Raw genomic sequence first — 57671 nt, 5'->3', positions numbered from 1 at the left:
CGGCGAGGAGGCGGGTGCAATCCCGTTTCTGAAGCGCTTCACGGTTTTCAACATTGATCAGTGCGACGGTCTCCCCGAAGAGGTCGCTGCAGCGATTATTCCGCCGCCGCCCGGACAGATCGAACCGCAAGCAGAGGCGTTGATTGCCGCAACCGGCGCCGACTTCCGCATCGGGGGCAATCGCGCTTACTACAACACGGGGGGCGATTACGTGCAGGTGCCGCCGCCGGCAGCATATTTCGAGCCGGTCAATTGGCACCGCACCGCGTTTCACGAGCTCGGGCATTGGACCGGCCACGCCTCACGTCTCAACCGCGATCATTCCGGCACGCATGGCTCCAAATCCTACGCGCGCGAGGAACTCGTCGCCGAAATCGCTGGCGCCTTCGTCTGCGCCTCGCTCGGCATCGTGCCGACCGTGCGGCACGCCGATTATATCGGCTCCTGGCTGGAGGTGCTGCGTGAGGACAACCGCGCCGTGGTACGCGCGGCGAGTGCGGCGTCGAAGGCCGCGGATTTCCTGCTGGGCTTTGCACCGCAGGCGATCGAGGGCGGACCCGAGGAGCGTGAGCAAGCGGCGTGACGCCGTCGCCGGCGCCAGCGGCCTTCACTCGCTGCGACGCCTCGGAGAGTGAGAGGGAAGCCGGGATTTCCGTGACGGGTTTGCAGGTCGAGAGAAAGTCTCTCGGCCGCCCGTCGCGGAGAGACCAACATGGCGTCAGTTCAGAAGATCAAGCTCAGCCCGTCGCGTGACATTCCCTTCAACAGACTGGTCTTGAGCCAGTCCAACGTCCGCCGCGTCAAGGCCGGCGTCTCGATCGAGCAATTGGCCGAGAGCATTGCGCTGCGCACCCTGTTGCAGAGCCTGAGCGTTCGGGCGGTGCTTGACGAAGACGGCCGGGAGACCGGGATGTTCGAGGTGCCGGCCGGCGGGCGGCGTTATCGCGCCCTCGAACTGTTGGTGAAGCAGAAGCGGATGGCGAAGACGCAACCGGTGCCGTGCGTGGTTCGGGACGATGGCATCGCCGAGGACGATTCGCTTGCCGAGAACAACGAGCGGGTCGGGCTGCATCCGCTCGACCAGTTCCGCGCGTTCAAGGTGCTGCACGACGGCGGCATGAGCGAAGAGGATATCGCGGCTCGGCATTTTGTGACGCCGGCGATCGTCAAGCAACGCCTACGTCTCGCGTCTGTGTCACCGAAGCTGCACGAGGTCTATGCCGACGATGGCATGACGCTCGATCAGCTGATGGCGTTTTCGGTCACGGCCGACCAGGCCCGCCAGGAGCAGGTCTGGGACAATGTCAGCCGCTCCCGGTTTGATCAGCCCTATCAGATCCGGCGCATGCTGACCGAGAATAGCGTGCGTGCCTCCGACCGCCGCGCCCAGTTCATCGGGCTGGATGCCTATGAGCAAGCCGGCGGCGTTATCCTTCGCGATTTGTTCGAACATGACGACGGCGGCTGGCTGCAGGATGTGGCGCTGCTCGATCGACTGGTCATGGAGAAGCTGACGGCTGAGGCCGAGAGTATCGCGGCGGGAGGCTGGAAGTGGATTTCGGTGGCGGTCGACTTTCCCTATGGCCACACCAACAATCTGCGCGAATTGGGCGGCACACCCGTCGAATTGAGCGAGGAGGAGAGGAGCACGATCGACGCGCTGAACGCCGAACAGGCCAAGCTCGAGGCCGACTACGCCGAGGCCGACGAATTGCCGGACGAGGTCGATCAGCGGCTTGGCGAGATCGAGACGGCGCTGTCGGCTTTGGAGACCCGGCCGGTGATCTACGATCCGGCCGACATCGCCCGCGCCGGCGTCTTCGTCAGCATCGATTCCGAAGGCAAGCTGTCGGTCGATCGCGGCTATGTGCGGCCGGAAGACGAAGCGCCTGTGGACGCTGGTCCGGAGGTGGAATCCGCTGCTGAAGGCCGAACCGTCGATGGCGAGGAGGATCAGCCAGCGGTCCAGCGCGCCATCATCACCGTCGGCGGTACTCCCGCGGAGTCAGACGAAGACGAGGACGACGTCAGCAAGCCGTTGCCGGACCGCCTCGTCACCGAACTGACCGCGCATCGGACCCTGGCGCTGCGCAATGCGCTGGCGAGTGATCCGGCGGTTGCCTTCGCCGCGGTGTTGCACAATTTCGTGCTGACGACGTTCTATCGCTTTGCATCATCGAGCGGTTGCCTTGAGATCGCGATCCGCACGCCGACCTTGCCGGCACAGGCGCCCGGCCTCAACGACAGCGTGTCGGCCAAGGCGATCGAGGCACGCCATGATGGATGGAAGGCGCGGTTGCCGCGAGACGAGGGCGACCTTTGGAATACGCTGAACGGGTTCGACACCACCGAGCAGTCATCGCTGTTCGCGCATTGCGCGTCGTTCGGCGTCAACGCGCTCTACGAGCCGGCCAGTCGCTTCAACGAAGGGCGCGTCTCCGCGCATAGCGTTCGCCGCAGGCTCGACGCTGCCGACGTGCTGGCACACCATGTCGGTCTCGACATGGTGGCGGCAGGTTGGACCACGGGCGTCGACAATTATCTTGGCCGGGTCACCAAGCCCCGGATCCTCGAAGCGGTACGTGAGGCCAAGGGAGAATCGTCGGCGCAGCTGATCGAGCACCTCAAGAAGGCCGACATGGCGCGGGAGGCCGAGCGGCTGCTGGAAGGCACGGGCTGGCTGCCCGAGCCGCTGCGGCTGACCGACGCTGAAGCTTCTGCCGTGACCGGCGAAGCCGAGGCTCTGCCTGAATTCCTCGCCGAAGACGACGAGGAACAGGCCGAAGCCGACGACGATCAGCCTTGCGTCGATGTTGCGGAATGATCGGCGAGGGCGGGGCGGCGATAGCCGCTCCGCCCAGTCTGTTGCGATCACAACGCCATTCCCAGCAATCGTGAGAGGGAGAGTTCGGCCGGGACGGGTTTGAGCCGGCGGGGCTGAGAGAGCGCGCCACGGCTCGATCCGTTCCTGCTCTCCCGAGGCTCTTGTGATGATCCCATCTTCTTCCTCCACGGCCATGCGATTATCAGCGTCGCTGGCCAGCGGCGATGCCGCCGCGCGCATCGTGGCCGCAGCGGGATTGATCGTTGCGCAACTGGAGCGCGGCCGCCGCATTGATGCGGCTGGCCTCCGCGCCGCGATGGAAACAGCCTTTGCCGGTTCGGACGCTGATGGCGCCTGGGATTGGAAGAGCGCCTATGATGCCTGTGAGGCCGCGACCGTCCTGTTCCTGCGCAAATTCGGCCCGGCGATGCGCGCACGTGCCGCGTCGTCCGACGCCATGCTTCCGATGCTGGCGAAGATTGCGCGCCTTCTTCCAACCCATACGCGACGATCCGAAGAAAGCCAGGCGCTGCAGCAATTCAGCTCGCCGATCGGGCTCGGACTGGCAGCTTCCACCGCTGCGGCAATCACCCCCTCCGACGTCGTACTCGAGCCGTCGGCCGGGACCGGGCTGCTCGCCATTCTCGCCGAATTGTCCGGCGCGACACTCGCTCTGAACGAACTGGCCGAGACCCGTGCTGGCTTGCTCGAGCTGTTGTTCCGCGACGTCTCCGTCACCCGCTTCGACGCCGCGCAGATCGACGATCATCTCGGCATTGGCATCACGCCCAGCGTCGTGCTGATGAACCCGCCATTTTCCGCACTCGCCAATGTCGATCGCCGGATGGGCGACGCTGCGTTGCGCCATATCTCGTCGGCACTGGCGCGGCTGGCCGATGGCGGGCGCCTCGTCACCATCACCGGCGCCAGTTGTGCACCCGATAACCCGTCGTGGCGCGACGCCTTTGTCGACCTGCAGCAGCGCGGGCAGGTGGTGTTCTCCGCGGCGGTCGATGGTGCGGTCTACGCCCGACACGGCACCACGATGGAGACCCGCCTGACCGTGATCGACAAGCGGGGGGCGGACGACCCCAGGGTATTTCCGGCATCACTAGGCGTGGCGCCCGACGTTGTCACGCTACTCCGCTGGATAAAAGAATCTGTGCCACCTCGGTTGCCGGTCTCGCTCCCGCTGGCAGTCCATTCGATCGGCCGACCGATGCCAAGCGTCGGCCGCGCACAGCAGCCCGTCGTCAAAAGGCCTTCCTCCTTCCCGGCTAAGCTACCCCAGCCAGACGCGATTGAGCTCGCCTATCAGACGGTCGACTGGAAGCCGATCGAGGGCGGCGGCATCACCGATGCGCTCTATGAAGCCTGCAGCTTGCAGTCGATCCGGATTCCCGGCGCCAAGGCGCATCCCACCAAGCTGGTGCAGTCGGCGGCAATGGCCTCTGTGGCGCCACCGAAGCCGAGCTATCACCCGCATCTGCCTGCAGAGGTCGTCGAACGCGGTCTGTTGTCGGATGCTCAGCTGGAAACCGTAATCTATGCCGGGGAAGCCCATTCTCAGTTCCTGGCTGGGTCTTGGAGCGTTGACCCGACGCTCGACATCGTCGCCGCCGCGCGTGATCACGCCGAGACCTCGGTTCGATTTCGCTCAGGCTTCATGCTCGGCGACGGCACCGGTGCCGGCAAGGGCCGCCAGGTCGCCGGCATCCTGCTCGACAATTGGTTGAAGGGACGGCGCAAGGCGGTCTGGATTTCCAAGTCCGACAAGCTGATCGAGGATGCCCAGCGCGACTGGTCGGCGCTCGGACAGGAACGGTTGCTGGTGACACCGCTGTCGCATTTCCGGCAAGGCACCCCGATCCGTCTCGAGCAAGGCATCCTTTTCACCACCTATGCCACGCTGCGCTCCGACGCCCGCGACGACAAGATATCACGCGTCCGGCAGATCGTGGAATGGTTGGGCGACAATTCTGGCTCTGAGACCGAGGCGGGTTTCGACGGCGTAATCATCTTCGACGAGTCCCACGCGATGCAGAATGCTGCAGGCGGCAAAGGCGAACGCGGCGACCAGGCTGCCTCGCAGCAGGGTCGCGCCGGTCTTCGCCTGCAACACGCGCTTCCCAACGCGCGCATCGTCTATGTCTCGGCGACCGGCGCCACCACGGTTCATAACCTCGCCTATGCGCAGCGCCTCGGCCTTTGGGGCGGCGACGATTTTCCCTTCGCCACCCGCGCGGAATTTGTCGAGGCAATCGAGGGCGGCGGCGTGGCGGCGATGGAGGTGCTGGCCCGCGATCTCAAGGCGCTCGGGCTCTATACGGCGCGGTCGCTTTCTTACGAGGGGGTGGAGTACCAACTGGTCGAGCACCGGCTCACCGAGGAACAGATCCGGATCTATGACGGCTATGCTGGTGCGTTCTCGATCATCCACAACAACCTCGATGCCGCGCTGCGCGCCGCCAACGTCACCGGGACCACCGGCGCGCTGAACGCGCAGGCCAAGTCCGCGGCGAGATCCGCATTCGAATCTGCCAAGCAGCGGTTCTTCAACCACCTCATCACCGCGATGAAGGTGCCGTCGCTGATCGCCTCGGTCGAGCGCGATCTGAACGATGGCCATGCCGCCGTCATCCAGATTGTCTCCACCGGCGAGGCGCTGATGGAGCGCCGGCTTGCCGAGATCCCGACCGAGGAATGGGGTGACGTCCAGATCGACATCACGCCGCGGGAATATGTGCTGGATTATCTCAGCCATTCGTTCCCGACCCAGCTCTACGAGCCGTTCACCGACAGCGAAGGCAATTTGTCGTCGCGGCCAGTGTTCCGGGATGGCCAACCGGTGCAATGCCGGGACGCCGTCGTGCGGCGCGACCGGTTGATCGAGCATCTCGCCTCATTGCCGGCGGTACACGGCGCGCTCGATCAGATCGTGCAGCGCTTTGGCTCCGACATGGTCGCGGAAGTGACCGGACGCTCCCGGCGCATCATCCGCAAGACCGGCCCGAATGTCGTTGATTGCCTCAAAGTGGAGAACCGCGCCGGCTCCGCCAATCTCGGCGAGGCTCAGGCGTTCATGGACGACCTCAAGCGCATTCTGGTGTTCTCGGAAGCCGGCGGCACCGGGCGCTCCTATCACGCAGAGCTCTCAGCCAAGAACCGGCGGCTGCGCGTGCACTATCTGCTGGAAGCTGGATGGAAGGCCGATGCTGCGATCCAGGGGCTTGGCCGCACCAACCGCACCAATCAGGCGCAGCCTCCATTGTTTCGGCCGATCGCGACCGATGTGAAGGCCGAGAAGCGTTTTCTTTCGACCATCGCGCGCCGGCTCGACACGCTCGGTGCCATCACCAAAGGCCAGCGCCAGACCGGCGGGCAGGGCCTGTTCCGCGCCGAGGACAACCTTGAAAGCCACTATGCCCGCGACGCCCTGCGGCAACTCTATCTGCGGCTGGTCAACGGCAAGATCGTCGATTGTTCGCTGCAAGCGTTCGAGGACGCCACCGGGCTGAAGCTGACCGATAGCAAAGGCATCAAGGACGAGCTGCCGCCGATCACCACTTTCCTCAACCGGCTGCTGGCGCTGACGATCGATCTGCAGAACATTCTGTTTGCGGCCTTCGAGCAACTGCTGACCGCGCGCGTCGAGGGCGCGATCGCGTCCGGCACCTTTGATGCCGGCCTGGAAACCCTGACCGCCGAAAGCTTCACGGTCACTGACCGGCAGACGATCTACACCCATCCCGGCACCTTAGCCGAGACCCGTTTGCTCACGATCACCCAGCGCGACCGCAACCGACCGGTCACGCTCGACGAGGCGCTACAGCGTCTCGCCGATCCACGTGCGCAATGTCTGGTCAACGCCCAGTCCGGTCGCGCCGCCGTGCAGGTTCCGGCGCGTAGCATCATGCTGGATGACGGCGAGGTGGAACGAAGAGTTCGTCTGATCCGGCCGATGGAGCATCCGACGTTGCCTCTCGCGTTGATGCCGCAGACCCATTGGCAAGAGACCGACCGCGAGACCTTTGCGCACGCCTGGGAAGCTGAACTGGCTGAGGTGCCGGAGTTCACCTCAACCGAAATCCACATCGTGACCGGTTTACTGCTGCCGATCTGGAAGCGGTTGCCGAATGAATCGACGCGGGTCTACCGGCTGCAGACCGACGTCGGGGAGCGCATCGTCGGCCGCAAGGTGTCGGCGGCTTGGGCGGCTACCGCGACCGAGACGGGCATCTCGACCATCACCCCCGACGCTGCGTTCGCGGCGTTGCTCGATGGCAAGACGATCATTGATCTTGCGGAATCCCTGCAGCTGCGCCGGGCTCGCGTAATGGGCGTGAACCGGATCGAATTGGCCGGCTTCACCGAGGCGATGCGCGACCGTCTTCGCGCCTATGGACTGTTCAGCGAGATCGTCTCCTGGAAGCTGCGCTTCTTCGTGCCGCTGGATGCGACCGGCACGGCGGTGCTGGCCAAAGTGCTGGAGCACTATCCGGTGCTGCGGATCTCCGATCGGGCTGCGGCGTGAGGTCAAGCGCGGCGGATCTGGCGCAACGTCTCGCGCGCGAGGCCGAGGCGGTGTGCCGCCACTATCTCTCCAACGGATGTCGCGTCGGCAATTATTGGCAGGTCGGCGACGCCCGGAACACCGCGGGCCGCTCGATGTTCGTGCGCTTGACGGGCAGGGACGGTTCGCGCCCCGCGGGCAAATGGACCGATGCCGCCACCAGCGAACATGGCGACCTGCTCGACGTGATCCGCGAAAGTTGCGGCCTGGTCGAGTTCCGCGATGTTGCCGAGGAGGCACGGCGCTTTCTCAGTCTGCCACGGTCCGATCCGAAACCGGACCGCCATGCCTCATCCACCGCACCGACCGGCTCACCACAATCGGCACGACGGCTGTTCGCGATGGCAAAGCCGATTGCCGGGACGCTCGTCGAAACCTACCTGCGCCACCGCGGCATCGTCGATCTTGATGGCTTGGCCAGCCTGCGCTTCCATCCACGTTGCTACTATCGTCCAGGCACGCATGCGCCGACTGAGACCTGGCCCGCAATGATCGCCGCCGTCACAGATCTTGATGGCGAGATCACCGGTGTGCACCGCACCTGGCTCGATCCGTCCGGCTTGGGCAAGGCTCCGATCGACACACCGCGGCGGGCGATGGGCGACCTTCTCGGCAACGCGGTCCGCTTCGGTGTGGCGGATGACGTGATGGCAGCGGGCGAGGGCATCGAGACCATGCTGTCACTGCGCGGTGTCATGCCAACCATGCCGATGGCCGCCGCACTCTCAGCCGCGCATCTCGGCGCCATCCTGTTTCCGGTCACGCTGCGCCGGTTTTATATCGCCCGCGACAAGGATCCGGCGGGTGATGGCGCGCTGGATGTCTTGATCGGTCGAACCCAGGCGGCGGGGATCGAGGCGATGGCGCTGTCGCCACGGGGCGGCGACTTCAACGAGGATCTGCGGCAGTTCGGCATCGACGAGCTACGGCGAGCGGTGCGGACGCAGATTGCCCCGGACGACGTCACGCGGTTCATGCACCGCTGATCTCATGTTTTGGACAGAAACGGTGTGGGGCTTTCCCGGCACCGTCGCAATCGATCCGGTTGCTTCCTATTGGGTCGGAGAGCACCGCGCGCACGGCCTTCTTGAGAGGGCGATCGATGCGGCAAGCGTTCCGGAGCCGCAATGGCTTCGCCGACTATTTTCCGCCGGCGGGAAGACCCGCCTTTGCATCGCGAGGCAAAATAGCCGGCTCCCGCCATCCTCCGCTTCGCTTCGGCCGCTGTCGCTGCGCTCGGCGGTGCAGGTCCGGCCCGCCCGCCGCTGTTCGTCGCCATGAAGGCCGCGATGGGCGCGGTCGATCCGCCAAGGGCAAGCATCATGACCAACGATCACGACGACACCAGTTTCGAGCCGCCACATGCCGCATCGCCAACCGACCATATCCTGACCGAGCTGCAGCTGCACGGCTATCGTCCATTCCAGGACGAACCCGATCCGAGGCCGCTGCCCGAAGCACAGCTTATCGCGAACGCCGTGGCCGATATCTTCGATGCGCTTGTCGCCACCTTGAGCGACACCCGCCTCGAACCAGACCTCGTCGATCTGCTGTGGTCCACCGTCAACCTGTTCCACCGCGCCAACGAACGGATCGAGCGCGAGCTCGACGACAATGAGCAGGCGCAGAAGCGCAGCCAGCGCGACCAGGACGGCTCTGAAATCCGCTCGGTCGAACTGGAGCGCCTCACCGCCGAGGGGATGACCCTGATCGAGCGCTGCAACGCCATGGAGCTGTTCCGCGATCAGGCCGCCGACCATTTCGTCCGCCACACCGGATCGCATTGGCACCCGCGCAGCGGCTCGCTGGTCAACCACCGCGCGCTGACCTCGGCTGTGATCGACAGCCGCGACTTTATCGCCGCCCGGCGCCGGGCCGAGACCGAGGTGCTGTTGCCGGCTGGTCCGAAGATCGCCGTCACCGGCGGGCTCGACTTCAACGATCACCGGCTGATCTGGGACAAGCTCGATCAGGTCCATGCCAAGCACTCCGACATGGTGCTGCTGCACGGCGGCTCGCCGAAGGGCGCCGAATTGATCGCCGCCCGTTGGGCCGATCACCGCAAGGTACCGCAGATCGCCTTCAAGCCGGACTGGACCCGGCACGCCAAGGCCGCGCCGTTCAAGCGCAACGATCAGATGCTCGACGTGCTGCCGATCGGCGTCATGGTATTCCCGGGCACCGGGATCCAGGAGAACATGGCCGACAAAGCCCGCAAGCTCGGCATTCCGGTCTGGAAATTCGGCGAGCGCGGCGCGTAAGCGCCGCTAGCTCCATAGCGGGTAGCAAATCTCGCCGCTCGTCCAGCCGGGTCTGAGCGGCGACTGATGTATTGCCTGATACCAGAAAAATGCCACCACGAAATCTCGCTGGCACCACGACCGCCTTGCGCTATAGTTCTGACCGCGCCGTGGTGGTGGTGGAAGGCGCGACCCTTGCAACATTTGTCACGGGAGCCACCACCATGATCATCATCGGCATTCTTCTCAATATCGCGGGGCTCGGTCTGCTTTGCTGGGCCATGTTCCGGCTTGCCGTTTACGCATTGCCGTTTTTCGTCGGGATGACGGCCGGCCTCTATGCATTGCAAACCGGGGCAGGGCCGCTCGGCGCCATCATTGTCGGCATCGTCTTGGGCGCTTTCGCTCTGGTGGTCGGGCAGCATGCGTTTGCCGTCGCGCGCTCGACCATGCTCCGCCTCCTAATGGGTCTGCTGTTCATTTGTCCGGCCGTCGTCGCGGGCTATCATCTGACCCTCGGCCTTGCACAGTTCGGCATCGACTCGGCAGGCTGGCGCGAGGCGTTTGCTTTAGTCGGCGCGGTCGCAGTCGGCGGCACGGCCTGGACGCGGATCGCGATGCTGGCGGCCCCGCAATCGATCGGGGGCGTTCCCGCCGGTTCGCCTCAGCCGCCCCTGGAGTCGGCTACGGCCAGCGGGTGACGCCGCGGGCTGGTCGTCGGCCGGTTGCGTGGTCGAGCAGTCTATCTCCGCTGACCCTGACCTTGGTGTTGCGCGTCGCTGGTGAGCGCGGCGGCGGAGAACTCGGTCTCTTCGCCGACTTCAAACCCGTGGGGGATGGCCTGCGCCGCCCTTTGTCGCTTGGGATGTAAGAGCCACCCTTTTATACGCCGGGGTTTCTGTTACCTCGCTTGGTGCGCGCGGCCTCTTGTACGCACCGATCGATAGCTGGCACGTCTCCCTCCAAGATGCTGTTCAGGGCACACGAGCACCTTGCCTCTCTTTGGCTTGATCTGGCCGAAGGTCGGCTTCGCCTCGATCGCCTGGACCGCAATGGCTAGGTGTGACTTTCTTCCCCTGGGCTACCACCCCGCGAAATGCGCGGGGGCCCGGTTCGCCCATTCCTCGCGAGGCAAGAAAGTCCCCCCGCCGCCATCCTCCGCTGCGCTCCGGCCCAAACGGGTGCGGCGTCGATCGCCTTCGGCATTCAGATCGCCATCGAGGCCGCGGTGGTCGCGGGCTCGAAAACAGCAAGGAGAAGTGACATGGCTAACATCGGCTCATTCAAGAAGTCCGGCCAGGAATTCCAGGGCGAGATCGTCACCCTGAGCCTCCAGACCAAGGGCGTCCGCATCGTCCCCGAAACCGACCGCAACAGCGACAACGCGCCGAGCCACCGGGTCTATGTCGGCCGCGCCGAGATCGGCGCCGCCTGGTCGAAGACCTCCAGCGAAGGCCGCGACTACCTCTCGGTCAAGCTCGACGATCCGAGCTTCAACGCTCCGATCTACGCCAACCTGTTCGACGACGAAGACGCCGAGACTTTCACCCTGATCTGGTCCCGCAGCCGCAAGCCCAATGGTGACTGAACCACCCAACGCAACGCCCCGCTCGAAGGAGCGGGGCGTCCCGCAATCGCATTGATGCCGCGCCGCCGGTGCGAGACCCGACCAGTGACGCCGTGCCGGGCAGGCAGACGGCTCAGCCGGCTCACATTCACGAGCCGCGGGCACAACGACACGCCGCATCCCCACAGTCGCACTCTGTGTGGCTCGCGTAATCACGCAAATATTGTTAAAATTTGACGGGCAAGAGTGATCGTGAACCACGATTAAAGTATTCGACAATTCCGTCTTCAAACGATCAGTCCCACAACCAAAAATCTCTCTGCCAAAGCAGTGCTACGCACGGTCGTAACATGAGAGGGGGACGGAATGCTCAAAATCGATTGGCGCCAGGCGGCACCTTATCAACATGCGAAGGACGTGCCGGCCTCAGGCCTCGCCTGGGAGTATCTTCGACGCGACGACGACTATTGCCGGGCTTACGAACGCATAAAGCGCTGCAAAACAAAGTCCGCAACAATCCTTGAAGCCTTTTCCGAGCGCTGGGGGTTAAGGTTTCCCGCGAGACCCGCGCCAGCCGGCTGATCGAGAGTCGGTCTTCTGGATTCCGAGCCTGCAGCCTGAGGCCTTACTGTTGTCGGCGTCGTCGTCCGCGCCGGCACCCGCATCGACGGCTGCGCCGGTCGATCTGACACATCTGCCCGGTCTTGATTTGCGGTGTGCCGCAGACGGCTGGCATGGCGTGTGGCAATCAGGCGGGATCGTTCACCAATTCTGGCTGACCGAGGGCCCCCCGGCCGCTGCCGCGAACTACGCCGTGACGGTGCCGTTAGATGCGTTTCTCGAGTTGCGCACGCACGCGGTGAAGCGGCTTTGGCGGGTGTTGAACGGCCGATCACCTGGGCGCCCGTTCCGGGCGATGCCGCCTCAACTCCGAGATCTGCACATACTGACATTGCGCGCGCTCGACGCGCGGCTCCGCGGCGAGAGTTACCGGACCATCGCCGAAGTTCTGCTCGGCTTTCACGGCGACAAGACCGACTGGGAAAGCGATCCGCGCAAGAACAAGGCGCGCCGTCTGGTTGCCTCGGGCGAGCGCATGATGCGGGGCGGCTATCTGACCCTGTTGCACTATCCAATCAAACTGCGGCACCGCTAATCCCTGTCTGTCGGACAGGATGCTTCGCTCAGTCCCAATTTGGGTGCGCGGTGGGGGGCCGCGAGCCGGTATGCACAAATACGGCACGCTGCAAGTCGCCGTTTCTCAGCCACGGTTCGCCATGACGCGCTGTCGCCACCGACAACACGCGCTCTGCAAACCGGAGTTGATCCTGATGCCTGATCCGATGGCAGGTCTGCCGCCCCGACTGCTGCGCACGCCCGAGGCCGCGCGCTTTCTCGGAATCTCCAACCGGACCCTGGAGAAGCATCGCACCTATGGCACCGGCCCGGTCTACCGGAAGATCGGCGGCCGTGTGGTCTATGCCGTCGAGGACCTGCAGTCATGGTCCGCGATCGGCGCGCGCAAATCGACCTCCGAGCAGACCGCGAAACGGGTTTTCCCGGCCCGCCGGTTGACGGCGGCCGAACGCGGGGCGCGCTGAATCGTGCGCGACCTCGATGAGCCACGCCGGCCTGCGCCGTGCGAAAGCGAGCGGACCCGGCTCGATCCGTTCGTGGTGATCGGCGGCGACGCCAGCCCGCGCGATCAGCGCGATCTGATGGAGCGACCGTTCTTCTCGCTGTCGAAATCGCCACGCACCAAGCCGATCCTCTACCGCGCCAATGACGTCGAGGTGCAGGTGTTCGGCATGCCCAAGCATGGCATGGCGACGATTTGGGACGCCGACGTGCTGATCTGGGCTGCGAGCCAGATTGTTCGGGCCGAGAACCTGGGCCTTACCACGTCGCGCTTCTTTCGCTTCACGCCGTATCAGCTGCTGCGCGGTGTTGGTCGCCCGACCGGCAACCAGCAGTACCTGCTTCTGAAAGCGGCGCTGGCGCGGCTGCAGTCCACCGTCATCGCCACCACCATCCGCAACGGGGAGCATTGGCGGCGCCGGCAATTCTCCTGGATCAACGAATGGGAGGAGATGTCGACGCACAGCGGCCGCGTCGAGGGCATCGAATTCGTGCTGCCCGATTGGTTCTACAATGGCGTGATCGATCGATCGCTGGTGCTGACCATCGATCCTGCCTACTTCCGGCTGACGGGCGGCATCGAGCGCTGGCTCTACCGGGTTGCGCGCAAGCACGCCGGCCACCAGCGACAGGGCTGGGTGTTCGAGGTGGCACATCTCCACGCCAAATCGGGCAGCCTCGCGCGCGCCTCCGATTTCGCGCTCGACATCAGGCGCATCGCGGCGCGTCAGCCGCTGCCCGGTTACCGGGTGCTGATCGAGCGCGAGGGGCGCTCCGAGCTGCTGCGCATCCTGCCGGTCGATTTGTCCACAGTGCCTGTGCAGAAACTTGTGAACAGGCTCGGCAGATCAGGCGCACGGGTATCGGCAGATCAGGCGCAAACCCTATCGGCAGATCAGGCGCACCAACCGCAACTAAACCTTTGGCCGGAACAGCAAAATCAGGCTGCTAACTTAGAGTCTAACATAGATTCTAACTCTTCTGTTTTGTACGGCGTACAAGTGCGCCGTAGTGCCGGTGCCGGCTTTCGTGGACCGGTGCACACTACCATCGCCCCGCATCCAACCACTTCAACCGCAGCCGAAGAGGAACCGTCGCAAGCCAGCGGTGGAGTCGATCGCGTTCCGAACTCCGAAAGGAGCAAGCGATGATCAGCGCAGCTCCATCGCAAACACGGTGTCCGCACCACGACGCTCGCTCGGCAGGCAGTCGCGCGACGCGCACCGCCGATCACGCGTGCGGAACCTCCAATCTTGTATGCCTCCAGTGTGACTTCGAGGTCGTCGCCATGCTGCGGGAGATGCCGGAGCAAGCCCTTCGTAATGAAGGAGCGGCATCATGATCGCCGTCACCGACGACACACTCACGGACGTCGATCTGATCTGGATCGAGAAGCGGCTGCAGCGCTGGATACGCTTCGGTCATGTCGCCTCCGAAAGGGTAATCAATCGCCATCGCAGCACCGTCGCCTTCGCACCGGGCAGCGTTTTCGCCTTCGTCCGTTGGGCATCGAACGGGTTCGGCACCGTGGTCTCGCGGATCGACATTCTGCGCGCAGTTGCTGCGGGCGAGGCCTGTTCGACGGTCGGCTTTGTCCGGCCCGGCGGTGAGAGCCTGTTGCGGGTCTACGGCTGGCCCAAGGTGCAGCGCGTGCTGCAAGCGATCGATGCCGTCGAGGCGCTGGGCATCGACCCGGCCGACGCCGCGCCCGATCACTGGCGGCACATCCACAACCGACTGGCCGTGGGTGCTGTTCCCCACGGCTACACGGAGGAACGCCACGCCGCCTGGCTCAAGCGTCAAAGGATCGCGCCATGACGCGGCTTGCCTATGTCATGGCGACGTCCTTTGTCGTGCTGGTGACGATCGGCCGATCGGCCGTCACGGTCGCGCCTAAGCTGATCTGGAATGCATCGGCAAGTGCGCCGGTTGGCCTCTACACGGTATGGCCGGCGGCTGATCTCGGCGTTACCGATCTGGTCGCCGTTGAGGCGCCCGAACCCTTGGTGAGTTTTCTCATTGCGCGGGAGTATTTGCCGCGCGGTCTGCCGCTGATGAAGCGCGTCGCAGCCCTTCCCGGACAAACCGTGTGTCGCTCCGGCAGCAGCGTGACCATCGACACCGTCACGGTAGGGGAGGCGCTGCCCCACGATCGGCGCGGCCGCGGTCTGCCGGTGTGGCAAGGGTGCCAGACGCTCGGCCTGAGCGAAATCTTCCTGATGAACTGGGACGTCCAGGACAGCCTCGATGGCCGTTACTTCGGACCGATCCCCAAAAACTCTGTCGTCGGTCGCGCGCTTCCGCTGTGGACCGACGAGGGAGGTGACGGCCGCTACCAATGGCGCGCGCCGACACGCTGACAGAACTCCAACCGCACATGAAAGGACATCCAATGGCACAGATCGGCACGTTCAAGCGGACCAAGACGGGTTTCTCCGGGCGCATCCGCACCCTCGCATTCGATGCGGACCTCGTTCTGGTCCCGATCGATAAATCCGACGCGGAGAACGCGCCGGACTATCGCATTCATCTCGCCAATGACGCGGGCGCGGAGGTCGGCCCCGAGGTTGGCGCCGGTTGCAAACGCACCGGCGAGAAGGCCGGCGACTACATCTCGCTGCAGCTTGACGATCCCAGCTTCGCACAGCCTATCCGCGCCAATCTGTTCCAGGCCGACGACAACGGAGCGGAGTTCAATCTGTTGTGGAATCGGCCGCCGCGCCGTCGTGAGGCTGCGTGACCCATGCGAGCAAGGCCTGCATGTTCACTCCCCGTGGCTGATCGAAAGTCGGTCAATTCCTTCTCTCCTAACGGCTCTTGCCCCGCCGTCGTAGGTTGCATCGACCGGTGGCCGCCGGTTGGTGCGTGCGCCTTGCCCCTGACGGCGGCGAGCACGATGGCTCGCTTCCGTCCGGTCGGAGGCGGTGCCCCCGTGTGGAGGGCCGTTGCAATGGCGGTCGCGCTGGCGTTGCAGGTCAGCGCGATCAGCGCGGTCTCTGCCGAGCCCGTGAAGTTGGATGCTGCAGCGATGGCGACCGATTTCGCCGATCGCTATGCCGCGGAGATCGCCGAGGCTTCGCAACGATTTGGCATTCCGGAAAGCTGGATCCGGGCGGTGATGCGCGTCGAAAGTGGCGGCCGCGTACGCGCGGTGTCGCCGAAAGGCGCGCTCGGCTTGATGCAGATCATGCCCGAGACCTGGGCCGGATTGCGACTGCGCCACCGGCTCGGCGGCGATCCCTATGATCCACGCGACAACATTTTGGCGGGCGCGGCATATTTGCGTGAGATGCACGATCGTTACGGCGCAACGGGCTTTCTCGCCACCTACAATGCCGGCCCCGGTCGTTATGCTGAATATCTCAGCATTGGCCGCCCATTACCCGCGGAAACGCTGGCCTATGTCGCGGCACTTGCGCCTTTGATGGACGCTGAACCGCACAACCGCAACGCCACGATCGCCGCCGCCTTCAGAGCATGGAGCAGCGCTCCGCTGTTCGCTGTGCTGGCCGACAGCACCGCGTCCGTCAATCGGCTGCAGGCCGATGGTCGGTGGCGTGCACGTTCGGTGACCGATCTTTCGGGGCTTGAGCCGCTGCATAGTTGGCAGCCGCACGATAGACGACGCGCGGCGTCATTGTTCGTGACGCGCGCTGCAGACCGCTCCTCGCGTTAGCTCTGTGTTGATCGGCCGTGCAGATTTGAGAGCAAAGATTCCGAACCTTGCGACAGTAGGGAGGGCGAATATGGTGGAGGGAGCGGAGGGCAAGATTAAAGCCGATGGCACCACGTCTGCCCATCGCGCGCAAATAAGCGTGGTCTGCACACTGGTTAGGAGCGGGCTCACGGCACCGTCGAGAAGCTCACGTAGTGCCGCGATTGGGCGAAACGTCAGCATTCACGCCGGTCTTTGCGGCACTCCGGCTCAATTCCGCGCTTTTCAGCCCGGCCAGATGGTGGGGCGCCGATGAGCAAGGACGACGAGGATCGCTTCCGGCCGCGGCCCGGCCGGATCCGCTCCGACGCCCGCAGCGACGCGGCGACCAAGAGCTTCTTCGCCCGGGTTCGCAAGGTCGCCCGTCACCATGGCGCGGGGCCGCCCGGCACATCCGCGTGTGGAAAGGGCGGCGGCGCGGGCGGCCGAGCGCGCGACAAGCTCGGTGGGCGGCTGGGCGTCCGTCGCGGCCGGGGGGCTGCCTTCGTTCGCGCCCGCACCTTGAGTGAACGCGGATGGAGCCACCGTCAGCCGGGCGCCCGGCGCGTCTTGGTCAAGTCGCGCTCGGTCCGGGCCGCCGGCAAGAACGGACGTGCGGCCGCTCATTTGCGCTATATCCAGCGTGACGGCACCTCGCGCGATGGCGAACGCGGCCGGCTCTACTCGGCAACGCAGGACCGTGCCGACCGCGATGATTTCCTGGATCGCGGCAAGGACGATCGCCACCAATTTCGCGTCATCGTCTCGCCGGAGGAAGGCGCCGAGCTCGGCGACCTGACCGGGTTCACCCGCGACCTCATGAGTAAGCTCGAAGCTGACCTTGGCACCAAGCTCGATTGGGTCGCGGTGAACCACTTCAACACCGGGCATCCTCATGTCCACGTCATCATTAACGGCCGCGATGAATTGGGCGAGGATCTGGTCATCAACGGCGACTACATCGCCCATGGCATTCGCGAGCGGGCAAGCGAGCTGGTGACCCTTGAACTCGGTCCGGTCACCGAACTCGAACAGCGCCGCAAGCTCGCCGCGGAGATTGATCAGGACCGCTTCACCCGCATTGACCGAGCGCTGATCGCCGAGGCCGGCGAGGGGGCCCTCGATCTTCGGCACGCGCCGGCGGATCCGCGCGGCGTTGCCGATCGGGCGTTGCGGCTGGCGCGACTGGGCAAGCTGGAGCGAATGGGGCTCGCCGTCGAGCAGGAGTCCGGCCGCTGGCAGCTGAGCGGAAGGCTGGAGCCCACCTTGCGCGAATTGGGCGAGCGCGGCGACATCATCAAGACCATGCAGCGGGCGTTGCAAGCCAAGGACGTTCAGCGCGATCCGGCGAGCTTCCAGATCCACGATGGTGCACCCGCGATGCCGATCGTCGGCCGAGTGATCGACAAGCACCTCTCTGACGAACTGGGCGAGAATCTGACCCTGATCATCGATGGCATCGACGGCCGCACCCACCATGTCGCCGGCGTCGATCCGGCCGGGATTGAAAACATCGGCATCGGCAGCATCGTCGAGGCCGGTTCGGCTGAGGCTGGCCGGCGCCCCGCCGACCGCGCCATTGCCGACATGGCTGAAGATGGCGTCTATCGGCCGAGCCGCCATCTGGAGCAGGCGCGGTTCGACGGCCGCGTTCCCGGCGGCGACTATGATGGCTTCATCGACGCCCATGTCCGCCGGCTCGAGGCGCTGCGGCGCGCCGGCATCGTCGAGCGGATCGACGCCGACCATTGGCGGCTTCCGGACGATTTTGCCAGCCGGGCTGCGGCCTATGACGTGGGGCGCAATCGCCAGCTCAACATTCGGGCGCTTTCCAACTTCGATCTTGAAAGCCAGATCGGAGCTGAGGGCGCGACCTGGATCGATCGCCGGCTGGTCAGTCGCGGACCCGCCGACCTGGTCGCGGCCGGCTTCGGGCAGGAGGTGCAGCAGGCGATGGACCGTCGGCGCGAGCATCTGATCGGGCAGGGCGACGCCACCCGCCATGCCGATGGCCGGATGCTCTACCGCCGCAACCTGCTCGCCACGCTCGAACAGCGCGAGGTGATCAGCACCGGCACCGCGCTGGCAGCCTCGCAGTCGCTACCGTTTCGGGCCGCTGGCGAAGGTGAAACCGTGCAGGGGGTGTTCAAGCAGACCGTCGAGCTCTCCAGCGGCAAGTTCGCGCTGGTCGAGAACGCCCATGAATTCACACTGGTGCCCTGGCGACCGGTGATCGACAACCATCTGGGCCGCGAGGTGCTGGGCGTGGTTCAGGGAGGATCGGTGTCCTGGCAGCTCGGCCGGAAGCGGGGGCTGGGATTGTAATTATCCCGCGCCAGACAATGTCATGACAAGGCCGGCCGGATGTGCTAGACAGCGCGTAGGAGAACCGATCATGGCCAATGCCATCCGATCCGAGAAACTCGATCTGCGGCTGACGCCGGAGGCGAAGCGTTTGCTAAATGCCGCCGCGCAAGCCTCGCGACGCTCGGTCAGCGAATTCGTGCTGGAGAGCGCGCTCGACCGCGCACAGGAAGCTCTGCCCGACCGTCAGCATTTTGGTCTCGACGCTGCAGGCTGGGAGGCGTTTCTGGCAGCACTCGATGCACCGCCCCGCCCGTTGCCGCGGCTGCAGCGGCTGTTGACCGAACCCAGCGTGTTCGAGCAAGCCCCGACCGAATAGATGGCGTTCCGCATTGAGAAGCTGCGACGGGATCATCGCGTCGAGGGGTTTGATTGCGGCAAGGAGCCGCTGAACCGTTTCCTGATCCGATATGCTCTGCAGAGCCAGTTGTCCAACAGCTCGCAGACCTATCTGGCTCTCTCGCAGGACGAGGTGGTCGGCTTCTACACCTTGGCGTTCGGCGACGTCAGTTACGAGGGCGCCCCGGAACGGCTGCGCAAGGGCGTTGCCCGGCATCCGATCCCGCTGATGATCCTTGCTCGCCTCGCCGTCGCCAGCGCCTGGGCCGGCAAAGGGATCGGCTCGGGCCTTCTGAAAGACGCGCTGGCCCGGACGCTGGCGGCGGCCGAAATTGCCGGGCTTCGGGCCTTCGCCGTCCACGCCAAGGACGACGAGGCGCGGGCGTTCTACGAGCGGTTTGATTTCATTGCGTCACCCAGCGATCCCATGCACCTCTTCGTGCTGCTGAAGGACGTCCGGGGCTTGATTGGCCGCTAGCGCGGCGGCTCAGGTTTTTCGCCCGGGGCGGCGCAGCAGCAACGCTCCATGGCTTGGTGATAGGCTAACAGGAACGATCGTTCAGAAGCTCTACGCTTTGCGGGACCGGCGACCTGTTCGCTTGGCGGATTCGTCCACCGACTGGATTTGCGCCAAAATTTCCCCGGGAACAGCTCCCACCGCAGTGGCAATATCGATAAACTCGACTACGTCAATTCGTCGCTCACCGTTCTCATACTTGGCGACAAAGGATTGCGGTTTGTCCAACGCTGTTGCCAAATCGGCCTGCGTCATTCCGTTCTTCTTGCGGGCGGCCGTGAGCAGGGATTGGAGCTGCCGCTGTCGCGGCGTGCGCAACGATTTCGGCATTCGGAACGGGGCCCCATTGAAGAAAAGGAGCCATTCCGGTAATCCTGAGTTGGGATTATCCCATTTTGGGATACTTGCTGAAATCCGTGGGGTGAGGAGCGCGCGCCGTGCCGGCAGGGCTTGAGCTTGATCCCGACGTCGATGACCAGGCGCCTGATGGTCCTGACGTCACCCCGTATGATGAGGCACATTTGGTCACCTATCTGCGCTTGCTCGACGCCAAGGCGGACGGCGCAGACTGGACCGAGGTGGCCCGCATCGTGCTGCATCGCGATCCTGATCGCGAGGAGGCGAGAACCCGGCGCTGCTTCGAAAGCCACATGGCGCGGGCTCAATGGATGACCAAGCGCGGCTACCGCCGGCTGCTGGAGCAATCGGTCGAACAAGCGCGGCGTTCCAGATCCTGATAGGCAGAAATTCTAAGCCCCGCCGATTTCCCCGCCACACTATCCGGCGGCGCGACGGTGATGTTTTCGAATTGCCTTTCGCTACCTGCCTCAGTCTCTGATCGGTCAGCAACAGCAGCCGATCGGAGTCGTCATGTCGGGAACACGTATCCTTTGGGGTCAGATCGCAATCGTCCTCACCGTCGTGCTGACGACGACGTGGACCGCGACGCAATGGACGGCTTGGCGGCTCGGCTTTCAGCCGCAGCTTGGGCAACCGTGGTTTGAACTGGCACCCGGCATGCCGGTCTACTACCCGCCGGCGTTCTTCTGGTGGTGGTATGCCTTCGATGCCTATGCGCCTTCGATCTTCGTCGAAGGGGCGTTTATCGCGGCATCCGGCGGATTCATCGCCATCGCGGTTGCCATCACTCTGTCGATCCTAAGGGCCCGCGAAGCGAAAAGCGTCGAGACCTACGGCTCAGCCCGCTGGGCCTCCGAACAGGAAATTCGTGGCGCGGGATTGCTCGGCCCCGACGGCGTCATCCTCGGTTGCCACCGCGAGCACTATTTGCGTCATGACGGACCGGAACATGTGCTGTGCTTTGCACCGACGAGGTCGGGCAAAGGCGTCGGCCTGGTTGTCCCGACGCTGCTAACCTGGCCCGGCAGCACGATCGTTCACGATATCAAGGGAGAAAATTGGACGCTGACGGCCGGCTTCCGGTCACGGTTCGGCCGCGTGCTCAAATTCGATCCCACCGATGCGCTTTCCGCTGCCTACAATCCGCTGTTGGAGGTGCGGCGTGGGGACAAGGAAGTGCGCGACGTTCAGAATATCGCCGACATCCTGGTCGATCCGGAAGGCGCGCTCGATCGCCGCAATCATTGGGAGAAGACCAGCCATAGCCTTCTCGTCGGCGCCATCCTGCACGTCCTCTATGCTGAACCGGACAAGACTCTGGCCGGGGTCGCCAACTTCCTGTCCGACCCAAAGCGCCCGGTCGAAGCGACGCTGCGCGCCATGATGTCGACGCCGCACCTTGGCGAGAGCGGTGTTCATCCCGTGGTCGCCTCTGCCGCCCGTGAACTCTTGAACAAGTCGGACAACGAACGCTCGGGCGTGCTCTCCACCGCGATGTCATTTCTCGGCCTCTACCGCGATCCCGTGGTGGCCAAGGTGACCGAGCGCTGCGATTGGCGGATCGCCGATCTCATCGCGCAGCGGGCGTCGCTGAGCCTCTACCTCGTGGTGCCGCCCTCCGATATCAATCGCACCAAGCCGCTGATCCGGTTGATCCTCAACCAGATAGGGCGGCGGCTCACTGAGGAGTTGAACACCGGCGGTCGTCGGCATCGCTTGCTGCTGATGCTCGACGAATTTCCCGCACTGGGCCGGTTGGATTTCTTCGAGTCAGCGCTGGCCTTCATGGCCGGCTATGGCATCAAGAGCTTCTTGATCGCGCAATCGCTCAACCAGATCGAAAAAGCCTACGGCGCCAACAATTCCGTGTTGGACAATTGCCACGTCCGGGTCGCCTTCGCCACCAACGACGAACGGACCGCGAAACGCGTCTCGGACGCGCTGGGCACCGCGACTGAACTGCGCGATTCCACCAATTATGCGGGCCACCGGCTGGCGCCCTGGCTTGGCCATCTGATGGTGTCGCGACAGGAGACCGCCCGGCCGCTGTTGACACCCGGCGAGGTGATGCAGCTTCCACCCGCCGACGAATTGCTGCTGGTTTCCGGTGTCCATCCGATCCGTGCCAGGAAAACGCGCTACTACGAGGATCGCCGCCTGGCGGAGCGCATCCTGCCGCCGCCGGTCCTCGGTAAGATTGTTCGGCAAGGCTCCGACATGACGGCGCACGATTGGCTCGCGTTGCCGAAACTCACCGCCGCGGCCCCGCGTCAGGCCCAAGATCGTCAACTCGTCGGTGACCGCGCTAACGGTGGCATCAGGCGCGAGCCGGAGTTGCCCCAGCATGAGGAGATCGTACCAAACCAACAACCGGCCGATCGCGAATTCGACGTGCTGGAGGAGGGGGCTGACATCGACGCGGCGAAGGCGCGAGCGTTCCGGCAAAGCGTGCGCGTCGTGGCGCGGCAAGCCGCGATGGACCCCGGCGATGGCATCGGGCTGTGAGCTCTGCCATGCCAATCAAGACCCGCATGAACGTCTACTTCGAGCCGGCGCTGCTCAAACAGGTCGAGGTGCTGGCGCTGCGGCGTAACGTTTCCAAATCCGCAGTGATCGAGGCCGCCGTGGCGTCCTTTCTGTCGGAAGATTCCGCGGAGCGGTCAGAAGCTGTCTTGGCGCGCCGCATGGACCGGCTTGGCCGCCAGATCGACATTATCGACGAGGATATCGCCATTCTCGGCGAAACCGTCTCATTGTTCATCCGGTTCTGGCTGACGATCACGCCGCCCTTGCCCGACAGTGCGCAGGTATCGGCCCGCGCCAAGGGCTTGGAGCGGTTCGAAGGATTCGTTCAGGCGCTCGGACGCCGCTTGGCAAGGGGTGATCGGTTCATCAAGGAGTTATCACGTGACATCCCACCAGCGCATGCAAGCGAGGCCCTTTCAGAAATTGGCGACAAGAATAACGGACTCGTTTGATCCGAGCGGACTTGGCTAACATAGACAGCTCTACATATAGCGGGTCCCGCAGCCATTATTCGCTTGGCAGAAATGTGCCAGCAAGCGACATCACTCGCTCACCTCGTCGGCGTGGATCCGTAGCGACATCCCTGAACATAGTCGGAATTTGACCTTAGCCGCTTTTATCGGTCTGTTGCCGCTTCAATATCCATTTCACCAAAACGTACGGAACGGCGAAACCGAGCGCAATCATAGCCGTTCCAAGGTTTTTCCATTCAGGAGGGCTATAGCCCCAGAACACGTACCCGACGTGAGAGGCATAATAGAGGAGCGTCCATACAATCACGAGCCCAACTATGCCAGCGATGACTGCCCCGCGCGGCTTCAATACATCGTGCCACGGCTCTTCCATCGCTGCTCACTAACCGACACTCAGAGTGTCAACATGACGTTCGCACGAGCATAGCCTAAATCCGTCAACCGTTCACGTCGCCGAAAACTCAATTGTGAACGAAGCTGGCAAGTCCGATCCGGGCCAGGAGCGGACCTGATAGTTGTCACAAATCTCGCTCGCTTATCGCGTGTGTCGCGACTCCGAACGTCGCCCCTATCTGCTTACAACGCTCACCCCGGCTTCCTTCTTCAATCCGAAATGTTTCCACATTGTCGTCTTTTCAAGGCTTGCGGCGCTTAGCCAAAAAGTCCGCCTTTTGGGCGAGCACCCTCAGGACAGGGGCGTTTGCCTCGTCTATGGGAATGATTGGCGGGTCATCCAGATCTAGAGCGCAACTGTCGGGATCGTTTTCCCCGATAGTCCAAGCGGGGCGGACAACCAAATTGGATTTCTCCAACCGCAAATCGCCGATCGGATCTGGCGGCTCGGTTTCGCTTCTCATGCGCGCTGGCGCGAGCATGAACCGACCGATACGGCGGTACTCACTCAGAAACATATCGAGGTTTCTCGACGAAGTTGGCGTCATTACATTCCGCCGTGCCACGAAACCAACAATGTCTGTCGAGGCCGACCCAATTTTGACCATGTTGGGACCAACGATAACGGCATAAGCATGCGGGTTCGAAATGTTGACTCCAGTGACAATTGCGAGCCGCAAACTGTCTTCCCCGTCGCGATCGCCGAATCGCTCGCGCCATGCCTCGAAAATTCCCGCCGCAGGCTCAGCATTTTCGAACATGAGCCCGAGTATCGGTATCATGCGTGACCCAGGCGAACACACATAGAATGTCCCGCGCCAAACGGCGGCATCCCATTTTCTTGCGTCGATCGGACTGACGACTCGATAATCAGTGTGCCGCTTTCTCTCGAGATCGAACGTGCCCTCTGGCGCTTGCCCTTTGCCAGATTTGACAGGCCCTGGGCGCTCCTTCTCTTCAGGAAATTTCGGCGACCACGCAGCCGTCCGAGTGAGTGTGACCGGCTTGTCGCGGTCTTCACTCCAGTCGTCGATCGAGATTTTCTCCTTTCCGCCAAAAATGACGCCATACATTATCGGCACATTCGAAAATGTGATCGCCCGCGAGAAACCGCTCTCGTCGCCTAGGACCGCTGCGCCCCAAGCGTCGGGATCTGCGGGCACGGCGAACGTAACAAATATCCGCATCACCGACTGTGCGAGCCAGCCATAGAACTCGGCAGCTTCTTCCCGGTTCGCGTAGGTCAGCCTCGGGCGGTGGGTCACAACCGCAACAGTAGATCCCTTTTCTTCAATGAAGCTCAGCACCGGAGTAAGCGGCGCGTCATCGCTTTGAATAAAGCGGATATCCAAATGATCCAAGTTGGGCAACGTCGTCAGATTCAGACTGGTTGCGAGCAAAGACTCCAACGCGCCCAACACGCCTTCGCCGATTCCAATCGACGTAAGGGAGTTTCGGCAATTTACGACAATGCCACACCCAAGGACGCGTGATCGCAATTGCACCTGGTCTTTCAGCAGATAGTCGGGCCTAACAAATGCGGCATCTCTGCCCGCGACCGCCATCATGTTGAAGAGCGATTCAATCATCTCCGGCGTTTCCGTCTCCGGAAGGCCGTCCTCGCCGCGCAGTGCTTCATCGCCGCCAAGCAGGAAAAGCAACGCTGTGCTGACCTGCAGAAGTCCGAGGCGGTCGACCGCAGCCGGAAGTTTCGTTAGCGCGGGCAGATCACAGAATTCTGTTGCTATCATGAAGGCGGCAAGTCGATGGCCCTGTTCAATGCGCGTTTCTTCCGCAACCTCCTTCTGCTCGTCCGTCCGCGAGCGTCCATTTCGGATGTTCGCTCCCAGCTCATGCGCTGTTAGTGCAAAGGGAACGCGGCCCAATTGCAGTTCACACTCGAACCAGTGTGTGAATATCGACGGATCGATGCCCTCGACGCTGCCAGACTGCTTGAATTTACGGCACTCGCCCGTAACGGCTGCGAGCGCGTAATTGCGCCCCGCCCAATAAAGACCAGCCTGCATATACGCAATGCTGCAACCGCGCAGGGCTTCGACCAGTTCGTCTTCATATTCTTCTTTGACAAGAAGACCGACGGCTCGCCCGAACCAGCGGATCGCGTCGTAGTGCAGACCCTTCTCCAATTTCTGATAGCCGCGCTTGCTATTTAGCTTGGCTGCTGCGCCTTCCTTTTGGCGCTCCGCTATCGCATCCGTCAGCGTCTCGTACAATCTATCGAAAGCTTCGCTGTCTGGCGCGAACCCGCCTAGTTCCGTGATGACCTTTGCAATCATTTCGAACGGAAACGTGCCAAGCCCGTGGGATTGCTTGATTACGTCGGTGAATTCATCCCAGATACCGTCAAACTTGGCCGCATCGGCGGACGAACGAATTGCAGTGGCGCGACTCAATAGAAGCAGCGCGTGGGCGTGCAGCGAATTGTTCGGGCGGGAAGTGTCGGACTTCGCCACTTCGAGCGCGGCTACAACGCTTTCACGTCGTTTCTCAACATTGGCTGCATCTTTCGTCAGCATGCCTGTGTCGACGGCGTTCGTAAGAAGCGGCAACAAATTCGTAAGCCGCTCCAGATCGTCGGCGTCTTGCGACGAAATCGCTAGGCTCTCGACCTCATCGTACAGCTCGGTTAGGCGCCGCGCGTCTTCGAACCACCAATAGGATGTCCACGCCCATGTATAGGCCGCCAATAATTGATGGGTTTTCAGGCCGTTGTCTTTCGCAAGCCTGACAGCACGGTCGAAGCGGCCATCGACTTCATACCGATTTCTTTCCAGCCCGCGAGCGAGCGTCGCGGCGCGTAACGCGTCCTCGACAAGTATTGGAAGCTGACCAAGATACGTCGCACCGTCGTTCATCGCGTGATCGAGTTGGTCCAACTCGGTTTGCCGCGTAAGGTCACGCGGACCCTGAACAGGCGTGGCGACCTTTTTCCCAACCCCTAGCGTCTCATGGGCGATGTCGAGGCTGTCGCGATCGAACACGCAGTCGAGAAGCCAAGTTCGATCGAGGATTGTTACAGGAATGGAATAGGTCTCTTGCAGCTTGTCCTGGACTTGGGCGCTTTTGCGAGACGACGCATACTGGTTCGTGATGAAGTAGATCCGGTCGTAGTCGCGTCCGGTTCCTGCGATTTCCTTGACGTCTGATTGTACTTTATCGCGCCAATCCTCCTTGGCGCTGAACGCGAATGCTCGCCGTTCGGACCCGGCGGAGGCGTCAGCGATAAACCATCGATCGGAAACTTCCTTTGCGACCGGAAAGCTCTCTGCGTCTGTTTTTCCGTCACCACCGCCAGTAGGCCCCGTTTGCGGACGGATGTTCGGCGAAATGAATTTTTCTGCGAGTCGCTTGGCGAAGTTCTCGAATATCTTTTCGGCATTCTGCTTCGTCAAGGTTTCGAGATGATGAGAAAGCACTTCCCGTTCTAGCTCGATTTGGCCGATTTTCTTGGAATCGGAAAACAAATGCGGTCGACGCCCGCGCATATATTGCGACGGACTTAAGCGCGGCGTTCGCGGACGATGTTCCGGCGTCTCTTCGGTCATGCCCTATATTTAGGATAGTGTCGGGCTACTTCAAAGCGTTTCCACGCGCTGCTCAATGTTTAGGTGCCGATCATCGGAGAAATTTCCAGGCCCGGCGCGCGGTCCAGCGGCAAGACGCTGGTCGTGGTTAGAGGCAAGACGCTGACCATGGGGCGTTTAAGGGAGGTCGAAGTTTCAGCCGATTTGAAAGAAGGTAAAATGGAAATGGCACACTCGAAACGATTCGAAATGGTGCCGAGTCCGCTAAGGGTCAATAGGCGCCATCCGCCTTGAAACTCTCTGCGGCCGGTGCGTCTCCGTTAGCAGACGTGCCATGACAATGGAGTTGCCAACAAGGCGAGCCTGGGAGGTCGAAATCGGTCGCGATAAAAACGTCCCGAATCTTCCTCTAAAGTCGAGCATTAGTATATGTGCCAGCCGATTTCCAAGACCGAGGCCATGTACATGGAGTTCCCAAAATAGGCGAACGCCCCCCGGCGTTCTCAAGCGTTGTCGTCCAGGTCTTCGTCGCTTCTTGGCATCCTAACTTCGTTGTTCAGCTATCAGGCGCAGCGAACCCGAGGTCTGTGTAGAGCGGCTTTAATTCGGCGCGCGTGAGAGGCCACGCATCTTGGGCATCAGACTGCCTCTTCGCGACCGCGAGATAGGCAAGCATGATGCTTGGCTGGCGAAACAGTAGCTTGGTCGGGGCACGCTCTCTGATGCGGTCCAGCAAAAACGGTCTCTCGGTAAACAATTCGCGCGTCATGGCCGCCGGCTGATCGCCCCCAAAGCTCGCAAATGCATCGTTGAGCAAACCTTCGGCCTTGGTAATGTCCGGTGACCGACCCACAAGTTCACGATAGAGTGAGCCCATCTCGATGGACAGCTTCTTGTTCGGGGCCACTTTTGTTTCGATAAGCTCCATGAGCTGTTCGAAATAATCGTTCGTTGCCTCGATCAGCGCCATGCTCTTCGCCGCGGCGCGATGCATGCCAGGCGTATCAACAACACTCGGCTTGTAGATGGTGTCGTGCGTAAGCTCGCTGTGCGCATGCTGAAGGATCGTCCTCACCTGCACTTCGCAAGGCGTGCCTGCGGGCACAGTAACGCCGCCTACCTGCATGTCGGCTTTGCACCGGACCACGTAGTGCACGGATTGGTACTTGAACTCGTACGGGCTTTCCGCGCGCTCTTCCTCATAGTCTTTGTCTTTCGAGGGTTCCCAGTCACCACATACCTCGATCGCCCGGCACACCGTCTCGATCTCTCTTGCGAGAAGCACGACAAAGCGCACACCGACCTTGTCGGTTATCTGCTTCAGCGGGTCTGTGTAATTCTTCTCCCGATAGAATGCTTTGGTGAGAATCGACCCGTCGCCTTTGACGCGGGGGCTCGCGGGCATGCGGACAAAAATGTCGGCCGACAGCGGCGCGACGAGCGGTGAGATTTCTTGCATGAGCTTTTGGGCGACGAACTTCCCCCACGCTTCAACGAGCGGGCGTTCTGCATACCAGTGCTCTAGGAACTCTTCCTCAGTCATTCTTGGGTCTGGATGCGATCTTTGATCGTAATGATCGTCCACTGCGTAGGTTGACCCGGCGCGGCGCCATCGGCCGCGACCGTTTCCATCGTGATCAGATGTTTGAAAGACTCAGGCGGCGCGCTCAGCTCGATACTTCCTGAGAACCGAACCCGCCGCTTTCGCAATTGACTACTGACTTCCGAAATGTCCTTTTGAACAGCATTCAGGGGGAAGTTCTTGCCCTGCATGTAGTTCGTGTAGTCGTCCCGAGCCTCAGTAGGCAGGTAAGCCGTTGAAAAATTGTTAACCTGGATGGTCGGCGTTTGATCCACCTTCAGGTAGGTGTACAGCGACGTCAGAAGATCATCCTTCACTTCCGGCTCGACCGGCAGGGCTCGGATGAAGGTCCTCGTATGGTCGAAGAACACACGCGTCAGGTGGGCGCTGTTCTGCGGAATCCGACAACCAAGGAACGTGCCGAAGAAATACTTCGCCGCACCCTCGCGGTTCTGCGTCGTCATCTGGCTGTCGTAGACGTGCGCGATCCAACCCTGCGGTAGCGATTGCCCCGCTGTCATCTGCACGAAAAATCCGATCTTGTATAGCTTCGATGCCGGCGTCAGGAACAGGTCCTTGAAAAACTCTAGCGCCGTACCGCGTTCTCGAAAGCCGCTCTGCTTTTCGGCCTTAATGACGGCCACAAAAGGGCGGGGCGTTGCACCGATTGTTCCCGAAAACACTACGAGCTTGCCGCCGGGCAGGTTCTTCGCCTGTTGGGCGTTTGCGAGTTTGTCCGCGAACTTTACCGAATCTGTGACGAACGTCGCGTCCGGCATTCCGACCAGAGAGAATGCGATTGCGACTGCGCTCTCTGCGCCTGCCTCCGCAATCTCCATCTCCATACATTGAGAAACGGCGCCCATCGCGTCAACGACACGTTCCTTGAACATATCCATAGCTTCGGGGGGGAGGGCGATCAGTTGCGTGCCGTAATGGGGCGACACCAGCGCGCCGTCGTGGCGGCGCTTAAACACTTCATGCAGCATAACGCGTGCCACGACCAAATTTTCGAATGGCATTAAAACCCTCCCCTGAGTGCGGCGAGGATATCCAACCACTTGCGGAAGTGTTGACATAGTTCCGAGGTGGAGAATGTTCCTGGTTTGTTCTAATCCTAAATCCCTATGCAGCTAGAGTGCAAGGGCAAAAATCTCGTTCCGGGCTTATCTCCTCTTTTAATTTCCTCAGCCAGACGGTCCGACCGCAGCGGGCGGCGGTGCCCCTTCCGCCCGACTGATGACGTGCGGCGCGGCCGGCAGGCGTTCCGAACTTGGGGCAGGTTTCTTTGCAGCGTCTCCGAGCCCTCGATCAGCATCCCGCGGGCCCAATCGCAGAGTGGAGCTAGTTTGGCAACTGATAAGCTTGTCGCACAAATCTCATCAATGGCGTCGTCGTAGCCCCCTTGGTCGATGTCCGCTTAGCGCCGGAACCGACCACAATCGCCGTTGTGTCGATCCGCCGATATGGGCCAGAAGCGGCCTCTGGGACCATTGACCATAGCGACCGTTGCTCATCCCTCCCTAGCAATGACGACGTGCGCCACCACTGATTGAAAGCGGCGCTGGAAGTGATAACCTCCGTTGCGGGGGACGGTGTGTATATCTCAGAGATTAGGATCGAGAATTTCCGGCTGTTCGGGGTGGGCAATGATACCTTCGTGCTCCGGCTTAAGCCGGGCCTGACGGCGCTCGTCGGGGAGAACGACGGGGGCAAGACGGCCGTCATCGACGCACTGCGGCTCGTGCTCGGCACCCGCGATCAGGAACTGATTCGCGTCGAGGCTACGGACTTCCATCAGGCGCCTGGCGGAGCGCAGGCAGAGCAGATTTGCATTCGCCTGACCTTCAAGGCGCTGACGGTCCATGACCGCGCCGCGTTCGCCGAATATCTGACTTATCTTCCAGGCGGCGACGTCACCGAGACCGCGCTAATCATCACATGGAATGCTCGGCGCAATACGAAGGAAGGCGTCTCCCGCCGTACGCTACCCTCGGAGATCCGCACCGGCGCGGCCGGTGACGGCCCCGTACTAGAGGGAGCGGCCCGCGCGCTCTTGACCGCGACGTATCTGCGACCGCTGCGCGATGCTGAAAGGGCGATGAGCGCGGGCCGCGGTTCGCGCCTTTCGCAGATCCTCCAGCACACCAAGGAGATCAAGGAGACGGGTGTCGCCTTCGATCCGAAGGCGAGCCCGCCGGCCGACCCTGCGAAGCTCAGCGTACTCGGCGTCGGCGACTACGCGAGCTTCCTCTTCGACGGCAGCGCCGGGATCAAGGAAGCACGCAAGAAGCTGAACGACGAGTTCCTGAAACCGCTCTCGTTCGCGAACGACCTCCTGAACGCCCGCATCGCGGTCAGCGGCAGCCGGGACGACGCCGTGCGGCTTCGCCAGCTCCTTGAGAAGCTCGAGCTCGCCCTCAGCGCATCCGATGACACTGACGCTTCATATACGCGCGGCCTCGGGTCAAACAATCTGCTGTTCATGGCTTGCGAACTGCTGCTGCTCGCCGCCGAAAGCGACGGCTTCCCGCTTCTACTGATCGAAGAGCCTGAAGCGCATTTGCATCCGCAGCGGCAACTCCGTCTCATGTCGTTCCTTCAGGAGCAGGCCGACGGGGTCCGCGCCGATGGCCAGCAGATACAGATCCTCGTCACGACTCACAGCCCAAACCTGGCCTCCGATATCCGCCTTGAGAACCTCGTCATGATCGAGGGCAGGAAAGCCTTCCCTATGGGGCCGGAGCACACGCAGCTCAGCGCCTCAGATTACCGCTTTCTTGAGCGGTTTCTCGACGTGACCAAGGCGAATCTCTTCTTCGCTCGCGCCGTGATGATCGTGGAAGGTGACTCCGAGACGATCCTGCTCCCAGTCATCGCTCGCCTGCTCGACCGAGATTTCCACCGCTACGGCGTTTCCCTCGTAAATGTCGGCGGTGTCGGCCTCGGCCGCTTCGCACGCATCTTCATGCGGAAGCGTCCAGAGGAGTCAGGTGTCATCAGCGTGCCTGTGGCGTGCGTTACCGATCTCGACGTGATGCCGGACGATGCGCCATGGATTGTCGGTAAGCTGAAGGACGGCGAGGACGTTCCCGAGATCAAGAAGGGCGGCCGCCAGTGGCGGCGGAAGGCGGACTTCCCCGGCGCCAAACTGGATGAACGCCGGAAGGAGCGCCGCGATAAGGCGTCGGGCCAGAAGGTTAAGACCTTCGTTGCCGGAGACTGGACCCTCGAATTCGACTTGGCGCTCCACGGAATGCGCCCGCAGGTTTGGCTCGCTGCGCACATGGCGTTCGCTGACGACGAACTTGTCAACGGGAAGACGACTAAGAAGGCCGTGATCGAAGAGTCTGTGCCGGCCTTCAAGGAACTTATTAGAGGGGGGCTCAGCTCTGAGACCTTCGCCTCTCACGTCTACGCGCTCTTCGAAGGGGACAAGGCATCGAAGGCGATTGCGGCTCAGTATCTTGCCGGAATTCTTGAGGGCCTCGTTGAAAGCAAGAAGTGGAATTCTGCGGACCTCCTGAAGAAGCTCCCATCCTATATCGTGCAGGCGATCGAACACGTCACCGAGCCGTTCTCCACGGCGAAAAAGCCCGCTGAAACAGGGCCCAAGGATGAGGGGCCTAGTGAGACCGAGGCTGGAGGCTCGGGTGATGAACCTGAAGAAGACGCGAGCGTATGATGGGCACCTCCCAGTGGCAACCGTTCACGATTGCGGACGAAGACATCATCTGGGCATCCCAGATGATCGGGCTCGGACCCGACGGCTTCGCGAAAGTTGGAAACGACGAAAGCCGCCTTGCCGCAATCCGCAACTTGGACAGCGCGGATTTCGAGGCTTGTCCCGGTAGCGGCAAAACGACCCTTCTCGTCGCCAAGCTTGCTATTCTCGCCAATCGCTGGCGCTGGCGCCGACAGGGTATCTGCGTGCTTTCGCATACCAACGCCGCGCGCAACGAAATCGGCACCAAACTCAGTTCCTCACCTATTGGCGGCGCTCTCCTTCGCTATCCGCATTTCGTCGGCACCATCCACGCGTTCGTGAACGAGTTTCTGTCAGTCCCGTGGCTGCGATCAAAAGGCAATCTCATCAAGGCCATCGACACGCAAATCGCACTGAAACACCGGATGGGACTGCTGGGCCGGAACTGGAAGGCGGCGATGGAAGCCCGCCATCTCACAGAGTTCGCGCTCATGTACGGGAGGGCCGACTACACCGCCGACAACAAAGGCAACTTGGGAGCGGCGACGCCATTAGCCCGTGCGATGGTCGCGGCGACGAAGTCGTCGAGTGAGGCGGGCTATTTTTGCTACGATGAGATGTTCGTCTGGGCGAACGAGCTGCTTGATACGCGACCCGAAGTTGCGGCCGCTCTGCGAGAGCGGTTCCCTCTTGTCTTCATCGACGAGGCGCAGGACAACAGCGAACTCCAGTCCGCGCTCCTGCACCGCCTCTTCCTCGAAGGTGACAACCCTTCGCGCCGCCAGCGCTTCGGCGACTCAAATCAGGCGATCTACAGCAGCGTTGACGACAAGGCCGGCGCGCACACCGATCCGTTTCCGAGCCAGATTAGGTTCGACCTTCCGCGGAGCTACCGTTTCAATCAGACCATCGCTAACCAGGTAAAAGGCCTCGGCGTCATTCCGCAGCAATTGATCGGCGCGGGTCCCGGCGCCTCGGTCGTAAAGACGGAGCCAAAGGCGACGACGGTGATCCTCTTCGACGACGAGAGCATGAGCAATGTGCTGCCGCGCTACGGAGCGCATCTTGTCGAACAGTTCACCGAGAACGAGCTTCGGGCGGGAGTCTTCGTGGCCGTCGCGGGCGTCGTGAAGGAACCGGAGCAGCCCGATCCGGTGCCCCGCTTCATTGGAAATTACGCCCCGACATTCGATCCGGCATGCGGGCGGCGGGATTCCTTACAGACGACCTTCGCCCAATACCTTGCGCGCGCGCGCTTTGAGATGAACAAATTGCGGGACGTATCTTCGCTCGTCAACGCTACTGCGTCCGCCGTTCTCCGCCTCGCCGACATCGCAGGGGCGGACCTCAGCCTCTACAGTCGGAAGTCGCCTCACAGGCGGGTCAAGGAACTGCTCGACGGTAAAGCGGCAGACTACAATGCTCTCATCGAACTTGTCCTCGTGCATAAGGGCGATCTTTCGAAGGCCGAGTGGGAGGAAAGCGGCAAAGCGCTCGCAGTCTCGGTCGCCAAGGCCATCGCGGGCAATGCCCCACCAACCACAAACGCGTTTCTTGCCTGGCCAGAGCACGGCAGCGGCTCGGAGGTCGAAGAAGAGAGCGTCGCCACAAGGACCGACAATCTCTTCAGCTACCCGCCCGACGGGCCCAAGGTGCATGTACGCCTCGGTTCAATCCATTCGGTAAAGGGCGAGACCCACACCGCGACCCTCGTGTTGGAGTCCTATTTTCACGACCACCATCTGAGCGAGTTGAAAGCATGGCTCCTGGGAGCACGGTCCGGCGGCTTCAAAAAGGGGAACAAGATGGAAGGACCCCGTCTTCTGGGGCGCCTGCGGCTCCATTACGTCGCCATGACGCGACCATCACACCTTCTGTGCATCGCCATGAGGAAGGATGCCTTCACCGAGGCCGAAACCACGATCCTACGGGATCGCGGCTGGCTGATCATCGATTGCTGCAGCGCGCCGGAAGCCATCGCGAAGCCGACTTAGCCGACGTGATTTCTACGAGACGGCGGTCGTCGCGCCCACGCAATGAGTTGCTGACCGCCATGTGGCGTCGGACGGCGTTCTGTCCGGGGCAGACAGCGCACCCTACAAACTTCCGCTTCGGGGTGATGAGCGGCCTGTCAGAGGATGTCGGTGCCGTGCATCGATAAACCTGCATGTAGTGGGCGGCTGTCGCGCCGGTAGGCAAGGTTTGAAGCACGTGCGATTCCGCCGATCATCGCCATTTCTTCGCCAGGCTACGTTGACCCCATCAGGGTTGTTGCAAAGCCGGCATTGCTGCCTCTTCTAATTATCCCGAACCACGGCGCTGCTGTTAGCGGCCTGACGTGGGAGGGGGCAACATGGCGGGTATCACTCAGCAATCTGCAGCGATTATGCGTGGCGCGCGCATGCTGCGCACGGCGCTCGGGGCAGCGATCGCCGGCTTCCTGGAAGACCCTGCGGTCGTCGAGGTGATGCTCAACCCCGACGGGCGGCTCTGGATCGATCGGCTTTCGGAGGGGCTCTTTGATACTGGCGAACGCCTGAACGCCGCCGACGGCGAGCGGATCGTCCGCCTGGTCGCGCACCATGTCGGCGCCGAGGTTCATGCCGGAAGTCCCCGCGTCTCAGCCGAATTGCCCGAGACCGGGGAACGGTTCGAAGGGTTGCTGCCGCCGGTGGTCACCGCGCCGACGTTTGCGATCCGCAAACCCGCCGTCGCCGTGTTCACGCTCGATGACTACGTGGCTGCCGGCATCATGTCCGCCGGGCAGGCGACGGCGCTGCGTCGCGGCGTCGCGGCGCGCAACAACATCCTCGTTGCCGGCGGGACCTCGACCGGCAAGACCACGCTCACCAATGCGCTGCTCGCCGAGGTCGCTAAAACAGCCGATCGCGTGGTGCTGATCGAGGATACCCGGGAGCTGCAATGTCTGGCGCCCAATCTGGTGGCGCTTCGGACCAAGGACGGCGTTGTGTCGCTGTCGGAGCTGGTGCGCGCCTCGCTTCGCCTGCGCCCCGACCGCATCCCGATCGGTGAGGTCCGCGGCGCCGAGGCACTCGACCTGTTGAAGGCCTGGGGCACCGGCCACCCGGGTGGCGTCGGCACCATCCACGCCGGCAGCGCCCTCGGCGCATTGCGCCGTCTTGAGCAACTCATCCAGGAAGCCGTCGTCACCGTCCCGCGCTCCTTGATCGCCGAGACCATCGACGTCGTCGCGGTGCTGTCCGGCCGCGGTTCGGAACGCCGGCTCACGGAGCTGATGCGCGTCACCGGGCTCGGGCCCGCCGGCGACTACACCCTTTCACCAGAAGGAGATCGATCATGATCCATCGTCCGCACCCACTTCGCCGCGCCATCGCCACGCCCGCCGGCTTTACAACCCTGACCACGGTCCTGGCTTCGTTGACCGCTGCACCGGCTTGGGCGGCCGGCTCCAGCATGCCGTGGGAGCAACCGCTCAACCAGATCCTGCAATCGGTCGAAGGCCCGGTCGCCAAGATCATGGCGGTGATCATCATCATCGTCACCGGCCTGACATTGGCGTTCGGCGATACCTCGGGTGGATTTCGCCGACTGATCCAGATCGTGTTCGGTCTCTCGATTGCGTTCGCGGCAAGCTCCTTCTTCCTCTCGTTCTTCTCCTTCGGCGGCGGAGCGCTGGTCTGATGGAGGAGACGATCCCCGGATTTGCTGCGCCTGTTCATCGCGCGCTCACCGAACACATCCTGCTCGGCGGCGCGCCGCGCGCGGTCGCGATCCTCAACGGCACTCTGGCGGCAGCGCTCGGACTCGGCCTGCGGTTGTGGTTGGCCGGTCTGTTGCTCGCATTTCTCGGTCACGCCGCCGCGGTCTGGGCCGCCAAGCGCGATCCGCAGTTCGTCGATGTGGTGCGCCGCCATCTGCGCATCCCCGGTCATCTTTCCGTTTGAGGCGCGCACATGATGAATCTTGCTGAGTATCGTCGATCGATAACCCATCTGGGGGATTTTCTGCCCTGGGCCGCCTTGGTCGATGAGGGCATCGTTCTCAATAAGGACGGCTCGTTTCAGCGGACCGCGCAGTTTCGGGGACCGGATCTGGATTCTGCTGTGCCCGCGGAACTGGCCGCCGTCGCCAGCCGGCTGAACAACGCGTTGCGCAGGTTCGGCTCCGGCTGGGCAGTCTTTGTCGAGGCGCAGCGCTACCCCGCCAACAAATATCCCGTAAGTCATTTTCCGGATGTGGCGTCAGCCCTGGTTGACGTCGAGCGCCGCGCCGAATTCGAGCGGGAAGGGGCGCATTACGAATCGGGTTATTTCCTGACCTTCCTCTATCTGCCGCCGCCCGAAGACACCGCCCGCACCGAGAAATTCCTCTACGAGGGGCGCGACCGCCGTCATGACGAGGATGCTCGGCAAGTACAACGCGGCTTCGTTGATCGCACCGACCGGGTGCTCGGGCTTGTCGAGGGCTTTATGCCCGAACTTAAATGGCTCGATGACGAGGAGACGCTGACCTACCTGCATTCGACCGTCTCGACCAAGCGCCAGCGCGTCCGCGTCCCCGAGATCCCGATGTATCTCGACGCTCTGCTGGCCGACCAGCCGTTGACCGGCGGCCTCGAGCCGATGCTGGGACAGTCCCATCTGCGGGTGCTGACGGTCGTCGGGTTTCCGACGGTGACTACCCCCGGCATTCTGGACGAGCTCAACCGGCTCGCATTCGCCTACCGCTGGGCGACCCGCGCCATCATGCTCGACAAAACCGACGCGACCAGGCTGCTGACCAAGATCCGCCGGCAATGGTTCGCCAAGCGCAAATCGATCGCCGCGATCCTGAAGGAGGTGATGACCAACGAAGCCTCGACGCTCCTAGATAGCGATGCCCACAACAAGGCCTTGGATGCCGACGCCGCGTTGCAGGAACTCGGATCCGACGCGATCGGCCAGGCCTTCGTCACCGCAACCGTCACGGTGTGGGACGACGACCCTCGGGTCGCCGATGAGAAGCTCCGCCTGGTGGAGAAGGTGATCCAGGGACGCGATTTCACCTGCATGGTGGAGAGCGTCAACGCGGTCGAAGCTTGGCTCGGATCGCTACCCGGCCACGCATATGCCAACGTCCGACAGCCGCCGGTCTCGACGCTCAACCTCGCACACATGATCCCGCTGTCCGCGGTCTGGGCCGGCCCTGCGCGAGACGAGCATTTTGGCGCCCCGGCATTGTTCTTCGGCAGGACCGAAGGCGCAACGCCGTTTCGGTTCTCACTTCACGTCGGCGACGTCGGCCATACCCTGGTGGTCGGTCCGACCGGCGCCGGCAAGTCGGTGTTGCTGGCACTGATGGCGCTGCAATTCCGGCGCTATCCGCACAATCAGATCTTTGCTTTCGACTTTGGCGGCTCGATCCGCGCTGCGGCGCTGGCGATGGGCGGAGACTGGCACGATCTCGGCGGCGATCTGACCGACGGCGCCTCGAGCTCTCTTTCGCTGCAGCCGCTGTCGCGCATCCCTGATGTCCCCGAGCGCGCCTGGGCCGCGGATTGGATCGTCAAGATCCTGTCCCGCGAGGGCATCACCACCACACCGGAGGTGAAAGAGCATCTCTGGTCGGCGCTGAGCTCGCTGGCGTCCGCGCCGGACACCGAGCGCACGATGACCGGCCTGTCTGTGCTGCTGCAGGCGCAGGCGCTGAAGCGGGCGCTGCAGCCCTATTGCATTGGCGGGGCGTCAGGTCGGTTGCTTGATGCTGAGACCGAGCGGCTCGGAGACGCCCCGGTGCAGGTGTTCGAGACCGAGGGGCTGATCGGCACAGCCGCCGCGCCCGCGGTTCTCGCCTATCTGTTCCATCGCATCGAACACCGTCTCGATGGTCGGCCGACGCTGTTGATCATCGACGAAGGCTGGCTGGCGCTGGATGACGAGGGCTTTGCCGGCCAGGTGCGGGAATGGCTGAAGACGCTGCGTAAGAAGAACGCCTCCGTGGTCTTCGCCACCCAATCATTGTCCGACATCGACAATTCGGCGATTGCGCCGGCCATCATCGAAAGCTGCCCGACGCGGCTGCTGTTGCCGAACGAGCGCGCGATCGAGCCGCAGATATCCGCCGTCTATCAGCGCTTCGGCCTCAACGACCGGCAGATCGAGATTCTGGCGCGCGCCACGCCGAAGCGCGATTATTACTGCCAGTCGCGCCGCGGCAACCGGCTGTTCGAGCTCGGCCTCGGCGCGATCGCTCTGGCTCTTTGCGCTGCGTCCTCCAAGGCCGACCAGGCCATGATCGCGCGCGTGCTCGCCGAGCATGGGCGCGACGGCTTCGTGAGCGAATGGCTCCGCCGGCGCGACGCCGGCTGGGCCGTCGACCTCATTCCCGATCTCCGCAACCTGGAGTTTCCAACATGATTAGGCTCCGTCATCTGGCGGCGGCAAGCGCCGTCGCGCTGTCGCTCATCGTCGGCGCGCCACCACTCGCGGCGCAGTGGGTCGTGTTCGACCCCAACAACTATGCGCAGAATGTTCTGACCGCCGCGCGCGAGCTGCAACAGATCAACAACCAGATCACGTCGTTACAAAATCAGGCGCAGATGCTGATCAGCCAGGCGCGCAATCTTGCGAGCCTGCCATATTCCTCGCTGCAGCAGCTGGAATCCTCGATCCAGCGCACCCAGCAGCTTCTCGCGCAGGCGCAGAACATTGCCTTCAACGTCCAGCAGATCGATCATGCCTTTCAGACCACCTATGGCAGCGCCAATGCGAGCCAATCCAGCCAGGCGCTGATCGGCAACGCCCAGGCGCGTTGGCAGAACTCGGTCGCGGCGCTGCAGGACGCGCTGCGGGTGCAGGCCGGCGTGGTCGGCAATCTCGACACCAACCGCACCCAGATGTCGGCCTTGGTGACCTCGAGCCAGGCGGCAACCGGCGGACTTCAGGCCACCCAAGCAGGCAACCAGCTCCTCGCGCTTCAGGCACAGCAACTCGCCGATCTCACCGCGGCCGTGGCGGCTCAGGGCCGCGCGCAGTCGCTTCAGGCGGCCCAGCAGGCCGCGGCGCAAGATCAGGCCAGGGAACAGCTCCGCCGCTTCCTCAGCCCCGGCAACGGTTATCAGCCCTCCAACGTGGCGATGTTTCATCAATGAGCGCGCTCAGCCAATCCAGACGACTGTCGATTGTCGTGAGTGTCGCGACCTTGGTTCTGGTCGTCGCAGCCTGCACCATCGAGCTGCGCAACCAGGAGCAGATCTCCTCGTCCGCAGCGCCTGCCGCCGAGCAGGCTGATCCATTGGCGGCCGAACTCGCCCGCTGCCGGACGGTGACATTGGAGCAAACCGAAGCCCTTGCGAAGTGTCGTCAGATCTGGGCCGAGCGGCGCCGCCAATTCCTCAAGCAGAAGACCGCACCAACTCCAACTCTCACTCCAACGGCAGTGCCGAACGGCAACGCCGCGGAGGTTAATTCGCGGAAGGACGAGAGCCGCGTGCCGCAGGGGTGGCCATCAGTTTCCACCGGGCAGGGCGAATGAACCATGGGCGGCACCGGCGTCATCGATCGATTTCTCGCGGTCTTCACCCAATATATCGATAGCGGCTTCGGGCTGCTGCAGCCCGAGGTGGCCTTTGTCGCCACCACGTTGATCGCCATCGATATCACGCTGGCGGCGCTGTTCTGGAGCTGGGGCGGCGATAACGACATCATCGCGCGGCTGGTGAAGAAGACGCTGTTCGTCGGCGTCTTCGCCTATCTGATCGGCAACTGGAATAAGCTTGCCCGGATCATCTTCGAGAGCTTCTCTGGTCTCGGCCTGAAAGCCGCCGGCTCTGGACTTTCAGCCGCCGACTTTCTGCGCCCGGGCCGTGTCGCCCAGGTCGGGCTCGATGCCGGACGGCCGCTGCTGGAGCAGATCTCCAGCCTGATGGGCTACATCGCCATCTTCGAGAATTTCATCCAGATCACGGTTTTGCTGCTGGCGTGGGTGATGGTGCTGCTGGCATTTTTCATCCTGGCGATCCAGCTGTTCGTCACCCTGATCGAATTCAAGCTGACGACGCTGGCGGGCTTCGTGCTGATTCCCTTCGGCCTGTTCGGCAAGTCCGCCTTCATGGCCGAGCGCGTGCTCGGCAACGTCATCTCGTCTGGCATCAAGGTGCTGGTACTCGCCGTCATCGTCGGCATCGGCTCGACGCTGTTTTCACAGTTCACGGTGGCCGCAGCCACCCCGCCATCGATCGACGACGCCATGGCGATGGTGCTCGCCGCGCTCTCGCTGCTTGGCCTCGGAATTTTCGGTCCCGGCATTGCCAATGGCCTCGTCTCCGGTGGTCCGCAGCTTGGCGCTGGCTCCGCTGTCGGCGCGGCCGCAGCGGGTGGGGGCGTTGTTGCGGCCGGACTTGCTGGCACCGCCATGGCAGGCAGCGGACTGGCCGCGGCTAGTGGCATTGCGGCCGGCGCCGCGCGCGGCGGTGCAGCACTGGCCGGCGGCGCCACGACAGCGTTTCGTGCGGGAGGGGCGTCGGGATTGGCAACGACTGGGCTCACCAAGGGGGCCGAGGCCGCGATCAGCCCACTACGCCGCGCTGCCGAAAACCTCAAGAGCAGCTTCGAGGCCGGAGGCCGAGCGGCGGCAGGTGAGGGGAGTTCGGCAGACGCCGGCGGAGCCGCATCATCCTCTGCGGCTTCATCCGCCGGCGAACCGCCGGCCTGGGCGCGCCGCATGAAGCGCGCGCAAACCATCAACCACGGGACGTCCGCTGCCGCACACGCTGTTCGCTCCGGCGATCACGGCGGCGGCGGAGCCTCTGTCAATCTCTCCGAGGGGGAATAGTCGATGTTTCGAAGATCATCGGTCCGCTACGGCCGCACGCCGCAGGCTGTGACGCCGTATCAGAAGGCGGCGCAAGTCTGGGACGAACGCATCGGTTCGGCCCGTGTCCAGGCCAAGAACTGGCGTCTGATGGCGTTTGGCTCGCTGATGCTGTCGGCGGGTCTGGCGGGCAGTCTGGTCTGGCTATCCTTGCGCGGCAGCGTCACGCCCTGGGTGGTGCAGGTCGATCGCCTCGGCCAGGCGCAGGCGGTGGCACCCGCGGCCATCGACTATCAGCCGTCTGAGGCGCAGATCGCCTATCACCTCGCGCGGTTCATCGAAGATATCAGGGGACTGCCGGTCGATCCGGTCGTGCTGCGCCAACAATGGTTGCGCGCCTACGACTTCACCACGGACCGCGGCGCAGCCGCGCTCAACGATTTCGCCCGCACCAATGATCCGTTCGCCAATCTCGGCAAGATGCAGATCTCGGTCGAGGTCTCCAGCGTCATTCGCGCTTCGCCGAATAGTTTCCGCGTCGCCTGGATCCAGCGCGGCTACGAGAATGGCTCGCTCGCCACAACCGAGCGCTGGACCGCGATCCTGACCGTCGTCGTTCAACCGCCGCACGACGCCGATCGCCTGCGCAAGAATCCACTCGGAGTTTACGTCAACGCCATCAGCTGGTCGAAGGAGCTTGGACAATGAAATCGTGTTTCCTGAACAACATGATGCCCGCTCCGCACCCGCTCGCCCGGACGTCGTCAGTGAGGGCCGCTTCGGCGTTGCTGCTGATGTCCGCTTCGATGCTCGCCGGCTGCTCGCATCTGCAAAAGCCGCCGGAAATCGCGCTCGATGATCCGGCAGAACCCGCCGTGCTGCTCGGCGATCCGCCAGCACCGGTGCAGGTGGTAGAACTCGCCAAGCCGCTGCCGCTACCCGGTCAGTTGAAGCCATTGGGGCGCGGCAAACCCACGCCCGAGGCGAAGGACCCGGCCGTGCGCGTCAATCAGGCCAATGCCGCCGCACGGGTCCAGCCGGTACGCAACGGCTTTATCAACGCCGTGCAGGTCTATCCATTCACCAGCGGCGCGCTCTATCAGGTCTACACCGCGCCTGGCCAAATCACCGACGTGATGCTCCAGGCCGGCGAGCAGCTGACCGGCTCCGGGCCCGTCGCTGCCGGCGACACCGTGCGCTGGATCATCGGCGACACCGAGAGCGAAACCGGCGCCGCCAAAAAGGTTCACATCCTGATCAAGCCGACGCGCCCCGATCTCGTCACCAACCTCGTCATCAACACCGATCGGCGGACCTATTTCCTTGAACTGCGTTCGACCGAAAAGACCTACATGGCCTCGGTCTCCTGGCAGTACCCTGAAGATCAGCTCATTGCGCTGCGGCGCCACAACGCGGCCGCGTTGACCGCGGCGCCGATCGACGAGGGCATCGAGGTTTCCAAACTGCGCTTCCGCTATGCCATCACCGGCGACAATCCGCCCTGGCGGCCAATGTCCGCCTTCGACGACGGCTCAAAAGTCTATATCGAGATGCCACGCGGGATCGGGCAGGGTGAAGCGCCGCCGCTGTTCGTAATCGGACCTGAAGGCGACGGCCAACTCGTCAATTATCGCGTCCGGCAAAACTATTATATCGTCGACCGGCTGTTCGGTGCCGCCGAGTTGCGCCTTGGTGGCGACCAGCAGCAGACGGTCCGTATCTCCCGCACCGACGGGAGGCTTTGATGAATGGCGACCGGCGACAGGACGACGCCTCCGATGCGTTTCGGTCGGCCAGCGATCCGGTCGCGGCGTTTCAAATCCGACCAGAGCGACCGAGGGTGACGCGGCTCTCGCGCAAGGTGCTGATGGCCGGTACCGGGATTGCGCTGGTGGCGGTGTCCGGCGCGGTGTTCTGGGCGTTGCAGAACAATCGCCATCGTGCGGACGCTCCCGAGGAGCTCTACAGCACGGAGCATCGCACTAAGGCCGATGGATTGTCCGGGCTGCCACGGGATTACGCCGGCATCCCGCGCCAAGCGACGCCGCTTGGTCCGCCGCTGCCCGGCGATCTCGGGCGGCCCATGCTCAACGCCGGCGCGGCATCGAACACGGTCATCCCAGCTGCACCCGCGGCGGATCCGGAGGCGCAGCGGCGGGGCCAAGAGATCGAGGCGGCGCGGTTGAGCCGGTTGTTTGCACCGACCAACACCCGAGAACTGCCTCCGATCGTGCCAACTCCGGCGTCGGCAACACCACCTGAAGCCAGCGCAGTGTTGAATCCCCTCCCACAACCGCCGGCCGATTCGACCTTCGCGCAGAACGGCCAGGACCGGAAACTCGCCTTCATCAACGCCTCGGTCGATCGGCGGACGACGAGCCCAGACCGGCTGGCAGCTCCGGCCTCGCCTTACGTGGTGCAGGCCGGCACCGTCATTCCCGGCGCGCTGATCACCGGCATCCGCTCGGACTTGCCGGGCCTGATCACCGCCCAGGTCTCGGAAAACGTCTATGACAGCCCGAGCGGCAAGTTTCTTCTCATTCCACAAGGCGCGCGGCTGATCGGCCAGTACGACAGCCAGGTCGCTTTCGGTCAGTCGCGCGTCCTCCTGGTCTGGACCCGGCTGATCATGCCGAACGGCAAATCGATCGTACTGGAGCGCCAGCCCGGCGCCGACACCGCCGGGTATGCGGGACTGGAGGACGAGGTCGACAACCATTGGGGTGCGCTGTTCAAGGCGGCGATGCTCTCGACGCTGCTCAGCGTCGGCTCCGAAGTCGGCACCAGCGGCAGCGAGGACGATGTCGTCCAGGCGATCCGCCGTGGCGGCTCGCAGAGTTTCAATCAGGTCGGGCAACGCGTCGTCAGCCGCAACCTCGACATTCAGCCGACGCTCACGATCCGCCCCGGATTCCCGGTGCGTGTGATCGTCAACCGCGACCTGGTGCTGGCGCCATACAATCAGGAGGCCGCAAAATGACCAAGCTAAAACTGGGCTCGCTTCTCGACGACCGACCGGTGAAGCTCAGTATCGAATTGCCGGCATCGGTTCATCGCGATCTCGTCGCCTATGGAGAGTTGTTGGCACAAATCACCGGCACCACGGGGCCAATTGAACCTGTCAAACTGATTGCGCCGATGCTGGAGCGGTTTATGGCAACCGATCGGGTCTTTGCAAAGGCGAGACGAAATCCGTCGTCAAATACCGAATAAGCGGCCCTCGGATTTTTGCCGAGCGATCGCGAGTGGCATCACGCGGCGGCAGTAAGTTCGCGAATAGCGCTGATGAGTTGGGCTGGTTGGTATGGCTTGGAGATAAAACGGGCGTCCGAGGGAAGATCGCCAGCTTTGACCTTGAAATATCCGGAAGTCGCAATGATCTTGACGGGTGGCCAACCGTCTCTGACCGCTGCCACCAGTCTCAAACCATTCATGGATCCTGGCATGTCAATGTCAGTGAAGATGAGCTGAATGCTGGAGTGAAGTTCGAGCATTCGAATGGCCTGGTCGGCGTTTGTCGCCTCCAAAATGTCAAACCCGGCTGCCCGGATTATTTCAACCGCATCCATGCGAATGAACGTTTCATCTTCGACCACGAGAATACAGGCCGGCGTCACGGTTGGATGCATAAATAACCCTCATAAGATTTCATGAAGCTAACTGACGCCAGAGGGTTTTGTTTCAACTCGCTCATCAAAGTTGAAATCTAGTGGGGATCGAGCGAGAATTTTATCGTGAATAGCGATCCCCTTGGTATGTTTTTTGAAATGTTTAGTTCGCCAACCAATTGGCGGACCAAGCCATTGATAACTCGGAAGCCAAGCGTCTTCCGTGGATGATTGATATCAAATCCATCAGGCAGGCCCAGGCCTTCGTCGGAAATCTCAATAATCAGATGCCCGTTAATTTCTCGCGCATCGACCCTGATCACACCAGGTCCATCGACGTAAGCGTATTTGACGGCGTTCGTCACCAATTCGTTGACGAGCAGCCCTAACGGAATTGCCTTGTCGGCTGAGATGATAATTGAGTCCGAATAACATTGTATCGAGTGTTCCGGTGCAGAATTCTGGAGATTCTTGCATAGGTGTCCCACAAAATCGGAGAGGTCGACAAATCCAACCTTGCTACCTCGCCACAGATGGTCGTGAACCTCCGCGATAGACGCAACACGCATCGCAGCGTTTTCCAACGCGTTCTTCACATCGACGGAATCTGAGCCGCGTGCCTGGACTCGCAGAAGTCCGACGACCGAGGTCAAACTGTTCTTAACGCGGTGACTCATCTCACGCGTCAATAGTGCCTCGTGATCGAGCGCTTGCTGTAGTTTGTCGAGGGCGTCCTGCAGCTCGGCGTCTGCATGCTGACGCTCAATCGCAATGCCGAGCAGGCCGGCAAAACCCGCCAAGAAATCCGCGTCCGCGTCGTCGAATTGGCCAGAATCCGGACTATCAGCTTCGAGGACACCGAACGGTGTATTACCCTCACCACCTCGTCGGATGATGACGTTGATCGCGCGTTTAATGCCTTGTTCGGCCAAAAGTGCGGGTGTTCGGAAGCGCGTTTCTGCCTGCAAATGATTGGATATGACCGATTGGCCGGTCTGAAAGGCAAAGCCGGCTGGAGACTCAATATCCGCGCCGAGCGATACGTGGTCCACTGTACCCGCCGGCCAGCCGATGCCTGCACGCACGATCAAGCGCTGCTCATTCGGAAGATATTCCAGGACCTTCGCATACGAACACCCTAGGCCACGGGCGCTTAGTTCGGTCGCTTGCTGAAGGATGTGTCGGAAGTCACGGGTCTGTAACGCGACGGTTCCAAACTCCCGAAGAATGGCCTGTTGGCGGCGGCGATACGGAAGCTCATCCTGACGGATTTCATCATAGGCGGCCCCGGACGAGGGCCTCGGTTCGGAAGGCATAGTCTAGACAACCTAATGGGGCTAGAGTTTACCGCCATGTTGACGATATCCGGAGCCTTGTCGATCCGGCCGCGCGAACTTTCCGCGACTTTACACAGGACGTTGTCGCCGGCTGTTCCCGCGGAGGCGATCCGCGGGCATTAAAATTTCCCTACAAGAGGCGGTGGGCGCCCCAGGGAGACGGCCTGCCGATGGGCTCAGCGCCCGCCAAACAGGGTGTCGTTATGGGTTCGCCATTTTTGATCAGACAGCCAAGCATAGCCCCGGTCCGGCATGAGCGGCACGGCCTTCATCACCTCCTTGGAGATCGGCAGAAAGAAGCTGGACCGGTCCTGCGACACCATAAGAGATTTGATCGGCACAACAATACTGTCCTGGCCTGCCGTGAAGAATCCACCCGAAGCGACGATGGCGTAATCCCGACCGTCTTTCGTGCCAAACACGATGTTTCTAACCTCGCCCACGATCTTGTCGTCTGAGCTCCGGACTTCTGCCCCGATCATTTCATCGGTCCTCAAGCCGGGCGTAAGTTCATCGATTCTCAGGAGCGGCTTGGCGTCTTTCTTGTCGCGACTGCCCAGCGTCGCCCCGCGATGGACTTTTGGCTCGCGAGCGCTGTTTTGCTTGTCGGCCTCTTCCTCGTCATTGTCTCCCAGAGAGCCCATCGGCGGGCCGGCGATCAACTCCCGGATGTTCGCAAGGAGACGCTCACAATCCTCATGACGCCCATACGATCGGAGCGTGAATGCGGCATCGCGCAGGCTGCGCAAGTCCCGCACGGACTGACTATTGGCCGGCCCTCGAAGGCGGGGGTTCTGCTGAATGGCCTCTTCCAATCTGGCGTCGGCGATCTCGCATTCGGCCCTGGCTGCTGCGATTCCTGCCGTCCCGAAGAGGAAAGCGATAGCAATGACTTTAACGCTGAACATAACTCTAAATCCGCTGAGAGATTGCGATGCGCCCTTCGAAATCACGATAATTTCGATGGCGCCGCCGAATTGCACATGCATGCCGGTGTGTGGACATCAGCTGCCAGTTCGGCAGCTCAATTCGAATGCCCCGACTGCTCGATGGTTCCAATAACGGAACACCCTACCTTATGCTGATCCGACATCCTTTCACTTTTCATCCTATCTTAACGAAAGGGCCCGTGTCGCTTCAACGAACAGCGCGCATTGATTCTACGGGCATTATCCGCCGCCGCGGTCTTAGCCCAATCGCGGTCGGGAGAATGCCGTGCGAAAATGAGCCGTATCCGGAGAGCGTAGTCATTCGAGTCTTTGCAAAGGCACGACGAAATCCATCATCAAATGCCGAGTAGTCGGCCCTCGGACTTCTGCTGAGCCAGCGCGAGAAGATGAAGCAACGCTTGGCAGCGATTGTGCGGTGACCAGAGCGCACTGAAGGTGATTAATTCCGTTTCGTCGAGAATGGGCCGGAAAGCAACACCGGGAAACGGTACTTGCGCTGCCGCTTCGCTGGTCAAGGTAATGCCATAGCCTTGTGCGACCATCGACATCAGCGTGTCCCGTTCGACATCAAAGCGCTGAATGCGAGGTTGGCACCAATGGCCGGCGAGGCGCAGCACAATATGGTCGTGAACCTGAGGCCCCGGACCACCGGAGCGAGCCAGGAAGCACTCGCCGGAAAGTGCGGGCCACGTCACACCTTCCGCTTCGGCAAGAGCATGGTGCTCCGGGAGGGCGACGAACAGTGCCTCGGTCCACAGCGGTTTCGAATGGCAATCGCTGACCTTCGGCGCGCCAACGACAAACGCGACGTCAAGCCGCGCCTCGCGAACGGCCCGGATTGTGTCGCGCGCTCGCCCCTCCATGATCTGCAAATCGACTGTTGGATAATGTCCGCGAAACTGCCCCAGCAGCTCAGCGAGATAGCCCGCAAAAATTGAAGAGTATAGACCAATACGCAGCCGTCCCCGCTCTCCGCGGGCAATCGCACCCGCCGTCCTCACAGCATGATCGAGGTGCTCAATTCCAGTAGCGACGTGTTCGAGAAAATGCTGCCCGGCCTCCGTCAACCGGACGCCGCGGTGACGTCGCTCGAACAGCTGGACACCAAGATCCTGCTCGAGTTGCTTGATCCGCGTACTAACGGACGATTGACTGACGCCTAAAGCGTTTGCCGCATGACGGAAGTTCAAGTGCTCAGCCACCGACAGGGCCTGCAGCAAGGCCACAAGCGGAACGCGAAGTCCCAAGGCGGGCTGGGTTGCCGCGCCGGCCGGGCGAGCTTTAACTAACGAGAAAAGGCGACGCCGCATTGCTATACTTCCAATTGTCGTTGCTCATGGTGCTCGGCTTGCTGCCGCATGATCTTCGTCAAATTCGATTGAGAGACGCAGCAGGTAATTTTCCGATAGGTACTTGACAATGTCTGTGTCCGGAGTCGAAGCTCTGTTGAGAAGTAGTGTCTAAAGACTACGTAATAGCTAAGACAATCGGCATTAAGCAAATATTTCACGGCACGTAAGAATCAGCCGGAAGTTCTTAGAAGTCTCCTAATTTTGATTAGGAACGGTCGATTACTTCGTGCCGTATCGCCCTTACGCCGGCGCCGGCGAGTGCAACCATGCCTCCCGAGATGGCAGAACATGGTTTACGCGTGTTCAAGCATTCGCTTCTGAGCTTGCCATTAGGGAGGCTCGCCGGGATTCCGCTTCGGCGATTTGGCAAGCCCGAAGAGCTTGCGGACGCGATCCTGTTCGTCGCCTCCGACGAGGCAAACTGCGAAGCTGCGCTGCCACTCGATCATGATGAGCATTCGGGAGGCGCCGCGACGGAACTTCAATGGGGTCCCAATGTCCGCGTTCAGCCTTGGCTCCCCATGTTGCCGTGTTGATATTGTCGGCGTGCGCCGAGCGCTTAGTGGCTCGAGGCTGGGCCGTCACGCCCAGGTTGCACAACAAAATAAGTGGCAAGATACCGTTCAATTTGGACGGCCAGTCCTCGGTATTCAATCCGAACGCGATATTTGCGGTACCGTCGCGGAAATCGAATTGTGTTCTGAGCCTCGGTCGGTAGATCTTGGTACGGAGCAGCATATGGAAATCGAGCAGTCCCTGATAGCAATCGAACGCGCAACGAGCGTGGATGGTTTGGTCGGCCTCCTTGTCGAAGTCTTTTGCTAAACTGAGTGCCAGCCTGCAGAGCTTCGCTCGCCCCTTCTTTTTCACAGATGCTCATGGCATTGTGATGCTCAGCAACCGCAACGGTTCATTGGGCCAGCCACTCTGGCCAGTCGCCAGCCATGCCACCCTTGCTCAGCAATTTGGAGCGCCCAACGCGCCGACATTGCTCGCGCGCGAAATCACCGATTCGGCTTGGACCATGTTTGACGGGCGCCGCGGTTATGTCCTGCGCGCTGGCGTTCCGTAGGGCGACTGGTCGATGCTGATCGTCAGTCCGCTGACCGGCATGTTCGCGAGCCGGCTCCTCGGCATCATCATCACTTTGCAATTGGCGTTAACCACCGTCTTCCACTTTCTGGGAAAACAGCATGGCGTGCGAGACATTGTGCAGATGCAACATCGTGCGGATCTGCAAGCGCTGGCGCTCGAACTCGAGATCAAGGCGACGACCGACCCGTTAACTGGACTCTTCAACCGCGGGAAGTTTGATGTGGTGCTCGGTTATGAATTGGCTCGAGCGGAACGTTACGGAAATCCGCTATCGCTAATTGTCTATGACATTGATCACTTCAAGGAAGTCAATGATGCTTACGGCCATCAGGCGGGTGATCGGGTTCTGGTCCAATTGTCCGCGATTGTTTCGGCCGCGATCCGCCAGACGGACCTCTTGGTCAGATGGGGTGGAGAGGAATTCGTCCTCGTGCTGCCGGATACGGACGGAGCCACGGCTCGACTGGTTGCTGAGAAGCTTCGGCAAGCGATCGAGCAGTCTGGCTTCGACCTTGCAGGGACGATCACCTGCAGCTTCGGCGTCAGCATCTATGTTGAAGGCGATTCGGTGGATAGTCTCGTGGCAAGGACCGACAATGCTCTCTACCGAGCCAAGATGAATGGCCGGAACCGCGTCGAGTATGCTTCCGCAAGAATGATGTCTCCGAGTATCGCGCCGTCGCTGGAGCCGAGAGCGTAGTTCAACATCGCCAAGGTAGATTAGGAACTAAGTAGCTGCTTCAGGGAGCCGCTCCGCTCAACGACTCCAGGTTGATTTTTGCGCCGCCTAGCAATGCGGAAGTGGCCCTCAGCGATATCATCGATGATAGCTTCGGTCTCCTGCCGCCGCGGAAATAGGTATCCATCACCACATCATCGGTCAGGATCTTGTAGCATTTCACCATAATACCGCGAAAGTCCAGGCCGTTGCGGATCTGGACGCGGCGAAAAGGATGCCGCTGACTGGACGGATTGCGACCGCTTCGCGGCGGCGGTTCACTCGGGTTTCGACTGGCCTATGGAACCCATCCAAGTTGCCCCCGGCGTGCGTCGTGCGAACATGTTTTTGCTGTTGTGGCCGGACCACTGATTGCCGAGATCGCCGAATCGATGCCGGTCATTGCCTCATTGCGATGCGACTTGTGGGCAGACTTCCCGGGCAATTGCTCAAGCCTGCTATCCTGGTGTTCCGGTGTGAGCGATGCAATGCGATAGTGGCTGAAGAGCAGGTCGTTCGGCTTGATCCCCGGGAACCCCCGCGGAAAGGCGGAAGTGATTTGTAATTCCGCTTCCAGGCATTTAGTGTTCCGGTATCGGAGTGCCTGCTATGGACCGCTTCATCCGGGATGAGAACCTCAAGCTTTATCGCCGTGCGCTTTCAGAAACGAAAGATGCCGATCAGCGCAAAATCTTGTTGGCGCTCATTGCTGCTTTGGAGGTGCAGGCGCGCTCCTCGTAGAGCGTCGCGCTGCTCGTCAATTGGCCTCGCGCGTAAGACCCAGGATGCGAGATCAGCGTTAGCTGGCCTGGAAAGAAGAGATTGGGGTGTGGTGCGACGTGATTGATCGGAATTGGCGATTCAATCCTAAAGAGCGGGCGCCGCCACCGTGCACGGAATGTGGCGCTCGGCTTCGGTTGGTTCGTGTTGAGCCCGCCAGGAGTGGAATCGACCTCCGGACTTTTGAGTGCCAAAACTGCGAGAATAACGACAGCTACTATGTCGAGTACCAGACCGCTGCACCGTGGGACTTGGCCGTGAAGGACCAAGCGCCATCCGTCGTCGCGAAGCATTGAGGGCGAAACTCTATCTAGCCCACAGTTCTCGTTTACCGGTTCGGTGGCTGGCAGGGCGAGGATGTAGACGCGCGCGTAGTGCCAAAGTGGCGAGAGAGCCGCCGTCGGCGGCTCGAACCAAAGGGACTAGGGCGTGTCGGCTCACGCGATCCGATCGGCGCCCCGGCTGATCAGGTCGCCGGCATTTGGAAAGAAAATTAACCATCTCGATAAGAGCGCCGTGCTGCGTCTCCAGACAACATCCCCAATTAACTGATTGGCAGGCCGTCACCCCACGTAGTCATGGCGCATATGCAATTAATCGACCTCTGCGGCTCAAATTTGAAAGCCATGTTCAACCGTGATGCATCTGAGCCAGCTCTCCATCAGTACCAAGATCACCGCCGTGATCACATTCCTAATCTTCTCAATGGCGGGAATCGGGCTGGTAGGGCTTCTCAAGATGCGGGCAATCAACGCCGACGCGGCGGCTATTCAGCGCATTTGGTTGCCCAGCGTGCGCGCTCTCGGAGAACTCCGCTCAAACGTTATCGTCTGCCGCAATATCATCCGACAGCACCAACTGTCCGACACCGTCGAGGCCAAACAGGCTGCGGAAGTGTTGTTGGACGCTGCCGTCAAAACAAACGACGAGGCGCGCATTAGCTATGAAGCCCTGCTTGGATCACCGACGGAACGTGTGCTGTATGCCGAGTGGGTGAAAACTTGGGAGGCCTATCTACAGGGCGCGCGACAAGTATTAACTCTATCCCGCAACAGCGGCGGTATTGCATCTTTGGAGACGCGCAAACTCAACATGGATACCGTCGGTCCGATCGGAGACAGGGCCGACGAAATCCTTAAGAAGAGCATCGACTTCAATAATCAGGGAGCCGATGCCGCCGGCCAGGAGGCTGTCAAGAGTTACCAGTCGGCGGTCGTTTCGCTGGCGACGTTTCTGACGATAGCCGTTGTGATCGGTGGTGTTGCCGGCATTTATATCGTCCGCCATGTCGGCTCCGCCATCGCCTCCAATGTCACGACAATGCACGAGTTGGCCGCGGGACACCTCGATGTCGTGGTGCCTCACCAAGGCGAAAATAACGAAATCGGAACGATGGCGGACGCGTTGCAGCACTTCAAGCTGGCTCTCATCGCGAAGAAGGCCGACGACGACGACGCGGCGGCAGAGTTACGTGATCGTGCAAGACGGCTCGCGGTCCTGGCTACCACCGATCGCCTTACCGGTCTTTACAATCGACTGAAGTTCGATGAAGCGCTGGTCGCCGAGATCGCGCGAGCGGAACGCTTCAGGATGCCATTCTCGTTGGTAATTTACGACGTTGATCACTTCAAGGTGGTGAACGATGCGTTCGGACACCCGATCGGAGACAGCGTCCTCGCCGGCTTATCCGATGTGGTCTCAAGCCAGCTTCGGGCGACCGATACTTTAGCCCGATGGGGAGGCGAAGAATTCGCGATCCTGGTGACTGGTTCTGACGGCTGCTTCGTTGCAGAGAAGTTGCGAACTGCTATCGCGGGGGTTTCCTTTGATCGGGTTGGGGGTGTCACCTGCAGCTTTGGCGTAACTGAATATCTTGAGGGCGATACCCCAGAAATCATGGTCGCCCGTGCAGATGCCGCGCTTTACCAGGCCAAGGTGAAAGGCCGCAATCGGGTGGAACTCTACGCATCGCCGGAATCTGTTTCGAGCGCTGCATAATATTGGTTGCGGGCCTAGCGTTCCGCGGATTACGGGTGGATGGCGGACAAACCGGAGCGCCCCGACTGGAATCCACCCAGAAAAATTCGATTGAACTTGCGACGGCGTTTCGACGGATCGGGAAAGAACCCGGCGCAGCCATTCTTACTGCGGCCAAATCTGTAGCGACCTCAATGATCAGCTGAGGTAGAGAATATCAGAACTGACCTTGAAACGACGTGCGAATCTGGAGACTTCCAAGCTGAATACGAGGGTTCGATTCCCTTCACCCGCTCCAATGATTTCAATGGTTTATCTGATTTTGGAAGTTCCGTTCCGATAAGTCAGGAAGTTCATTCCGGCAAACGTTCACTTTTTGGCCTCCTGCTTGGCGCTTGGCCCCGCCTGCTGATGCGCTTCAGCTGCGCGTCCGGCTCGCCCGCATCGTCGTCGTGCAGGCAATTGCTCATGGCCGTTGACGACCACTGGCCCTTCTCCATCAATTGCAGTTCGGTCATGGCAGCCTAACCCCCGGCAGCGGCTCTACTCACCGAGGCGGACAATCTGTGCAGACAACCGGGACCAGTTCGGCGATCACCGATGACAGACCGGAGAAGTCCACATTTGAACTACCAGCAAGCATTCACCGTGATCTCGTGGCCTGTGCCGAGGTTCTATCAAAGGAGAAGACGGGGCAATCGATCGCCGACCCCGCCAAGCGCGTGCGGCCGATGCTGGAGAGATTCATGGCGGCCGATCGGGCCTTCGGGATCGCGCGCCGGACAATGCAATCGTCAAGCGAAACGCCTGGCGGAATCGAGGGGAAGGCAAGATTCGATCGAAGGTCGGCGATCGATCTACAAGTTTTTTTGTTGATCGTGCGTCGTCGATGACGCAATGGAGATCGGAATGCCGTTCGTATCGACAGCAACCATCAGGAAACGACCATAGATATTGGAGGGATCCTCCTGTTCATCCGAGGCATCAGGTGTCATTTCGACGATTACCGTCATTGTTGACAGGCCTTGGAAGACGACGCGCGCGCGAATGTCAACGGTGCTGCCGATACGGATCGGTCTGACAAACTCTATCGAGTCCGCTTTCGCCAGCTTTACACTGCAACCCGAATGTTCGGCCGCACAACGCAATGCGGCTTTGCCCATCATGTATAGGGCGCTTGCGCCATTGAGCATGCCGATGCAATCGGCTTGATCGGCGAGAACGACCTCGAGCAGATGCGCCTCGCTGCTTGCTGATGTGATAGCTGATCTGGTCAAGCGATTATGTCCCGTGTTGTGCCTAGGGTGAAGCTAACCGGACAAGGCATGGGAGGTGAACCACTGATCATGCGAAGGTTTGCGAAGAATGCGCTGTAACGCTGCGAAGGTTGTGAAGCGTCTGACTGTCGTTTCCAATGCCAAGGCCTTGGCGGGATGGCTGGAGCAACGAGGCCTGGCCGTGGTGTCGGGCGGAACCGACACCCATCACGCGCTGATCGATCTGCGGCCCTATGGCATCAGCGGCAAGGATGCCGACGAAGCGCTGGAGCGCAGCCACATCACCTGCAACAAGAACGGGGTGCCGGGCGATCCGCTGCCGCCGACCAAGACCAGCGGCATCCGCGTCGGCTCGCCGGACGGCACCACCCGCGGATTTGGCGTCGGCGAGTTCGAGGCGATCGGCGACATGATCGCCGACGTGCTCGCGGCATTGCGCGACCACAGCGAACAGGGAGATCCGGCGATCGAGGCGACGGTGCGCGCCCGCGTCGCTGCGCTGACGACGCGTTTCCCGATCTATGCCGGGTGTTGATTGAAACCCGAGAGGAGGGCGGAGCAGTGCTCCGGCCGCGCTAAGCCTCCACCGGACGGATCCCCGGTCGTACCCGGCGAGCCGGAGTCGCGTCATCTGGGTGTTCGATCGGAGATAGTTGCAGATTGCTCGCAATGGCAGATTGACAACAAATCGGCTTCGGGTGCTACATGTAGATGTCACGGTCCCTCGAATCGCAAGATCGGGGGCTAAGAGGGAAGCCGGTGCGGCGCGAGCCAAAGCCGGAGCTGCCCCCGCAACTGTAAGCGGTGAGCCGACGTCCAGCCTTTGTCACTGAGGCCGAAAGCCTCGGGAAGACGGACCGAAGCGACGATCCGCGAGCCAGGAGACCTGCCGCGACAACAGAACGTCTTCGGGCGGGGTGCCCCGGTGGATCGCTTGCAGCGGTCGATTGCATCGGCCGGACAGTCATGCACGCGACCGCTCGGCCCCGGCTCCAAACATGCCGGGTACAAGCCGATGTCCAGGTCTCTTCAAGCCGAACGCCAACTCGATCGCCCGCCATCTGTCGTGGAGCACGTGACTGCAGCCAATCCAGGCTATCGGCTTATCCGCCGCAACGGCACGGTGACCCGGTTCGATCCGACGAAGATCACGCTCGCTTTGACCAAGGCGTTCCTGGCGGTGGAAGGCAGCAGCGCCGCGAGCTCGCGCCGTATCCATGACGTCGTCGGCGGCCTGACCCAGCAGATCGTCAGCAGCCTGACGCGGCGCGCCGACCTCGGCCACACCTTCCTGATCGAGGACGTCCAGGATCAGGTCGAACTTGCGCTGATGCGGGGCGAGTATCACAAGGTGGCGCGCGCCTATGTGCTCTATCGAGAAGACCGCGCGAAGCAGCGTATCGAAAGCGCCCAGAACGCCCAGCTCGAACCGGCATCACCGCTCCGCGTGACAGCCACCGACGGAATCGTCGTTCCGCTGGATGCCGTCCGTCTTGCCGCGGTCGTCGAGGAGGCATGCGCGGGGTTGGACGATGTCCGGGCGTCGCAGGTTCTGAGCGAAACCCGCCGCAACCTCTATGACGGCATATCGCTGGACGAACTGGCACTGGCGCCGATTCTCGCCGCGCGGACGCTGATCGAGACCGAACCGAACTACGCCAAGGTGAGTGCCCGGCTGTTGCTCGACAAGCTGCGCCGCGAAGCGCTCAGCTTTGTTGCCGGCCGTCCCGAGCAGGCGACCCACGCCGAAATGGCGGGTCGGTACGGCGACTATTTCAAGGCCTACATCGCCACCGGCATCGCCAGCGAACTGCTGGACCGCGAACTGGGCCGCTTCGATCTCGTCCGGCTCTCCGCTGCGCTGAAACCCGAGCGCGATCTGCAGTTCGACTATCTGGGGCTCCAAACCCTTTACGATCGCTACTTCCTACATGTCGATGGAACGCGCTTCGAATTGCCGCAGGCCTTCTTCATGCGGGTCGCGTGCGGACTGGCGCTGCGCGAGATCGACCGGGAGGACAAGGCGATCGAATTCTACGAGCTGTTGTCGTCGTTCGATTTCATGGCCTCGACGCCGACGCTGTTCAATGCGGGCACGCTGCGCCCGCAGCTTTCGTCGTGCTTCCTGACCACGGTGCCGGATGATCTCGACGGCATATTCAAGTCGATCAAGGACAACGCGCTGCTGTCGAAATATGCCGGCGGCCTCGGTAACGACTGGACCCGGGTGCGCGGGCTCGGCGCCCATATCAAGGGCACCAACGGCGAGAGCCAGGGCGTGGTGCCGTTTCTGAAGGTGGCGAACGATACCGCAATCGCCGTCAATCAAGGCGGCAAGCGTAAGGGCGCCGTGTGCGCCTACCTCGAAACCTGGCATATCGATATCGAACAATTCCTCGATTTGCGAAAGAACACCGGCGACGACCGGCGCCGCACCCACGACATGAACACCGCCAATTGGGTGCCGGATCTGTTCATGACGCGGGTGGAGCAGGATGGCGGCTGGACATTGTTCTCGCCCGACGAGACCCCGGATCTCCACGACCTCACCGGGCAGGCGTTCGTCGAACGCTACGAACAGTACGAAGCCAAGGCCGAACGCGGCGAAATGCGAGTGTTCAAGCGGCTGCGCGCCGCCGACCTCTGGCGCAAGATGCTGACCATGTTGTTCGAGACCGGCCACCCCTGGATCACGTTCAAGGACCCCTGCAACCTGCGCTCGCCGCAAAGCCACGCCGGAGTGGTGCATTCCTCCAACCTGTGCACCGAAATCACGCTGAATACGTCGACCACCGAAGTGGCGGTCTGCAACCTCGGCTCGATCAATCTCGTCAACCACCTGGTCAACGGCGCGATCGATCACGCCCGTCTCGCGCGCAGTGTGGGAACCGGGATGCGCATGCTGGACAATGTGCTCGACGTGAATTTCTACACGATTCCGGAAGCGCGCAGCTCGAACCTCAAGCATCGCCCCGTCGGTCTCGGAATCATGGGCTTCCAGGATGCGCTCAACATCCTCCGGCTACCCTACGCGTCGGAGCAGGCGGTGGCGTTCGCCGACGAGAGCATGGAGTCGGTGTCCTATTGGGCGATCTCGGCGTCGGTCGATCTCGCCGCCGAGCGTGGCCGGTATCCATCGTTCGAAGGATCGCTGTGGTCGAAGGGTGTGCTGCCGCTCGATTCCATCGCACGCGTCGATGCGGCGCGGGCGCTGCCCGTCGAGGTGGATCGGTCGTTCCGGCTCGATTGGGATGGCTTGCGAGCGCGGGTCAAGGCCGTCGGGATGCGCAACTCCAACACGATGGCGATCGCGCCGACCGCGACGATCTCCAACATCTGCGGCGTCAGCCAATCGATCGAACCCGCCTACCAGAACTTATACGTCAAATCCAACATGTCGGGCGACTTCACCGTGGTGAACACCTACCTGGTCAACGATTTGAAGGCGCGCGGGCTGTGGGACG

General features: G+C 61.9%; 51 protein-coding genes and 1 riboswitch (2 of these 52 cut by a window edge). Of the genes, 41 read left to right on the top strand and 10 right to left on the bottom strand.

The window, feature by feature from the left end; translation table 11 throughout:
• The 18 genes from RPC_RS17905 to RPC_RS17825 all read left to right on the top strand — a co-directional run.
• Positions 1–583: the 3' portion of an ArdC family protein gene (locus RPC_RS17905; protein ID WP_011473994.1), read on the top strand. Its footprint begins 368 nt before the window's first position; only the last 583 of its 951 coding nucleotides appear in the window; its start codon lies beyond the left edge, outside the window; it ends in the stop codon at positions 581–583.
• Between the two features lie 129 nt (positions 584–712).
• Entirely contained in the window at positions 713–2824 is a 2112-nt protein-coding gene (locus RPC_RS17900) for a ParB/RepB/Spo0J family partition protein (RefSeq protein ID WP_011473993.1), read from the top strand.
• Positions 2825–2990: 166 nt separating this feature from the next.
• A complete protein-coding gene (locus tag RPC_RS17895) occupies positions 2991–7358 on the top strand; it encodes a strawberry notch-like NTP hydrolase domain-containing protein (protein ID WP_011473992.1) in 4368 nt (1455 codons plus the stop codon).
• Positions 7355–8383 carry a DUF7146 domain-containing protein gene (locus tag RPC_RS17890; protein WP_011473991.1) on the top strand — a complete coding sequence of 343 codons (1029 nt, stop codon included), beginning with the start codon at positions 7355–7357 and terminating at the stop codon, positions 8381–8383. Before RPC_RS17895 ends, RPC_RS17890 begins: the two co-directional genes overlap by 4 nt.
• A gap of 336 nt (positions 8384–8719) precedes the next feature.
• Entirely contained in the window at positions 8720–9658 is a 939-nt protein-coding gene (locus RPC_RS17885; protein ID WP_011473989.1) for a DUF2493 domain-containing protein, read from the top strand.
• Positions 9659–9861: 203 nt separating this feature from the next.
• Positions 9862–10338: a hypothetical protein gene (locus RPC_RS17880; protein ID WP_041803029.1), complete on the top strand. Its 477-nt coding sequence runs from the start codon at positions 9862–9864 to the stop codon at positions 10336–10338.
• Between the two features lie 563 nt (positions 10339–10901).
• Positions 10902–11225, top strand: a complete 324-nt coding sequence (locus RPC_RS17875; protein WP_011473987.1) for a DUF736 domain-containing protein — start codon at positions 10902–10904, stop codon at positions 11223–11225.
• Positions 11226–11570: 345 nt separating this feature from the next.
• The gene (locus RPC_RS26870) at positions 11571–11786 is read left to right on the top strand and encodes a transcriptional regulator domain-containing protein (protein WP_080507352.1); all 216 of its coding nucleotides are present in this window, start codon (positions 11571–11573) and stop codon (positions 11784–11786) included.
• Positions 11787–11913: 127 nt separating this feature from the next.
• Positions 11914–12360: a DUF2285 domain-containing protein gene (locus RPC_RS17870; RefSeq protein WP_011473986.1), complete on the top strand. Its 447-nt coding sequence runs from the start codon at positions 11914–11916 to the stop codon at positions 12358–12360.
• A 175-nt stretch (positions 12361–12535) separates the two neighbouring features.
• Positions 12536–12805 carry a helix-turn-helix transcriptional regulator gene (locus RPC_RS17865; protein WP_011473985.1) on the top strand — a complete coding sequence of 90 codons (270 nt, stop codon included), beginning with the start codon at positions 12536–12538 and terminating at the stop codon, positions 12803–12805.
• Positions 12806–13993 carry a replication initiator protein A gene (locus RPC_RS17860; RefSeq protein WP_080507351.1) on the top strand — a complete coding sequence of 396 codons (1188 nt, stop codon included), beginning with the start codon at positions 12806–12808 and terminating at the stop codon, positions 13991–13993.
• A gap of 187 nt (positions 13994–14180) precedes the next feature.
• On the top strand, positions 14181–14660 hold the full coding sequence (locus tag RPC_RS17855; RefSeq protein WP_011473983.1) for a DUF2840 domain-containing protein: 480 nt from the start codon (positions 14181–14183) through the stop codon (positions 14658–14660).
• The gene (locus RPC_RS17850) at positions 14657–15202 is read left to right on the top strand and encodes a S26 family signal peptidase (RefSeq protein WP_011473982.1); all 546 of its coding nucleotides are present in this window, start codon (positions 14657–14659) and stop codon (positions 15200–15202) included. Before RPC_RS17855 ends, RPC_RS17850 begins: the two co-directional genes overlap by 4 nt.
• 32 nt (positions 15203–15234) lie before the next feature.
• Complete coding sequence (locus RPC_RS17845; protein WP_041802022.1) at positions 15235–15582, top strand: DUF736 domain-containing protein; 348 nt, start codon at positions 15235–15237, stop codon at positions 15580–15582.
• 210 nt (positions 15583–15792) lie between these two features.
• A complete protein-coding gene (locus RPC_RS17840; protein WP_011473980.1) occupies positions 15793–16518 on the top strand; it encodes a lytic transglycosylase domain-containing protein in 726 nt (241 codons plus the stop codon).
• Between the two features lie 291 nt (positions 16519–16809).
• Positions 16810–18861 carry a DUF3363 domain-containing protein gene (locus tag RPC_RS17835; protein WP_011473979.1) on the top strand — a complete coding sequence of 684 codons (2052 nt, stop codon included), beginning with the start codon at positions 16810–16812 and terminating at the stop codon, positions 18859–18861.
• Between the two features lie 70 nt (positions 18862–18931).
• The gene (locus tag RPC_RS17830; protein WP_011473978.1) at positions 18932–19219 is read left to right on the top strand and encodes a DUF1778 domain-containing protein; all 288 of its coding nucleotides are present in this window, start codon (positions 18932–18934) and stop codon (positions 19217–19219) included.
• Positions 19220–19717, top strand: coding sequence for a GNAT family N-acetyltransferase (locus RPC_RS17825; protein WP_011473977.1), 498 nt, complete (start codon positions 19220–19222; stop codon positions 19715–19717).
• Positions 19718–19807: 90 nt separating this feature from the next.
• Here RPC_RS17825 and RPC_RS17820 read toward each other — a convergent pair whose 3' ends face one another.
• Positions 19808–20086 carry a helix-turn-helix domain-containing protein gene (locus RPC_RS17820; protein WP_011473976.1) on the bottom strand — a complete coding sequence of 93 codons (279 nt, stop codon included), beginning with the start codon at positions 20084–20086 and terminating at the stop codon, positions 19808–19810.
• Between the two features lie 107 nt (positions 20087–20193).
• Here RPC_RS17820 and RPC_RS17815 point away from each other — a divergent pair, with 107 nt between their 5' ends.
• The 3 genes from RPC_RS17815 (at position 20194) to RPC_RS17805 (ending at position 23094) form a co-directional block, all read left to right on the top strand.
• A complete protein-coding gene (locus RPC_RS17815; protein ID WP_011473975.1) occupies positions 20194–20493 on the top strand; it encodes a DNA -binding domain-containing protein in 300 nt (99 codons plus the stop codon).
• A 133-nt stretch (positions 20494–20626) separates the two neighbouring features.
• Positions 20627–22621, top strand: a complete 1995-nt coding sequence (locus RPC_RS17810; RefSeq protein WP_011473974.1) for a conjugal transfer protein TraG — start codon at positions 20627–20629, stop codon at positions 22619–22621.
• Between the two features lie 8 nt (positions 22622–22629).
• Positions 22630–23094: a CopG family transcriptional regulator gene (locus tag RPC_RS17805; RefSeq protein ID WP_011473973.1), complete on the top strand. Its 465-nt coding sequence runs from the start codon at positions 22630–22632 to the stop codon at positions 23092–23094.
• Positions 23095–23750: 656 nt separating this feature from the next.
• Here the strand turns inward: RPC_RS17805 and RPC_RS17795 are convergent.
• From RPC_RS17795 to RPC_RS17785, 3 genes are all read right to left on the bottom strand, one after another.
• Positions 23751–27074 carry a hypothetical protein gene (locus tag RPC_RS17795; RefSeq protein ID WP_011473972.1) on the bottom strand — a complete coding sequence of 1108 codons (3324 nt, stop codon included), beginning with the start codon at positions 27072–27074 and terminating at the stop codon, positions 23751–23753.
• A 535-nt stretch (positions 27075–27609) separates the two neighbouring features.
• A complete protein-coding gene (locus RPC_RS17790; protein ID WP_011473971.1) occupies positions 27610–28596 on the bottom strand; it encodes a GTP pyrophosphokinase in 987 nt (328 codons plus the stop codon).
• Positions 28593–29657 carry a nucleoid-associated protein gene (locus tag RPC_RS17785; RefSeq protein ID WP_011473970.1) on the bottom strand — a complete coding sequence of 355 codons (1065 nt, stop codon included), beginning with the start codon at positions 29655–29657 and terminating at the stop codon, positions 28593–28595. Before RPC_RS17785 ends, RPC_RS17790 begins: the two co-directional genes overlap by 4 nt.
• A gap of 530 nt (positions 29658–30187) precedes the next feature.
• Here RPC_RS17785 and RPC_RS17780 point away from each other — a divergent pair.
• From RPC_RS17780 to RPC_RS17720, 13 genes are all read left to right on the top strand, one after another.
• The gene (locus RPC_RS17780) at positions 30188–32320 is read left to right on the top strand and encodes an ATP-dependent nuclease (protein WP_415914736.1); all 2133 of its coding nucleotides are present in this window, start codon (positions 30188–30190) and stop codon (positions 32318–32320) included.
• Positions 32317–34335, top strand: a complete 2019-nt coding sequence (locus tag RPC_RS17775; protein ID WP_011473968.1) for a UvrD-helicase domain-containing protein — start codon at positions 32317–32319, stop codon at positions 34333–34335. The genes RPC_RS17780 and RPC_RS17775 overlap by 4 nt, the downstream gene beginning before the upstream one ends.
• Before the next feature lie 359 nt (positions 34336–34694).
• Positions 34695–35663 carry a P-type conjugative transfer ATPase TrbB gene (gene trbB / locus RPC_RS17770; protein ID WP_011473967.1) on the top strand — a complete coding sequence of 323 codons (969 nt, stop codon included), beginning with the start codon at positions 34695–34697 and terminating at the stop codon, positions 35661–35663.
• On the top strand, positions 35660–36004 hold the full coding sequence (locus tag RPC_RS17765; RefSeq protein ID WP_011473966.1) for a TrbC/VirB2 family protein: 345 nt from the start codon (positions 35660–35662) through the stop codon (positions 36002–36004). The genes trbB and RPC_RS17765 overlap by 4 nt, the downstream gene beginning before the upstream one ends.
• Positions 36004–36267: a VirB3 family type IV secretion system protein gene (locus RPC_RS17760; RefSeq protein ID WP_011473965.1), complete on the top strand. Its 264-nt coding sequence runs from the start codon at positions 36004–36006 to the stop codon at positions 36265–36267. The genes RPC_RS17765 and RPC_RS17760 overlap by 1 nt, the downstream gene beginning before the upstream one ends.
• A 9-nt stretch (positions 36268–36276) precedes the next feature.
• Positions 36277–38718 carry a conjugal transfer protein TrbE gene (gene trbE, locus RPC_RS17755; protein WP_011473964.1) on the top strand — a complete coding sequence of 814 codons (2442 nt, stop codon included), beginning with the start codon at positions 36277–36279 and terminating at the stop codon, positions 38716–38718.
• The gene (gene trbJ / locus RPC_RS17750) at positions 38715–39452 is read left to right on the top strand and encodes a P-type conjugative transfer protein TrbJ (RefSeq protein ID WP_011473963.1); all 738 of its coding nucleotides are present in this window, start codon (positions 38715–38717) and stop codon (positions 39450–39452) included. The genes trbE and trbJ overlap by 4 nt, the downstream gene beginning before the upstream one ends.
• Positions 39449–39835 (top strand): putative entry exclusion protein TrbK-alt, encoded by a 387-nt coding sequence (trbK-alt, locus tag RPC_RS17745; protein WP_011473962.1) that lies wholly within the window; start codon positions 39449–39451, stop codon positions 39833–39835. The genes trbJ and trbK-alt overlap by 4 nt, the downstream gene beginning before the upstream one ends.
• A 3-nt stretch (positions 39836–39838) precedes the next feature.
• Complete coding sequence (trbL, locus tag RPC_RS17740; RefSeq protein ID WP_011473961.1) at positions 39839–41134, top strand: P-type conjugative transfer protein TrbL; 1296 nt, start codon at positions 39839–39841, stop codon at positions 41132–41134.
• 3 nt (positions 41135–41137) lie between these two features.
• Positions 41138–41821, top strand: coding sequence for a conjugal transfer protein TrbF (trbF, locus tag RPC_RS17735; protein ID WP_011473960.1), 684 nt, complete (start codon positions 41138–41140; stop codon positions 41819–41821).
• Between the two features lie 20 nt (positions 41822–41841).
• On the top strand, positions 41842–42858 hold the full coding sequence (gene trbG / locus RPC_RS17730) for a P-type conjugative transfer protein TrbG (protein ID WP_049766217.1): 1017 nt from the start codon (positions 41842–41844) through the stop codon (positions 42856–42858).
• Entirely contained in the window at positions 42858–44093 is a 1236-nt protein-coding gene (locus tag RPC_RS17725; RefSeq protein WP_011473958.1) for a TrbI/VirB10 family protein, read from the top strand. The genes trbG and RPC_RS17725 overlap by 1 nt, the downstream gene beginning before the upstream one ends.
• Complete coding sequence (locus RPC_RS17720; RefSeq protein WP_011473957.1) at positions 44090–44326, top strand: DUF2274 domain-containing protein; 237 nt, start codon at positions 44090–44092, stop codon at positions 44324–44326. Before RPC_RS17725 ends, RPC_RS17720 begins: the two co-directional genes overlap by 4 nt.
• A gap of 38 nt (positions 44327–44364) precedes the next feature.
• On the opposite strand, the gene RPC_RS17715 is transcribed toward RPC_RS17720, so the two are convergent.
• From RPC_RS17715 to RPC_RS17700, 4 genes are all read right to left on the bottom strand, one after another.
• A complete protein-coding gene (locus RPC_RS17715) occupies positions 44365–44742 on the bottom strand; it encodes a response regulator (RefSeq protein WP_041802016.1) in 378 nt (125 codons plus the stop codon).
• Between the two features lie 77 nt (positions 44743–44819).
• Positions 44820–46037 (bottom strand): sensor histidine kinase, encoded by a 1218-nt coding sequence (locus RPC_RS17710; protein WP_011473955.1) that lies wholly within the window; start codon positions 46035–46037, stop codon positions 44820–44822.
• 197 nt (positions 46038–46234) lie between these two features.
• The gene (locus RPC_RS17705; protein ID WP_041803021.1) at positions 46235–46966 is read right to left on the bottom strand and encodes a PRC-barrel domain-containing protein; all 732 of its coding nucleotides are present in this window, start codon (positions 46964–46966) and stop codon (positions 46235–46237) included.
• A gap of 377 nt (positions 46967–47343) precedes the next feature.
• A complete protein-coding gene (locus RPC_RS17700) occupies positions 47344–48318 on the bottom strand; it encodes a LysR family transcriptional regulator (RefSeq protein ID WP_011473953.1) in 975 nt (324 codons plus the stop codon).
• An 829-nt stretch (positions 48319–49147) separates the two neighbouring features.
• Between RPC_RS17700 and RPC_RS25140 the strand changes: the two genes are divergently transcribed.
• The 4 genes from RPC_RS25140 (at position 49148) to RPC_RS17690 (ending at position 52951) form a co-directional block, all read left to right on the top strand.
• Positions 49148–49432: a hypothetical protein gene (locus tag RPC_RS25140; RefSeq protein WP_049766122.1), complete on the top strand. Its 285-nt coding sequence runs from the start codon at positions 49148–49150 to the stop codon at positions 49430–49432.
• A gap of 12 nt (positions 49433–49444) precedes the next feature.
• Positions 49445–50155 carry a GGDEF domain-containing protein gene (locus RPC_RS25135; protein WP_157043241.1) on the top strand — a complete coding sequence of 237 codons (711 nt, stop codon included), beginning with the start codon at positions 49445–49447 and terminating at the stop codon, positions 50153–50155.
• 627 nt (positions 50156–50782) lie between these two features.
• Positions 50783–50914 carry a hypothetical protein gene (locus tag RPC_RS26865; protein ID WP_415914735.1) on the top strand — a complete coding sequence of 44 codons (132 nt, stop codon included), beginning with the start codon at positions 50783–50785 and terminating at the stop codon, positions 50912–50914.
• A gap of 678 nt (positions 50915–51592) precedes the next feature.
• Positions 51593–52951, top strand: a complete 1359-nt coding sequence (locus tag RPC_RS17690; protein ID WP_011473949.1) for a diguanylate cyclase — start codon at positions 51593–51595, stop codon at positions 52949–52951.
• A gap of 332 nt (positions 52952–53283) precedes the next feature.
• On the opposite strand, the gene RPC_RS26300 is transcribed toward RPC_RS17690, so the two are convergent.
• A complete protein-coding gene (locus RPC_RS26300; RefSeq protein WP_157043240.1) occupies positions 53284–53448 on the bottom strand; it encodes a hypothetical protein in 165 nt (54 codons plus the stop codon).
• A gap of 48 nt (positions 53449–53496) precedes the next feature.
• Between RPC_RS26300 and RPC_RS25585 the strand changes: the two genes are divergently transcribed.
• The gene (locus RPC_RS25585) at positions 53497–53823 is read left to right on the top strand and encodes a DUF2274 domain-containing protein (RefSeq protein WP_080507349.1); all 327 of its coding nucleotides are present in this window, start codon (positions 53497–53499) and stop codon (positions 53821–53823) included.
• Here RPC_RS25585 and RPC_RS17685 read toward each other — a convergent pair.
• Entirely contained in the window at positions 53788–54207 is a 420-nt protein-coding gene (locus RPC_RS17685) for a hotdog domain-containing protein (RefSeq protein WP_011473947.1), read from the bottom strand. The genes RPC_RS25585 and RPC_RS17685 overlap by 36 nt on opposite strands.
• 112 nt (positions 54208–54319) lie before the next feature.
• Here RPC_RS17685 and RPC_RS17680 point away from each other — a divergent pair, with 112 nt between their 5' ends.
• Complete coding sequence (locus RPC_RS17680) at positions 54320–54742, top strand: hypothetical protein (protein WP_041802013.1); 423 nt, start codon at positions 54320–54322, stop codon at positions 54740–54742.
• A gap of 165 nt (positions 54743–54907) precedes the next feature.
• A riboswitch (cobalamin riboswitch) is annotated at positions 54908–55116 on the top strand.
• A 106-nt stretch (positions 55117–55222) separates the two neighbouring features.
• A protein-coding gene (locus RPC_RS17675; RefSeq protein WP_011473946.1) for a ribonucleoside-diphosphate reductase subunit alpha crosses the window boundary here: on the top strand, positions 55223–57671 show its 5' portion. 434 nt of this gene lie beyond the right edge of the window; only the first 2449 of its 2883 coding nucleotides appear in the window; its start codon is at positions 55223–55225; the stop codon falls past the right edge of the window.

This window comes from Rhodopseudomonas palustris BisB18, assembly GCF_000013745.1.
GTDB lineage: Bacteria > Pseudomonadota > Alphaproteobacteria > Rhizobiales > Xanthobacteraceae > Rhodopseudomonas_A > Rhodopseudomonas_A palustris_F.
This window is presented reverse-complemented; position numbering and strand designations above follow the sequence as displayed.

What these genes read in the sequence shown, in the direction of transcription:
- RPC_RS17790 (WP_011473971.1), bottom strand. Translation starts at nt 28,596, where the DNA reads ATGACTGAGGAAGAGTTCCTAGAGCACTGGTATGCAGAACGCCCGCTC.
- RPC_RS17900 (WP_011473993.1), top strand. Translation starts at nt 713, where the DNA reads ATGGCGTCAGTTCAGAAGATCAAGCTCAGCCCGTCGCGTGACATTCCC.
- RPC_RS17765 (WP_011473966.1), top strand. Translation starts at nt 35,660, where the DNA reads ATGATCCATCGTCCGCACCCACTTCGCCGCGCCATCGCCACGCCCGCC.
- RPC_RS17795 (WP_011473972.1), bottom strand. Translation starts at nt 27,074, where the DNA reads ATGACCGAAGAGACGCCGGAACATCGTCCGCGAACGCCGCGCTTAAGT.
- trbK-alt (WP_011473962.1), top strand. Translation starts at nt 39,449, where the DNA reads ATGAGCGCGCTCAGCCAATCCAGACGACTGTCGATTGTCGTGAGTGTC.
- RPC_RS17710 (WP_011473955.1), bottom strand. Translation starts at nt 46,037, where the DNA reads ATGCCTTCCGAACCGAGGCCCTCGTCCGGGGCCGCCTATGATGAAATC.
- RPC_RS17830 (WP_011473978.1), top strand. Translation starts at nt 18,932, where the DNA reads ATGGCCAATGCCATCCGATCCGAGAAACTCGATCTGCGGCTGACGCCG.
- RPC_RS17840 (WP_011473980.1), top strand. Translation starts at nt 15,793, where the DNA reads ATGGCGGTCGCGCTGGCGTTGCAGGTCAGCGCGATCAGCGCGGTCTCT.
- RPC_RS17835 (WP_011473979.1), top strand. Translation starts at nt 16,810, where the DNA reads ATGAGCAAGGACGACGAGGATCGCTTCCGGCCGCGGCCCGGCCGGATC.
- RPC_RS17760 (WP_011473965.1), top strand. Translation starts at nt 36,004, where the DNA reads ATGGAGGAGACGATCCCCGGATTTGCTGCGCCTGTTCATCGCGCGCTC.
- trbJ (WP_011473963.1), top strand. Translation starts at nt 38,715, where the DNA reads ATGATTAGGCTCCGTCATCTGGCGGCGGCAAGCGCCGTCGCGCTGTCG.
- RPC_RS17805 (WP_011473973.1), top strand. Translation starts at nt 22,630, where the DNA reads ATGCCAATCAAGACCCGCATGAACGTCTACTTCGAGCCGGCGCTGCTC.
- RPC_RS17855 (WP_011473983.1), top strand. Translation starts at nt 14,181, where the DNA reads ATGATCGCCGTCACCGACGACACACTCACGGACGTCGATCTGATCTGG.
- trbE (WP_011473964.1), top strand. Translation starts at nt 36,277, where the DNA reads ATGATGAATCTTGCTGAGTATCGTCGATCGATAACCCATCTGGGGGAT.
- RPC_RS17775 (WP_011473968.1), top strand. Translation starts at nt 32,317, where the DNA reads ATGATGGGCACCTCCCAGTGGCAACCGTTCACGATTGCGGACGAAGAC.
- RPC_RS17700 (WP_011473953.1), bottom strand. Translation starts at nt 48,318, where the DNA reads ATGCGGCGTCGCCTTTTCTCGTTAGTTAAAGCTCGCCCGGCCGGCGCG.
- RPC_RS17690 (WP_011473949.1), top strand. Translation starts at nt 51,593, where the DNA reads ATGCATCTGAGCCAGCTCTCCATCAGTACCAAGATCACCGCCGTGATC.
- trbB (WP_011473967.1), top strand. Translation starts at nt 34,695, where the DNA reads ATGGCGGGTATCACTCAGCAATCTGCAGCGATTATGCGTGGCGCGCGC.
- RPC_RS17845 (WP_041802022.1), top strand. Translation starts at nt 15,235, where the DNA reads ATGGCACAGATCGGCACGTTCAAGCGGACCAAGACGGGTTTCTCCGGG.
- RPC_RS17715 (WP_041802016.1), bottom strand. Translation starts at nt 44,742, where the DNA reads ATGCATCCAACCGTGACGCCGGCCTGTATTCTCGTGGTCGAAGATGAA.
- RPC_RS17850 (WP_011473982.1), top strand. Translation starts at nt 14,657, where the DNA reads ATGACGCGGCTTGCCTATGTCATGGCGACGTCCTTTGTCGTGCTGGTG.
- RPC_RS17705 (WP_041803021.1), bottom strand. Translation starts at nt 46,966, where the DNA reads ATGTTCAGCGTTAAAGTCATTGCTATCGCTTTCCTCTTCGGGACGGCA.
- RPC_RS17820 (WP_011473976.1), bottom strand. Translation starts at nt 20,086, where the DNA reads ATGCCGAAATCGTTGCGCACGCCGCGACAGCGGCAGCTCCAATCCCTG.
- RPC_RS17725 (WP_011473958.1), top strand. Translation starts at nt 42,858, where the DNA reads ATGAATGGCGACCGGCGACAGGACGACGCCTCCGATGCGTTTCGGTCG.
- RPC_RS17785 (WP_011473970.1), bottom strand. Translation starts at nt 29,657, where the DNA reads ATGCCATTCGAAAATTTGGTCGTGGCACGCGTTATGCTGCATGAAGTG.
- RPC_RS17885 (WP_011473989.1), top strand. Translation starts at nt 8,720, where the DNA reads ATGACCAACGATCACGACGACACCAGTTTCGAGCCGCCACATGCCGCA.
- RPC_RS17875 (WP_011473987.1), top strand. Translation starts at nt 10,902, where the DNA reads ATGGCTAACATCGGCTCATTCAAGAAGTCCGGCCAGGAATTCCAGGGC.
- RPC_RS26865 (WP_415914735.1), top strand. Translation starts at nt 50,783, where the DNA reads ATGGACCGCTTCATCCGGGATGAGAACCTCAAGCTTTATCGCCGTGCG.
- RPC_RS26870 (WP_080507352.1), top strand. Translation starts at nt 11,571, where the DNA reads ATGCTCAAAATCGATTGGCGCCAGGCGGCACCTTATCAACATGCGAAG.
- RPC_RS17720 (WP_011473957.1), top strand. Translation starts at nt 44,090, where the DNA reads ATGACCAAGCTAAAACTGGGCTCGCTTCTCGACGACCGACCGGTGAAG.
- RPC_RS17825 (WP_011473977.1), top strand. Translation starts at nt 19,220, where the DNA reads ATGGCGTTCCGCATTGAGAAGCTGCGACGGGATCATCGCGTCGAGGGG.
- RPC_RS17880 (WP_041803029.1), top strand. Translation starts at nt 9,862, where the DNA reads ATGATCATCATCGGCATTCTTCTCAATATCGCGGGGCTCGGTCTGCTT.
- trbF (WP_011473960.1), top strand. Translation starts at nt 41,138, where the DNA reads ATGTTTCGAAGATCATCGGTCCGCTACGGCCGCACGCCGCAGGCTGTG.
- RPC_RS17810 (WP_011473974.1), top strand. Translation starts at nt 20,627, where the DNA reads ATGTCGGGAACACGTATCCTTTGGGGTCAGATCGCAATCGTCCTCACC.
- RPC_RS25135 (WP_157043241.1), top strand. Translation starts at nt 49,445, where the DNA reads ATGCTGATCGTCAGTCCGCTGACCGGCATGTTCGCGAGCCGGCTCCTC.
- RPC_RS26300 (WP_157043240.1), bottom strand. Translation starts at nt 53,448, where the DNA reads ATGACCGAACTGCAATTGATGGAGAAGGGCCAGTGGTCGTCAACGGCC.
- RPC_RS17865 (WP_011473985.1), top strand. Translation starts at nt 12,536, where the DNA reads ATGCCTGATCCGATGGCAGGTCTGCCGCCCCGACTGCTGCGCACGCCC.
- RPC_RS17895 (WP_011473992.1), top strand. Translation starts at nt 2,991, where the DNA reads ATGATCCCATCTTCTTCCTCCACGGCCATGCGATTATCAGCGTCGCTG.
- RPC_RS25140 (WP_049766122.1), top strand. Translation starts at nt 49,148, where the DNA reads ATGGTTTGGTCGGCCTCCTTGTCGAAGTCTTTTGCTAAACTGAGTGCC.
- trbG (WP_049766217.1), top strand. Translation starts at nt 41,842, where the DNA reads ATGATGCCCGCTCCGCACCCGCTCGCCCGGACGTCGTCAGTGAGGGCC.
- trbL (WP_011473961.1), top strand. Translation starts at nt 39,839, where the DNA reads ATGGGCGGCACCGGCGTCATCGATCGATTTCTCGCGGTCTTCACCCAA.